The sequence below is a fragment of the Anabaena catenula FACHB-362 genome (genome assembly GCF_014698735.1).
In the GTDB taxonomy this organism is placed as follows: Bacteria; Cyanobacteriota; Cyanobacteriia; order Cyanobacteriales; family Nostocaceae; genus Anabaena; species Anabaena variabilis_A.
Map to the genome: position 1 here is coordinate 57,672 of NZ_JACJTQ010000001.1, position 57,428 is coordinate 115,099.

The 57,428-nt window shown below is 39.8% G+C and carries 60 protein-coding genes, 1 tRNA gene and 1 pseudogene (2 of these 62 cut by a window edge); 34 read left to right on the plus strand and 28 right to left on the minus strand.

Annotated elements, in window-relative coordinates; all coding sequences use genetic code 11:
* The 8 genes from H6G68_RS00260 to H6G68_RS00295 all read left to right on the plus strand — a co-directional run.
* Window positions 1-105, plus strand: partial view of a glycosyltransferase family 4 protein gene (locus H6G68_RS00260; protein WP_190904830.1) — the final stretch only. Its footprint begins 999 nt before the window's first position; only the last 105 of its 1,104 coding nucleotides appear in the window; the start codon falls outside the window, past its left edge; its stop codon occupies window positions 103-105.
* 54 nt (window positions 106-159) lie between these two features.
* Entirely contained in the window at window positions 160-1,335 is a 1,176-nt protein-coding gene (locus H6G68_RS00265; RefSeq protein ID WP_190904831.1) for a glycosyltransferase family 4 protein, read from the plus strand.
* Between the two features lie 67 nt (window positions 1,336-1,402).
* Window positions 1,403-2,848, plus strand: a complete 1,446-nt coding sequence (locus tag H6G68_RS00270) for a hypothetical protein (protein ID WP_190904832.1) — start codon at window positions 1,403-1,405, stop codon at window positions 2,846-2,848.
* Window positions 2,849-2,870: 22 nt separating this feature from the next.
* Window positions 2,871-4,037, plus strand: a complete 1,167-nt coding sequence (locus H6G68_RS00275; protein ID WP_190904833.1) for a glycosyltransferase — start codon at window positions 2,871-2,873, stop codon at window positions 4,035-4,037.
* Window positions 4,038-4,152: 115 nt separating this feature from the next.
* Complete coding sequence (locus tag H6G68_RS00280) at window positions 4,153-4,749, plus strand: YdcF family protein (RefSeq protein WP_190904834.1); 597 nt, start codon at window positions 4,153-4,155, stop codon at window positions 4,747-4,749.
* On the plus strand, window positions 4,736-5,320 hold the full coding sequence (locus tag H6G68_RS00285; RefSeq protein ID WP_190904835.1) for a WcaF family extracellular polysaccharide biosynthesis acetyltransferase: 585 nt from the start codon (window positions 4,736-4,738) through the stop codon (window positions 5,318-5,320). The genes H6G68_RS00280 and H6G68_RS00285 overlap by 14 nt, the downstream gene beginning before the upstream one ends.
* A 643-nt stretch (window positions 5,321-5,963) precedes the next feature.
* Window positions 5,964-8,192 (plus strand): GumC family protein, encoded by a 2,229-nt coding sequence (locus H6G68_RS00290; RefSeq protein WP_190904836.1) that lies wholly within the window; start codon window positions 5,964-5,966, stop codon window positions 8,190-8,192.
* Between the two features lie 624 nt (window positions 8,193-8,816).
* Window positions 8,817-9,611: an LmeA family phospholipid-binding protein gene (locus tag H6G68_RS00295; RefSeq protein ID WP_190904837.1), complete on the plus strand. Its 795-nt coding sequence runs from the start codon at window positions 8,817-8,819 to the stop codon at window positions 9,609-9,611.
* 113 nt (window positions 9,612-9,724) lie between these two features.
* Here the strand turns inward: H6G68_RS00295 and H6G68_RS00300 are convergent, their stop codons facing one another.
* From H6G68_RS00300 to H6G68_RS00340, 9 genes are all read right to left on the minus strand, one after another.
* Window positions 9,725-11,116 (minus strand): UDP-glucose dehydrogenase family protein, encoded by a 1,392-nt coding sequence (locus H6G68_RS00300; RefSeq protein WP_190904838.1) that lies wholly within the window; start codon window positions 11,114-11,116, stop codon window positions 9,725-9,727.
* A 96-nt stretch (window positions 11,117-11,212) separates the two neighbouring features.
* Window positions 11,213-12,148, minus strand: coding sequence for a UDP-glucuronic acid decarboxylase family protein (locus H6G68_RS00305; RefSeq protein WP_190904839.1), 936 nt, complete (start codon window positions 12,146-12,148; stop codon window positions 11,213-11,215).
* A gap of 274 nt (window positions 12,149-12,422) precedes the next feature.
* Window positions 12,423-14,567 carry a cation:proton antiporter domain-containing protein gene (locus H6G68_RS00310; RefSeq protein WP_190904840.1) on the minus strand — a complete coding sequence of 715 codons (2,145 nt, stop codon included), beginning with the start codon at window positions 14,565-14,567 and terminating at the stop codon, window positions 12,423-12,425.
* 145 nt (window positions 14,568-14,712) lie between these two features.
* Window positions 14,713-15,369, minus strand: coding sequence for an HAS-barrel domain-containing protein (locus tag H6G68_RS00315; protein ID WP_190905087.1), 657 nt, complete (start codon window positions 15,367-15,369; stop codon window positions 14,713-14,715).
* 97 nt (window positions 15,370-15,466) lie between these two features.
* On the minus strand, window positions 15,467-15,661 hold the full coding sequence (locus H6G68_RS00320; RefSeq protein WP_071191365.1) for an NAD(P)H dehydrogenase subunit NdhS: 195 nt from the start codon (window positions 15,659-15,661) through the stop codon (window positions 15,467-15,469).
* Window positions 15,662-15,922: 261 nt separating this feature from the next.
* Entirely contained in the window at window positions 15,923-17,236 is a 1,314-nt protein-coding gene (rodA, locus tag H6G68_RS00325; RefSeq protein WP_190904841.1) for a rod shape-determining protein RodA, read from the minus strand.
* 136 nt (window positions 17,237-17,372) lie between these two features.
* Window positions 17,373-18,443, minus strand: a complete 1,071-nt coding sequence (locus H6G68_RS00330; RefSeq protein ID WP_190904842.1) for an Mrp/NBP35 family ATP-binding protein — start codon at window positions 18,441-18,443, stop codon at window positions 17,373-17,375.
* 146 nt (window positions 18,444-18,589) lie between these two features.
* A complete protein-coding gene (locus H6G68_RS00335; RefSeq protein ID WP_190904843.1) occupies window positions 18,590-19,114 on the minus strand; it encodes an SRPBCC family protein in 525 nt (174 codons plus the stop codon).
* Window positions 19,115-19,201: 87 nt separating this feature from the next.
* The gene (locus H6G68_RS00340) at window positions 19,202-19,408 is read right to left on the minus strand and encodes a hypothetical protein (RefSeq protein ID WP_190904844.1); all 207 of its coding nucleotides are present in this window, start codon (window positions 19,406-19,408) and stop codon (window positions 19,202-19,204) included.
* A 91-nt stretch (window positions 19,409-19,499) separates the two neighbouring features.
* Between H6G68_RS00340 and hemF the strand changes: the two genes are divergently transcribed.
* Together hemF and H6G68_RS00350 are read left to right on the plus strand one after the other, a co-directional pair.
* A complete protein-coding gene (hemF, locus tag H6G68_RS00345; protein ID WP_190904845.1) occupies window positions 19,500-20,546 on the plus strand; it encodes an oxygen-dependent coproporphyrinogen oxidase in 1,047 nt (348 codons plus the stop codon).
* A gap of 252 nt (window positions 20,547-20,798) precedes the next feature.
* Window positions 20,799-21,161 (plus strand): annotated as a pseudogene (locus H6G68_RS00350) (STAS domain-containing protein); the annotation flags it as partial.
* Between the two features lie 166 nt (window positions 21,162-21,327).
* On the opposite strand, the gene H6G68_RS00355 reads toward H6G68_RS00350, so the two are convergent.
* The gene (locus H6G68_RS00355; RefSeq protein ID WP_190648311.1) at window positions 21,328-21,909 is read right to left on the minus strand and encodes a chromophore lyase CpcT/CpeT; all 582 of its coding nucleotides are present in this window, start codon (window positions 21,907-21,909) and stop codon (window positions 21,328-21,330) included.
* A 386-nt stretch (window positions 21,910-22,295) separates the two neighbouring features.
* Between H6G68_RS00355 and psb29 the strand changes: the two genes are divergently transcribed.
* Window positions 22,296-23,003, plus strand: coding sequence for a photosystem II biogenesis protein Psp29 (psb29, locus tag H6G68_RS00360; protein ID WP_190904847.1), 708 nt, complete (start codon window positions 22,296-22,298; stop codon window positions 23,001-23,003).
* 173 nt (window positions 23,004-23,176) lie between these two features.
* Here the strand turns inward: psb29 and H6G68_RS00365 are convergent, their stop codons facing one another.
* The 3 genes from H6G68_RS00365 to H6G68_RS00375 form a co-directional block, all read right to left on the minus strand.
* A complete protein-coding gene (locus H6G68_RS00365) occupies window positions 23,177-23,539 on the minus strand; it encodes a phage holin family protein (RefSeq protein ID WP_190904848.1) in 363 nt (120 codons plus the stop codon).
* Between the two features lie 248 nt (window positions 23,540-23,787).
* The gene (locus H6G68_RS00370; RefSeq protein WP_190904849.1) at window positions 23,788-24,444 is read right to left on the minus strand and encodes an ExbD/TolR family protein; all 657 of its coding nucleotides are present in this window, start codon (window positions 24,442-24,444) and stop codon (window positions 23,788-23,790) included.
* Window positions 24,434-25,222, minus strand: coding sequence for a MotA/TolQ/ExbB proton channel family protein (locus H6G68_RS00375; protein WP_190904850.1), 789 nt, complete (start codon window positions 25,220-25,222; stop codon window positions 24,434-24,436). The genes H6G68_RS00370 and H6G68_RS00375 overlap by 11 nt, the downstream gene beginning before the upstream one ends.
* 216 nt (window positions 25,223-25,438) lie before the next feature.
* Here H6G68_RS00375 and H6G68_RS00380 point away from each other — a divergent pair, with 216 nt between their 5' ends.
* Window positions 25,439-25,741, plus strand: a complete 303-nt coding sequence (locus tag H6G68_RS00380; protein WP_127052349.1) for a YkvA family protein — start codon at window positions 25,439-25,441, stop codon at window positions 25,739-25,741.
* Window positions 25,742-25,790: 49 nt separating this feature from the next.
* On the opposite strand, the gene H6G68_RS00385 is transcribed toward H6G68_RS00380, so the two are convergent.
* Both H6G68_RS00385 and H6G68_RS00390 read right to left on the minus strand, forming a co-directional pair.
* Window positions 25,791-26,168: a GxxExxY protein gene (locus H6G68_RS00385; protein WP_190904851.1), complete on the minus strand. Its 378-nt coding sequence runs from the start codon at window positions 26,166-26,168 to the stop codon at window positions 25,791-25,793.
* A 41-nt stretch (window positions 26,169-26,209) separates the two neighbouring features.
* Window positions 26,210-29,416 (minus strand): glycoside hydrolase family 15 protein, encoded by a 3,207-nt coding sequence (locus tag H6G68_RS00390; RefSeq protein WP_190904852.1) that lies wholly within the window; start codon window positions 29,414-29,416, stop codon window positions 26,210-26,212.
* Between the two features lie 343 nt (window positions 29,417-29,759).
* Between H6G68_RS00390 and H6G68_RS00395 the strand changes: the two genes are divergently transcribed.
* From H6G68_RS00395 to H6G68_RS00405, 3 genes are all read left to right on the plus strand, one after another.
* On the plus strand, window positions 29,760-30,872 hold the full coding sequence (locus H6G68_RS00395; protein WP_190904853.1) for an acyltransferase family protein: 1,113 nt from the start codon (window positions 29,760-29,762) through the stop codon (window positions 30,870-30,872).
* Window positions 30,873-31,120: 248 nt separating this feature from the next.
* Window positions 31,121-31,396 (plus strand): ribbon-helix-helix domain-containing protein, encoded by a 276-nt coding sequence (locus H6G68_RS00400; RefSeq protein WP_071191377.1) that lies wholly within the window; start codon window positions 31,121-31,123, stop codon window positions 31,394-31,396.
* Window positions 31,393-31,737 (plus strand): type II toxin-antitoxin system PemK/MazF family toxin, encoded by a 345-nt coding sequence (locus H6G68_RS00405; RefSeq protein ID WP_071191378.1) that lies wholly within the window; start codon window positions 31,393-31,395, stop codon window positions 31,735-31,737. Before H6G68_RS00400 ends, H6G68_RS00405 begins: the two co-directional genes overlap by 4 nt.
* Window positions 31,738-31,789: 52 nt before the next feature.
* On the opposite strand, the gene H6G68_RS00410 is transcribed toward H6G68_RS00405, so the two are convergent.
* Complete coding sequence (locus tag H6G68_RS00410; protein WP_190904854.1) at window positions 31,790-32,728, minus strand: serine hydrolase; 939 nt, start codon at window positions 32,726-32,728, stop codon at window positions 31,790-31,792.
* Window positions 32,729-32,841: 113 nt separating this feature from the next.
* Between H6G68_RS00410 and H6G68_RS27515 the strand changes: the two genes are divergently transcribed.
* The 4 genes from H6G68_RS27515 (at window position 32,842) to H6G68_RS00425 (ending at window position 36,169) form a co-directional block, all read left to right on the plus strand.
* The gene (locus H6G68_RS27515; RefSeq protein ID WP_277925338.1) at window positions 32,842-32,970 is read left to right on the plus strand and encodes a hypothetical protein; all 129 of its coding nucleotides are present in this window, start codon (window positions 32,842-32,844) and stop codon (window positions 32,968-32,970) included.
* Window positions 32,971-33,058: 88 nt separating this feature from the next.
* Window positions 33,059-33,754, plus strand: a complete 696-nt coding sequence (locus H6G68_RS00415; protein WP_190904855.1) for a C40 family peptidase — start codon at window positions 33,059-33,061, stop codon at window positions 33,752-33,754.
* 130 nt (window positions 33,755-33,884) lie between these two features.
* Window positions 33,885-34,895: a glycosyltransferase family 2 protein gene (locus H6G68_RS00420; RefSeq protein ID WP_190904856.1), complete on the plus strand. Its 1,011-nt coding sequence runs from the start codon at window positions 33,885-33,887 to the stop codon at window positions 34,893-34,895.
* Window positions 34,896-34,942: 47 nt separating this feature from the next.
* The gene (locus H6G68_RS00425; RefSeq protein ID WP_190904857.1) at window positions 34,943-36,169 is read left to right on the plus strand and encodes an MFS transporter; all 1,227 of its coding nucleotides are present in this window, start codon (window positions 34,943-34,945) and stop codon (window positions 36,167-36,169) included.
* A 68-nt stretch (window positions 36,170-36,237) separates the two neighbouring features.
* Here H6G68_RS00425 and H6G68_RS00430 read toward each other — a convergent pair.
* Window positions 36,238-36,311 (minus strand) — tRNA-Arg (locus H6G68_RS00430).
* Window positions 36,312-36,349: 38 nt separating this feature from the next.
* Here H6G68_RS00430 and moaC point away from each other — a divergent pair.
* Window positions 36,350-36,850, plus strand: coding sequence for a cyclic pyranopterin monophosphate synthase MoaC (gene moaC / locus H6G68_RS00435; protein WP_190904858.1), 501 nt, complete (start codon window positions 36,350-36,352; stop codon window positions 36,848-36,850).
* A gap of 57 nt (window positions 36,851-36,907) precedes the next feature.
* On the opposite strand, the gene H6G68_RS00440 is transcribed toward moaC, so the two are convergent.
* Window positions 36,908-37,105: a DUF2795 domain-containing protein gene (locus H6G68_RS00440; RefSeq protein ID WP_190904859.1), complete on the minus strand. Its 198-nt coding sequence runs from the start codon at window positions 37,103-37,105 to the stop codon at window positions 36,908-36,910.
* A gap of 452 nt (window positions 37,106-37,557) precedes the next feature.
* On the opposite strand from H6G68_RS00440, the gene H6G68_RS00445 reads away from it, so the two are divergent.
* The 5 genes from H6G68_RS00445 (at window position 37,558) to H6G68_RS00465 (ending at window position 40,301) form a co-directional block, all read left to right on the plus strand.
* Entirely contained in the window at window positions 37,558-38,757 is a 1,200-nt protein-coding gene (locus H6G68_RS00445; protein WP_190904860.1) for a GAF domain-containing protein, read from the plus strand.
* Window positions 38,754-39,143, plus strand: a complete 390-nt coding sequence (locus tag H6G68_RS00450) for a response regulator (RefSeq protein ID WP_190904861.1) — start codon at window positions 38,754-38,756, stop codon at window positions 39,141-39,143. Before H6G68_RS00445 ends, H6G68_RS00450 begins: the two co-directional genes overlap by 4 nt.
* 196 nt (window positions 39,144-39,339) lie before the next feature.
* Complete coding sequence (locus H6G68_RS00455) at window positions 39,340-39,597, plus strand: hypothetical protein (RefSeq protein ID WP_190904862.1); 258 nt, start codon at window positions 39,340-39,342, stop codon at window positions 39,595-39,597.
* A gap of 120 nt (window positions 39,598-39,717) precedes the next feature.
* Window positions 39,718-40,026 (plus strand): DUF3181 family protein, encoded by a 309-nt coding sequence (locus H6G68_RS00460; RefSeq protein ID WP_190904863.1) that lies wholly within the window; start codon window positions 39,718-39,720, stop codon window positions 40,024-40,026.
* A gap of 56 nt (window positions 40,027-40,082) precedes the next feature.
* Window positions 40,083-40,301 carry an acetyltransferase gene (locus tag H6G68_RS00465; protein ID WP_190904864.1) on the plus strand — a complete coding sequence of 73 codons (219 nt, stop codon included), beginning with the start codon at window positions 40,083-40,085 and terminating at the stop codon, window positions 40,299-40,301.
* Between the two features lie 120 nt (window positions 40,302-40,421).
* Here H6G68_RS00465 and H6G68_RS00470 read toward each other — a convergent pair whose 3' ends face one another.
* The 5 genes from H6G68_RS00470 to H6G68_RS00495 form a co-directional block, all read right to left on the minus strand.
* Window positions 40,422-40,886: an ABA4-like family protein gene (locus tag H6G68_RS00470; protein ID WP_190904865.1), complete on the minus strand. Its 465-nt coding sequence runs from the start codon at window positions 40,884-40,886 to the stop codon at window positions 40,422-40,424.
* A gap of 1 nt (window position 40,887) precedes the next feature.
* Window positions 40,888-41,949 (minus strand): cobalamin biosynthesis protein CobW, encoded by a 1,062-nt coding sequence (gene cobW, locus H6G68_RS00475; protein ID WP_190904866.1) that lies wholly within the window; start codon window positions 41,947-41,949, stop codon window positions 40,888-40,890.
* 113 nt (window positions 41,950-42,062) lie between these two features.
* Window positions 42,063-43,064 carry a pentapeptide repeat-containing protein gene (locus H6G68_RS26985; RefSeq protein ID WP_242045085.1) on the minus strand — a complete coding sequence of 334 codons (1,002 nt, stop codon included), beginning with the start codon at window positions 43,062-43,064 and terminating at the stop codon, window positions 42,063-42,065.
* 192 nt (window positions 43,065-43,256) lie between these two features.
* On the minus strand, window positions 43,257-43,658 hold the full coding sequence (locus H6G68_RS00490) for a type II toxin-antitoxin system HicB family antitoxin (RefSeq protein ID WP_190904867.1): 402 nt from the start codon (window positions 43,656-43,658) through the stop codon (window positions 43,257-43,259).
* 1 nt (window position 43,659) lies between these two features.
* Window positions 43,660-43,896 (minus strand): type II toxin-antitoxin system HicA family toxin, encoded by a 237-nt coding sequence (locus tag H6G68_RS00495; RefSeq protein ID WP_190904868.1) that lies wholly within the window; start codon window positions 43,894-43,896, stop codon window positions 43,660-43,662.
* Between the two features lie 187 nt (window positions 43,897-44,083).
* Here H6G68_RS00495 and H6G68_RS00500 point away from each other — a divergent pair, with 187 nt between their 5' ends.
* Both H6G68_RS00500 and H6G68_RS00505 read left to right on the plus strand, forming a co-directional pair.
* On the plus strand, window positions 44,084-44,335 hold the full coding sequence (locus H6G68_RS00500) for a UPF0175 family protein (RefSeq protein WP_190904869.1): 252 nt from the start codon (window positions 44,084-44,086) through the stop codon (window positions 44,333-44,335).
* A complete protein-coding gene (locus tag H6G68_RS00505; RefSeq protein ID WP_339327822.1) occupies window positions 44,328-44,834 on the plus strand; it encodes a PIN domain-containing protein in 507 nt (168 codons plus the stop codon). Before H6G68_RS00500 ends, H6G68_RS00505 begins: the two co-directional genes overlap by 8 nt.
* Before the next feature lie 31 nt (window positions 44,835-44,865).
* Here H6G68_RS00505 and H6G68_RS00510 read toward each other — a convergent pair whose 3' ends face one another.
* The 4 genes from H6G68_RS00510 to H6G68_RS00525 form a co-directional block, all read right to left on the minus strand.
* The gene (locus H6G68_RS00510) at window positions 44,866-45,045 is read right to left on the minus strand and encodes a hypothetical protein (protein WP_190904870.1); all 180 of its coding nucleotides are present in this window, start codon (window positions 45,043-45,045) and stop codon (window positions 44,866-44,868) included.
* A 107-nt stretch (window positions 45,046-45,152) separates the two neighbouring features.
* Window positions 45,153-45,554: a fasciclin domain-containing protein gene (locus tag H6G68_RS00515; protein ID WP_190904871.1), complete on the minus strand. Its 402-nt coding sequence runs from the start codon at window positions 45,552-45,554 to the stop codon at window positions 45,153-45,155.
* Window positions 45,555-45,909: 355 nt separating this feature from the next.
* On the minus strand, window positions 45,910-46,218 hold the full coding sequence (locus tag H6G68_RS00520) for a hypothetical protein (RefSeq protein WP_190904872.1): 309 nt from the start codon (window positions 46,216-46,218) through the stop codon (window positions 45,910-45,912).
* Between the two features lie 455 nt (window positions 46,219-46,673).
* Entirely contained in the window at window positions 46,674-47,390 is a 717-nt protein-coding gene (locus H6G68_RS00525) for a biliverdin-producing heme oxygenase (RefSeq protein WP_190904873.1), read from the minus strand.
* A gap of 391 nt (window positions 47,391-47,781) precedes the next feature.
* Between H6G68_RS00525 and glmM the strand changes: the two genes are divergently transcribed.
* The 7 genes from glmM to H6G68_RS00560 all read left to right on the plus strand — a co-directional run bounded on the left by glmM (window position 47,782) and on the right by H6G68_RS00560 (window position 57,048).
* Window positions 47,782-49,254 carry a phosphoglucosamine mutase gene (glmM, locus tag H6G68_RS00530; protein WP_190904874.1) on the plus strand — a complete coding sequence of 491 codons (1,473 nt, stop codon included), beginning with the start codon at window positions 47,782-47,784 and terminating at the stop codon, window positions 49,252-49,254.
* A 297-nt stretch (window positions 49,255-49,551) separates the two neighbouring features.
* Window positions 49,552-51,171 carry a hormogonium polysaccharide biosynthesis protein HpsL gene (hpsL, locus tag H6G68_RS00535; RefSeq protein WP_190904875.1) on the plus strand — a complete coding sequence of 540 codons (1,620 nt, stop codon included), beginning with the start codon at window positions 49,552-49,554 and terminating at the stop codon, window positions 51,169-51,171.
* Between the two features lie 358 nt (window positions 51,172-51,529).
* The gene (locus H6G68_RS00540; RefSeq protein WP_190904876.1) at window positions 51,530-52,690 is read left to right on the plus strand and encodes a glycosyltransferase family 4 protein; all 1,161 of its coding nucleotides are present in this window, start codon (window positions 51,530-51,532) and stop codon (window positions 52,688-52,690) included.
* Between the two features lie 43 nt (window positions 52,691-52,733).
* Window positions 52,734-53,714, plus strand: a complete 981-nt coding sequence (gene hpsN / locus H6G68_RS00545) for a hormogonium polysaccharide biosynthesis glycosyltransferase HpsN (RefSeq protein WP_190904877.1) — start codon at window positions 52,734-52,736, stop codon at window positions 53,712-53,714.
* A gap of 216 nt (window positions 53,715-53,930) precedes the next feature.
* Entirely contained in the window at window positions 53,931-55,106 is a 1,176-nt protein-coding gene (gene hpsO, locus H6G68_RS00550) for a hormogonium polysaccharide biosynthesis glycosyltransferase HpsO (protein WP_190904878.1), read from the plus strand.
* Between the two features lie 8 nt (window positions 55,107-55,114).
* A complete protein-coding gene (hpsP, locus tag H6G68_RS00555) occupies window positions 55,115-56,308 on the plus strand; it encodes a hormogonium polysaccharide biosynthesis glycosyltransferase HpsP (RefSeq protein ID WP_190904879.1) in 1,194 nt (397 codons plus the stop codon).
* A 101-nt stretch (window positions 56,309-56,409) separates the two neighbouring features.
* Window positions 56,410-57,048, plus strand: coding sequence for a peroxiredoxin (locus tag H6G68_RS00560; RefSeq protein ID WP_190904880.1), 639 nt, complete (start codon window positions 56,410-56,412; stop codon window positions 57,046-57,048).
* A gap of 219 nt (window positions 57,049-57,267) precedes the next feature.
* Here H6G68_RS00560 and H6G68_RS00565 read toward each other — a convergent pair whose 3' ends face one another.
* Window positions 57,268-57,428 carry the 3' end of a M48 family metallopeptidase gene (locus H6G68_RS00565; protein WP_242045103.1) on the minus strand. It continues 1,753 nt past the right edge of the window, so 161 of the gene's 1,914 nt are visible here — the last part of the coding sequence; its start codon lies beyond the right edge, outside the window; its stop codon occupies window positions 57,268-57,270.

Here is a 57,428-nt window from a genome sequence, read left to right on the forward strand (position 1 = left end):
ACAATTGCAGCGGCAAGCGAACAATCACTAAAAAAAGCAATTAATTTTTCGCTACAAGCAGGTGCAGAAAGTTGGATGGAAGTGTTTCAAAAAGTTGCTCGATAGTTTGTTTGGTTTATTAATGTTAGAGATTGTTCAAAAATTAATTATCACAATTTAATGCGAATCTTATTTGTTAGCAGCAGTTCTGGGTCACGCGGTGGAGGTGAACTCTATTTAATTTATCTGGGGCAAGAACTAGCAAATCGGGGCTATTCTGTGGGATTATGGTGTTCTCAACATCCAATCATGGATGAACTAGTAAGTTCATTTGGTAGGTTTGGAGAAGTATTGCGATCGCCCTACGTCAATACATACAATCGTAAATTGCGTTCCTTTTCAGATGTTTTCTCTCGCTCTAATCATGCTTGTATCTCAGATTGGCAAGCTTTTCAACCTGATATTATTCATCTCAACAAGCAAAACTTAGAAGATGGGTTGGATTTATTAACATGGTCTGATTCTCTACAAATACCGAGATTAGCAACTATCCATATTACCCAAACTCAGGCCAGTTTAGGAGCAGTTTTAGGCACATGGCGGGACAAAATAGCCAAAAGAGCATTAAATAGGTTTAGCGGTTCACTTCTAGCCATTTCCGAAAATCGTGGTCGAGAATTAAAAAAGTTTCTCCCTTCTTTGGCTGAGAAAATAACAGTTATTGACAATGGAGTTTGCATTCCTGAAGATACAGAACGTTTGACAAAGCGTCAAGATGCTCGTTCCCAACTAGGAATCCATGCCGATGAATTACTAATAGTAGCAGTGGGAAGAATGGAAGCACAAAAGCAACCGCTGCTATTTTTACAATGGGCTACTCACCTCAAGCGTAACCTTCCGGCTGCGCGTTTTTTATGGGTTGGCGATGGGCGTTTAACTCCCATGTGGGATCAATGGGTTGTCGAATATAATGCCCAAGAATACATTCAACGCTTGGGTTGGCAAAAAGACGTGACACCATTTTTAGCAGCAGCAGATGGATTTTTTCATCCTGCTCAGTTTGAGGGATTACCATTTGCTTTGTTGGAGGCAATGGCTTGGTCTTTGCCATGTATGATTAGTTCATCTCTAGCAGATGAGCTAAAGTTTCCCCCAGAAGTTTGTTTCATAGCTTCTGGAAAAGACAACTTGACTGGGTTAGACTCGTTTGTTAATCCAGGTTTACGAAACTCCGTGGCTAGTGCTGGTTATCAATTAATAAAAGAGCGATTTTCTCTAGCAAATATGGTAGATACTTATGAATCTCTTTATCAAAGCCTCAGTCGTACCATATCTGGCCAGTCACCCATAATGTAGAGATGTTGTATGCAACGTCTATTAGTTCGCAGATTCGCAGTTTTTTATTGGACATGATATCAATCTCATGAACATCTCCAGCAATCCCTACTATCCACCTATCGTCAAAAAACGCATCACAAAGGCAACATTTTTGGGAACAGTTGCCTTGATTTCTAGCTTATTCATAGCATATGTAAATATTAGTATAGAGCAAACTCCTAGCCTCATGGCTAATCAGGTAGCTATTACCGTAATAATAGGAATAGCTCTCAGTATCTGGAGTGACAGTAGTCGCGGGTTGGAAAATTTGTTTCGAGCCGATTTAGCTTGTATCGTAGCTCTGTATTTTTTAACACTGATTGAGTTTCTATATCCACAGATAAAGTTTGATCAACTTTTGACTTCTGAGCAAACTGCCCATGCTCTCGACGCTCTTTTGGTGGGATTGGGTGGACTGGGAATTGGTCGCCACATAACTTTGTTTAAGCCAGCACCTCCCAGTTGGTTAGACTTCGGTAATATTCCTGATAAAGCGCTGTTTCGGATATTTTGCATCTCAGCCTTTCTCGCATACCTATATGTTTTCATGTCAGTTGACTTCAATCCTATCAAGCTAATTGAAGCTCAACTTGGCCCCCGGTTTGCTGTGCCGTGGGGACGAGGGCGTTTAGGCGACTGGCGAGTATTTTTGTCGGAACTGAAGCTATTTTCTTACGCCATACCACCCCTTGCAGGTATTATCTGGAATCGTCGTCAATCTTTTCGCGGTTGGCAGATATTTTTGGTTGGTATCGTCTTTGTGTTCACTTTTTTTGATGGATTTGCCAGCGGAACACGCAATATATTTGGTGCCTATATTGCCACATTCTTGGGTGGCTATTTACTCACATTACAGCGTCCTAATCTGTTCAATGTCACTGCGCCTATTGCTGTAATGGGATATGCCATGGTGTTTGCCACCCGTCATATGCTGGGGTTTAGAGATATGGGCATCAGCCGATATTTAGCAACCGCAGCCTACGCTACTCAAAAAGTGCAAGGAACTCTAGCAGTGGACTACAACCTGCATAGCATCGGTTTATTAGTTGATGCCTTCCCGATTAAACATGATTTTCTGGGACTGGAATTGTTATATGTATTTGCTACTAAACCCATACCTAGAGTTTTGTGGCCTGATAAACCGGAAGGTCTAAGTGTATCCATTGAAGAAGTCGTGGGCGCTGATGGTTGGACAGTAGCTTCAACTTATGTTGGCGAAAGCTACATGATGGGTGGTATGTTGGCAGTGATATTAATATCTCTGTGCATAGGTATATTAGCAACTTGGTGGTCTCGAACAGCTGCATTTCATACTACTGGTTACGGTATAGTAGTCAACGCTTTAGGCTTTTTTACAGCAGCAATTTCTATGCGAAGTCTGATTATCTTTACAACTTCACTCCTACCAATTTTGGGGCTAATTTTCTTTGCCAAGACTTTTCCTCGTTTATTGGGTATTAAACGCTTACCTCAGCAGTATCCTCGAAGTTAATTACACTGAGATATATTATAAAATGAAAGTTTTACACGTAATTCCTTCTATCAGCCCTAAGCTAGGGGGTCCCACTCAGGTAGTTCTCAATTTGGTGCGGGCTTTACGCGCAGAAGGAATAAATGCAGAGATTGCAACTACTAATGATGATGAGGGAATGCTGCTGGATGTCCCATTATTTGAGCGTGTAGAATACCAAGGGCTACCAGTTTGGTTTTTTCCCCCTGCGGCTCGCATCAAAGCATTTTTACCTTCACCAGGATTTACGCAGTGGCTATGGAAAAATATCAAAAATTACGACATTTTAGATAATCACTATTTATTTTCATATCTTCCTAGCTGTGCTGCTATTTTTGCCCAGTGGCAACAAGTGCCATACACAGTGAGAATCATGGGACAATTAACACCTTGGGCATTGGCGCAAAGCCAGTTAAAAAAGCAAGTTTATAGCACTTTAATTGAGCGACGTAATTTAAATAATGCTGGGGCTATCCACTGTACATCTGTGGGTGAGATGGAAGATGCGTTGCGGTTTGAAGTTAAGCCACCTAAAATAGTTTTGCCTTTGGGAGTGAATCCACCTGTATTGATTCCTGATGCTAAATACAAATTGCGCGATCGCCATCATATCTCTACTGAAGTTCCCATTGTTCTGTTTCTTTCCCGTCTACACTACAAGAAACGTCCTGAATTGTTGATTCAAGCACTAGGTGAGTTAGTAAAACAGGAGCAGAAGTTTCACTTACTTATTGCCGGTTCTGGAGAAGATTTATATGTTAAATCTTTACAGCAAATAGTGGCATCCCTTAATCTCGCAGAGCAAACTTCTTTTGTCGGGTTTGTCAGTGGATATGATAAAGATTTGCTGTTGCAAGGTTCGGATTTGTTTGTACTACCTACTTATTCCGAAAATTTTGGTATCGCCCTAGCAGAGGCTATGGTGTCGGGTTTACCGATTATCACAACGCCGGGTGTGCAAATTGCGCCGGAAATCGCTGAAGCTAAAGCTGGAATCATTGTAGAAGGAGAAATAGAAGCTCTGCAAGAAGCGATCGCTAATTTTTTAAATTCTCCCCAATTGCGGGAACAAATTGGTCAAAATGGTCGTTCATTTGCTTTAGAACGTTATTCATGGCAGACAATTGCTAAACAATTAGCTACTGCCTATCAAAAAATCATTAATCAATAATAGCTGTTAAATTGTATGATGCCAATGTGATCAGGGTGGGCGAATTCATTTTTCTTGTGTACCCTTTGTGGAAGACAGTCCAAATAAACCTACTGAAAACACATTGATTTTACTCATGAAGTGGTTATGTCGCCAATTCAAAAAATATTGGGTTTTAAGTTTAGTCGGCTTTATCCTGGTGCTTATAAGTGTTATTCCTATGAGAATAGCGATCGCCTCTTACCAAGCGCCCCATCCCCAAGCTATCCTTACCCTTGGTGGTGGACCAGAGCGAGAAAAGTTTACAGCCGAATTTGCTCAAGAACATCCTCATCTAGATATCTGGGTTTCCAGCGGTATACTCCCAGCCCAAGCCTTTGCTATTTTTGAGAATGTAGGTATTCCTACGAACCGTATTCACCTCGACTACCGTGCTGTTGACACAGTTACTAATTTTACTACCCTGGTTGACGATTTCCAGCAACGCCATATTCAGCACGTCTACCTGATCACTTCAAATTTTCATCTCCCAAGGGCAACAACCATAGCCACCCTAGTTTTAGGTAGCCAAGGCATTACTTTTACCCCAATTTCTATTCCCTCCGAACGACCTAGAGAATCAGTTGCCCGTATTATCCGCGACAGTGGACGTTCTCTATTGTGGATTGTATCAGGTCGTACTGGAGCCAGTTTCAACCCTCGTTTTCGTCCCCCAGTTTATGCGTCTAGATAATTACACCATTGGCAATTATACCCCAGGTGCGCCCTACCTTCAGCAACTTTTGTGGTACTTTTTGGGTTCACCTTTAGTTGAAAGTTATTTGCTACCCATATCAACAGTAAAAATTGGTATTCTCCGTATCTTTGGTGCAAGTATCGGTAAAGGAGTCCGTATAAAACCGGGGGTACGAATCAAATTTCCCTGGCGTTTGAGTATCGGTAACTATGTCTGGATTGGGGAAAATACCTGGATTGACAACCTTGCACCTGTCGTGATAGAAAATCATGTCTGTCTGTCCCAAGGGGTTTATCTATGTACTGGTAATCATGATTGGAATCATCTAGATTTTCAATTGATTTCTGCTCCCATACATATTGAAGAGAGTAGTTGGATAGCAGCAAAATCGGTAATTGGTCCGGGAGTAACAATCGGACGGGGAGCAGTTTTAACCCTAGGTAGTGTCACTGGACAATCCTTAGAGTCAATGATGATTTATGCAGGTAATCCTGCTCAACCCATTAAGAAAAGGAAAATGGGACAAAAAGCTGAAGTATCTTTGCCTATTCCAGCAAAAGATGAATAGTTCTCCCCACATCAAAATCTACTTAATTCTTGAAAAATTACCCAAATTATATAGGATTTCTATTTGATTTTTGCGTATCCCTAGCGGCTAAAGCCACCCTGCGCTAGAGCAAAAGTGGCCTAGCGCTTAAAGAACTAAGTACCCTTCCTGTGAAGAGGGAAGAGTTATATTAAACAAGGATAATCACTTATTATTAAAATCTCTCCGTGTCAGAGCGTCAGCCCTAATGATAAGTTTATCTATAAAGAGATGCTGAAGCGAACAACCGGACTTGATATAAAGTTCCTAAATTAGTAATGATGGCTACACCACGCAAGTTAACAGTAATCAAAGCAGATTCCTATATCATCAACAAAACACACAACTGAGAAGCTAGGGTGTAGAATGTAAACAATTTTTTTTTATCTTCCCATGATGATACAATTCACACAAGACTATAATGGTAGGAAATTGACTCAGGGATCAAAAATGCTATTACGTAAAAATACTGTAAAAGAAAACCAAGAAGGCATCTACGGGGTAAGTAAATTTGATAAATTTGAAATTTTCAGTTTACTCATTGGGCATTTTAGAAATTAGTTCGGTACAACTGAGACCGAAGAATCATAAAATATTTACCTAGATAATTTAGCGATAAAAATCCATGATAAATCAGAATTCTAATATAGTCTCAAATGCTCATGAGAATGGAAAGGTAACTGTTGCACCAGCATTATTGCCATTTCAGCCTTTTTCACCTTTGGAAACAGAGGATGAAGATTGGAATCCAAGAGAATTATTGGGGATTCTGCGACGACGAGCCTTAGTGATCTCAGTGGTTGTTGTATCTGTTATGGGTGCTGTTGCTTATTCAACATTGAACCAAGAAAAGATATATCAAGGCAATTTTCAGCTTTTAGTTGAACCTGTAACAGGAGACAACACTTTACAAACACTCAATCTTCCAGACTCTACAGTTCCTAAATCCGGACTAGATTACGACAGTCAAATTCAGGTTCTGAAAAGTCAGGAAGTCATGCAAAATGTTATAAAGGAGTTGCCATCTTCCTCTTCATATATTACTTATAATTACCTGATCAGAAATTTAACTATCCGTCGCTTAGGTTCAACAAAACTTATAGAAGTCAGCTATAAAAGTAAGTTTCCTCAGGAAATTAAAATTGTCTTAGATACAATTTCTAAATATTATTTAAAGAACAGTTTGGAAAAGCGTCAAACGAAGTTACGTCAAGGGCTTGAATTTGTAGATAAACAACTGCCTTTACTCAAAGAACGTGTAACTCAGCAACAACAACTACTGCAAATTTTCCGACAAAGATACGAGTTTATTGATCCAGAAAGCAAATCTACTTCAGTTGCTCAACAAATGCAAACCTTGGATCAGCAACGACTAGATGTTAATCAACAGTTAGCCACAGCGCGTGCTGCTTATATCAGTTTATCAACACGAGAAGGAAAACTAGCAACATTAAATAATGCACCTATATATGGGCAGTTAGTAGTCCAATTGCGCCAATTGGAAACCCAAATATCTGCCGAACTAGTTCGTTTTCAACCTGACAACCCAGTCATAAAATCACTAGAGGAGAAAAGACGAAATCTTCTGCCTCTTCTGGAAGAGGAAGCAAATCGGTTTTTAGGTCTAAGAGTAGCAGAAGCGACTACTCAGATTCAGAAACTAGAGGTAGAAAGCCAAGAACTGGCTAAGGTTGAACAGCAATTAAAGCGCAGATTTCAGCAGTTACCAATTTTAGCCAGACAATACAGCGAAATTCAACGTAATTTGCAAGTTGCAAATGATAGCCTGAATCGGTTTTTAACTACCAAACAAGAACTTTCCATTGGAGTAGCACAGACAGAAATTCCTTGGGAATTAATACAAGCACCACGTCAGGGTGAATTGCCTATATCTCCAGATATTCCACGTAGTTTGTTGCTGGGATTAATGACCAGTTTGGCTGCGGGAATTGGTATTGGCTTGCTCTTAGAAAAAATGGACAATACCTATCATAGCGTCGAGAGTATGAAAGAGAAGTTAAAACTCCCATTTTTGGGATCTCTTCCTCTTGATAAACAAATTTCCACGAATCAATTATCTAATCCTAAGAACGGCGTTGCAGGAGAAGAAAATTGGTCAGGCAATCTTTCCCAAAATATAGGTTGGTTTTCTAATCTCTTCCGTAGTAATCGCAATGGAGGTGATGGCTATTACGGACAAGGAATATTTTGGGAATCTTTACAGGTTCTTTATTCCAACATTCAACTACTTAATTCTGATAAACCAATTCATGCCTTAGTTGTTTCCTCTGCTATGCCCGGAGATGGAAAAACTACAGTTTCATTCCATATCGCCCAAATAGCCGCCGCCTTGGGAAAACGAGTACTACTTGTAGATGCTGATCTCCGCCGCCCCCAGGTTCACAAAGTATCAAATTTACATAATCTATCGGGATTGAGTAATGTAATATCTTCCAATATGGCAGTTGAGCAGGTAATTCAGCAAATACCTTCTATGGATCTATTATCTGTGATTACCGCAGGACCCACACCGCCCGACCCTGCCCGGTTACTCTCATCAGATAAGATGAAACAACTGATGGAATATTTTAAGAAAAACTTTGATTTGGTGATTTATGATGCCCCTCCAATGCTGGGATTAGTTGATGCCCGACTCCTAGCACCGCACACTGATGGTATGGTGCTGGTGGCAAGGATCGACAAAACAGATAAATCCGCACTGATACAACTTCAGGAAACTCTCAGAACTTCTCCCATCAACGTCTTGGGTGTTGTTGCTAACGGGGATAATAAAAAATTAAGTGGTTACAATAATTACTACTATACTAATAGGAAAGAAGCGAGATTTGGTTAGATATCTGTAGATGGAAAACCTGTTTTCCTGGGTTCCGGATGCTTGGCGGTGTAGGTGTAGCCAGCCCCAGGCATCGCTCTACTAACTTAATTATTTTATTTGTCGAGTAGGGTGCGTATAGCCCTTCGGGCATGGCTTCGCTAGAGCAGTAGTGTAACGTACCAATTTTTTCATTTCAGCAATAACTAAACTTATAGCAGGTGACAGGTGACAGAGTTGAAAGTCTGTTTGTGTCTAGGTTTTATCAATTGTTCACACTGTTTGAGCGTCCAACAATAAGTACGTTGGTAGATGGGTATGATAAATTGATGTTTCCCTTCCAGGAATTTGAGAAAGTTGGTTTCAGTAGCTTTCATCGTTTTAGTGTGTCATTGCATAACTGAGTTTATCAAAACCTGTAGCACAATACGACACAGTCAAATCAATACTCTTAGCTAAAACCCAATTCATTATATTTGTGAATCTCAACCTCTCACAGCAAATATTGTAACATCCGACACATTTATCTACCAGCCATCAGTTATCCTGCACACAGCTATCAGAACATTAAATCTGGGGATCGCTTGCACTATTGTTGACAATTTGTTACAAAAGTACAAAGAACTTCTAGAGACCCAGAACCTAATGTTAGGCGGACTTACTGGTTTAACAGATCCCAAAGGCAGCGATTGGGGAGAGCGAATGCTCAACACAGTCGCCAGCCAAACGATTCGCCACCTGTTTAGCATGAGCGAGTCAGTAGAAGTCTTTGTGCGCTGCTATCCCTCCAGCAAACTGTTGCAAGGCAGCATTGATAGCTTTAAAATGAGCGGTCGTGGTTTAGTAATTCGTAAAGACTTCGCAGTTGAAGAAATGTCTTTTGAAACCGATGCAGTCTCCATTGACTTCGGCTCGGTTTTGAGTGGCAAACTCAGCCTCAAGCAACCTACCCAAGCAGTAGCCCAAGTAATATTATCAGAAGTAGGAATCAATCAAGCTTTCCAGGCAGAATTGGTTAAAAAGCGCCTGCTAAACCTTTCTGAACCGACTTTGATGGCGATATCTGGTGGGGAACCAGTTTCGTTTACAGAAGTCCAAATACAGCTATTACCGGAAAATCGGTTACATCTTGTAGCTAAAGCCGATTTAAACAACGGCGAACTCATACCCCTAAGTATGAATCTTGGTATAGGTATTGAAAGACGACGACGGGTTTCTTTCAAAGACCCGAAAATTGAACTTGAGCAAGTTCCAGAACCGCAACAAGAAATTTCCCAGACTTTAAGTATTGCACTGGTGGAAATTTTGGATAACATGGTCGATTTAGATCGCTTTGATCTTGATGGGGTAAAAATGCGACTTAACCGTTTAGAAACTGAAGGTCAAAGGTTAATTTTTAGCGGTTATGCCGAAATAGAACGTATCCCGCGTAGTTCTTGAAATGAAAAAAAATTAAACGCCGCCCAGAGTAAACTAGGCGGCGATGTCGTTAAAAATTAAAAAACTTATGCAACTTGTGTTTTTTAATTTTTAATTTTTAATTTTTAATTTTTTTATCGTCCCACACCTACATATTGGAACCCAGCCCTGACCATTGTTTCGGGGTCTAAGAAGTTACGACCGTCAATCATCACGGCGTGACTCATCAATTTTGCCATTTTCGCATAATCTAAAGTGTTGAACTGTTGCCATTCAGTGACGAGTACCAAAGCATCACAGCCATCAGCTAGTCTTTCAGCATCGGTTTCCACCAATACACCAGAAAGACCATGACGCAAACCAGTTTGGGAAACTATCGGGTCATAAGCTTTAACTTTAGCTCCCAGTCGGTTGAGTTGCTCAATTAAGTTGAGCGCAGGTGCATCACGTAAATCGTCCGTATCTGGCTTGAAGGTCAAACCAAGTAGTCCGACAGTTTTACCTTTGAGGATTTTCAAGACTTGCTGGAGTTTTTCCAAAGCAATCAAACGTTGACGTTCGTTCACACTCACAGCGGCTTTCATGAGTTGGGCTTCATAGCCATAATCATCGGCTGTGTGAATCAGCGCCGAGACATCTTTAGGGAAACATGAACCACCCCAACCAATACCAGCTTGTAAGAACTTGTTACCAATGCGGGAATCTAAACCAATACCTTTTGCGACTTGGGTAACATCTGCACCGACGCGATCGCAAATATTAGCAACTTCGTTAATAAAACTAATCTTGGTCGCCAAAAAAGCATTAGCAGCGTATTTGATCATTTCTGCGGAACTCAGGTCTGTAACCAGTACTGGTACAGGGGGTAAAGACTGGTCAGCAGCAAACTTGCGTTCCACAATTGGGGCATATAGTTCTTTCATCATCCCCACTGCTTGTTGACTATTGCCCCCTAAGACAATCCGATCCGGGTTAAAGGTGTCATAAACTGCTGAACCTTCCCGTAAAAACTCTGGATTGCTGACAACATCAAACTGAGCAGCAATATCTGGTAATTTCTCCTCCACTGCTGTCCCACCTGCTGGTATCAATGTTTTTTGGCGTTCAGCAATGCCATCTAAAACAATCATTCTTACCCAGTCACCAGAGCCGATAGGTACAGTAGATTTATTAACAATTACCTTATAACCACCGTTGAGATTTTCCCCTATACCGCGAGCTACAGCTTCTACATAGCGAGTATCACTTTCACCAGTGGGTAAAGGAGGAGTTCCCACGGCAATAAACAGAATTTCGCCATGAGCCACTCCAGCAGGCAGATCCGAAGAAAATTGAATATTTCCAGTATTAATGGCAGACTGCATAATTTCCGAGAGTCCCGGCTCGAAAATTGGCGACTGACCAGACTTCATTAATTTTACTTTTTCTTCGTTGTTATCTATGCAAATAACATCATGTCCAATATGAGCCAAACAAGCACCTGTTACCAAACCAACATAACCAGTCCCGATTACACAAACACGCATTTTTTAACTCCTTGCTTTTTTGTCATTAGTCATTAGTCATTGGTCATTAGTCATTAGTTATGAGTTCAGAAATGCCTAATGACAACTAACAACTAACTAATTGTTACTTTCAATACGTTGGCGGAAATCTTCTATTGCCAGTTTTAACCCATCTTGCAGAGGAATGGTAGGTTCCCAATTTAACCAAGTTTTTGCTCTGGTGATATCGGGACGACGACGACGAGGATCATCTGAAGGTAAGGGTTCAAACTTAATTTGTGCATCTGGGTTAATCAAGTTCTGCACAGCCTGTGCCAATTCCAAAATTGTGTATTCATCAGGATTACCCAGATTTACTGGCCCAATGTACTCACCATTCATCAACCTGATTAGTCCTTCCACTAAGTCAGAGACATAGCAGAAGCTACGAGTTTGTGTACCTTCACCGTACACAGTCAAAGGATTACCCCGTAAAGCTTGAACTATCAAGTTGCTGACTACCCGACCATCGTTTTCTAACATTCGTGGGCCATAGGTGTTAAAGATTCTGGCAACCCGAATATCGACTTTATTTTCTCGGTAATAGTCAAATGCTAAAGTTTCAGCGATTCTTTTGCCTTCGTCGTAGCAAGAACGGATACCAATAGGATTGACACTACCTCGATAGTCTTCGGTTTGGGGATGAACTTCTGGATCACCATAGACTTCACTGGTGGAAGCTAACAAAAACCTAGCTTTCACACGTTTAGCTAACCCCAACATATTCATTGTTCCCATCACGTTAGTTTTAACGGTTTTAATGGGGTTGTACTGGTAATGTACTGGAGACGCAGGGCAAGCTAAATGATAAATTTGATCCACTTCTAACCGAATTTCTTCGGTGATGTCGTGACGGATCATCTCAAAGTTAGGGTTGTTTAACCATTTGAGGATATTACGTTTATGTCCCGTATAAAAGTTATCCAAGCATATGACTTCATGACCTTCGGCCATTAGTCGGTCGATCAAATGGGAACCAATAAACCCAGCACCGCCCGTCACCAAAATTCTCATAAATTTCTCGGTAATTTTACAGTTATTTCCAGTTGGTATGATCTTGATTTTGGGATTACCCAGCTAGGCTACAAAAATAGATAACTAACGAAGATCATGGAAAAATGTATTTGTGGATTGGATAATTTTTCTACATATACAACGTTGTGATCCTCGTGTTTGTTACCTGCATGATTAAAGAAGCAAAATAACTAACATTTTCTAATAATTGGAGGATTTTTAGCTAGAGTTCATCAAATCTTCAAAAAGAATATAAATGTTTTTTAAAGTATTTTTACACAGAAGCTGTATTACTAGGAATAGTTTTTGACCAAAGTACATTTTGATTGTGTTGTGGTTCTCCCAGAATAATGATTGAGCAGGTAAGTTGGCTGACTAATTGGTTTGTGACATCACTAATGGCTAATCCTCCCGGACTAGTACGATTACGGATAAAAGGCAACACAATTAAATCATATAATCTGGCGGCTTGCAAAATCGCTTGGGCAACATTTTCATGAGCAATAATTTGAATCTCTGGCGGATGAGCCAAAGCTAATTTAGATACTAGTACAGAGAGATGCGATCGCCTAGCAGCAATTTTACTCGAACTAGTGCGGCGATCGCACACATTCAAGATAGTAATGTGGCTCTGATTGGCATCGGCTAACATCTGAGCAAATTTCACAGGTGTTAGTGTGGGAGTCATTAAGTTTTCTATTGGCACCAGGATGCGCTGAATTTTTTTTGGTGATTCCACCAGACGTGCCACCGCCACAGGGCAATGGGAGGCCCAAAGGACACTATCAATCACATTACCCAATAAACGCGCCCTCAAGCCGGTACGTTTACCCCAACCCATGATAATTAAATTTGCCTTTTGTTCACGAGCCGCCCTACTAATTCCTGGGGCAAAGGCATCATCAATTCGCAGTAATGGTTCAGCTTTGGCTCCCAATAATTGACTTTGTGCTGTGGCTTTTGCTAATAACCGCTCACTCCGTTGCCAAGCGACTTCTAACTGGGGTGTATCCATCTGAGCCGTAGCATGAGCGATCGCTAATGGTAAAATTTTGCCATTGGACTGACACGCCAATAATGCCGCCATTTCAATCAAATACCTTTGATTATAGGGGTTATACAGGGGTACAACTATAGTCAAATGATCATGTACTGATTGTCCTTGCTGTTCAGACAGAGGGCTTGGTGATGCCTCTTGAGCGGATGAACAAGTTAAACCAGTAGGACTCGCAGCCACCACACTCGTCAGCCAGGGACCCAAAGTCGCTGTTATCACCATTAAAACAATCACGCTGTTGAATACCAATGGGGGCAGTAATCCTGACCGATATCCCCCTAATGCCACAGCTAATGTCGTACTTACCAAAGGAATTGACAACGACCAAATTGTGAGAGTTTCCTGCCAGTTATAGCGGTAAACCAGTTTTGCCACCAAAGCGGCTATAAATTTGCTAGTAATCAAACCGCAGAAAATTAACAACAATAACGTGATTGTGCTATCGCCGTCAAAAAAGGCAGGTAAATCAATCCTTGAACCCAGATCCACAAAGAAAATGGGAATAAATAGCACACTGCCAATAAACACCAATTTTTCTTTAACTGGCCCTTCGCCTACAGCTTCATTCACCGCCAAACCCGCTAAAAACACACCGACTATTTTTTCTAACCCCATCATTTGAGCAACTACAGCGGCGAGAAACACAGACATTAAGACAAATAAGAACTTGTTGCCCTCGTCGTCTCCAGACCGTCGGAAAAATTCTTTACCTGCCCAATCAAACCCTACTAATACTGTCAAAGCGTAACTTGTTATTAATGCTATTAAGGGAATTAGTTGCTCAACGCTGAATACCCCAGCCTGAGAGCTTGCTATACAAACACTTAATATCAGCAATGTGCCGATATCCGTAAAAATTGTAGCTCCCATTGTCATGGTGATAGCCTCGTTATTTACCACTCCCAAATGACTGATGATCGGATATGCCAAAAGAGAGTGAGAGGCAAGTAAAGCACCAATTAAGATTGAAGTATCCCAGCCAAAGCCCAAAAATCGCCCTACTAATGTGCCGATCATCAGGGGTAGACTGAAAGTCAAACTACCAAATACCAAAGAACGAATTTTCTGTTCACGAAAAACTTTGATATTAAATTCCAATCCCGCTATAAACATTAAGTAAACTAACCCAATGTCTGATAGCAAGGTGATCATTGGCGATTCTGACTCCAATAAACGCCAGCCTGATGGACCAAGTACTACCCCAGAGCAAACCAAACCCACTAATCCTGGCAATCTTAGCCGATCAAAAAGGATAGGTATAACTAAGATAACCACCAATAAAATAGCAAAGGGAACAATGGGTTCCTTACCAAGAACTTGGGAGGTTGGTTCCGAAGCCAGCACTTGTAATAAGAGTTCCATAGGTAGGACTGAAATGGGCAACGGTGCAGCTGCGATAATCGCAAGAAGTATCGCCTGATTTATATAACTTTCAAAAGCTCACCTGAATAAATATTAAAAAAACTTTACTTAACACTACCCAGGCAATTGTTTGGGAACTAACAGCCTACGGGTGGATTTGACTTAAAATAAACCGCAAGCGATCATAATCGTCTTTTAGCAGCACACTCAGGTGTCGTCCAGCTTTAATCAACCATTCGCGATCAGCTTTGCGTAACTCGTAAACTTCACGAATGGCAGACGCGGCCAAAGATTCTACCGGCGCACCGTTAATCAAAAGTAATGTCCGCAAAAAATCTAGTTTTTCGGTGAACTTGACAATCGCTTCCGGCTGACACCGATAAACAGCTTGATGAATCTGAGGTGGACGGGGGGGGAGATACTGATATATTCCTTGGTTATAACTTAGATTTTGAGACTGCTGCTCAAATCCAACAATCGCTGCCCGAAATTCAGTTCTGAGCATAGCAAATATCTGGGGTTGTTCCTCGCGCAAAGTTTGCAAGGACAACCCCAACGCCCTGGCTCTGTGTACAGAATCTATAGGCATAGTTGTAGCATGATACACCACAGCATAAACTTGATTGCCAGATTCTTCATCCACAGCACAAACCCAACTACCAAAAGGTGGCATAGGCGGAAAACTCAAGTCTTCCGGTTCTAAACACTGTGCCAAAAATTCGGTAGTCGCGGTTTCGATCACCTCCCCAATGTGGTGAGGATGGCGATCGCCTGTAGCAAACTGTGGTAAAGGTAGACGCATAGTAGTCATTAGTCCTTAGTCATTAGTCCTTAGTCCTTAGTCATTAGTCCTTAGTCTTTTACTAATGACTCATGACCACTGACTAATGACTCAATTATTATTTTCCTTTTTTCTTGGCTGTAGTGTCTACAGGTTCTAATTCTGGCAAGCGAAAGGTAATTAATTTATCCCAATTACCACCTTCAAAAAGTACAGCTACCTTGCCATCACTGACCCGTTGCACAAGTCCTTCATAGCGATAATAGGTGTCTGCGGGATTTTTGACGCGAACAGTTGCTCCAGGCAGAATCATGTTTTTACCCTCGGTTTATTCTCTGTTAATACCTTAATATTAGTTGTTTGTCAGTTGTCAGAGGGAATAGGGAATAGGGAATTAGGCAGAAGAGGCAGGGGGGCGGCGGGGCAGACGCGGAGAGAAGGAGACGCGGAGAGAAGGAGACGCGGGGACGAGAAAAGTAAGAATTAGAGGTATTTTCCCCCTTACTCCCTGCTCCTTTTCCTCTTCCCTGTCACCTGTCACCTGTCACCTGTCACCTGCCACCTGCCACCTAATTTAATAATATTTTTGACGTTGGCGGAAATTGGCTACAGATTCTACTATTCCTAAAGAGATGAAGTTGGTCAGCATCGCAGAACGACCATAACTCATCCAAGGTAAGGGTATACCAGCTACAGGTGCTAAACCAACAGTCATGCCCACATTAACAATTAGTTGAAACACAATCATCGATAAAACACCAATAGCCAACAACGAACCAAAATTATCTTTGGCGGTTTGAGCTACGTGTAGTAGACGGAAGCAAATCAAGCAAAAGACAAATAATACTATTAAACAACCAACAAAACCGAATTCTTCACCAACGGCAGAGAAAATAAAATCTGTGTGCTGCTCAGGTACAAAATTGAGTTGAGTCATCGGACCTTTGAACAAACCCCATCCCCAAACTTCTCCCGCACCAATGGCAATACGAGATTGAATTAAGTGATAACCCGCACCAAGGGGATCATGTTCAGGATTGATAAATACACTCAGCCTATCTTTTTGATATTCTTTTAATACATGATTCCAAGCGAAAACTCCTAATTCACCCCCCAACATATTGAGAGTAAAAGCAGCGATAGCACCAAGATTAAATCTTCGCCAGGGTAAAGTCTGCCATCCCACAATCCCCATCGCACCTGCCCACGCTAAACCCAAAGGGCTAAAAGATAGTTCTTTAAGCAACACTATCGGACTTGACAAAGGCCAGGATATACTAAACAGAATTGCCGACACCACCGGGGAAATCATCAGGATTAACCAACCCGGATTGGCATTTGCCCAATAAAGCATTCCTAAAAGTATCGCCCCAAATACTAGAGATGTGGCCAAATCTGGCTGTAAAAATATTAATCCCCAAGGTATGGCAGTGATTGCCAAGACACGGAACACACTGTCAAGGGTAGAAGCTGTACGTCTGTGCAGTAAAGCTGCTAGGGTGATAATCATCCCTATTTTGGCAAATTCTGAGGGTTGGACATTGAAGCCACCAATGCTAATCCATCGCTGTGCGCCTTTGGCACTAGTACCAGCGATCATCACAATCATCAAACTGAAATTAGTCAGCGCGTAAGTTATCCAGTGCCACTGGAGCAGGTTTTCGTAGCGGCTACGAGCCAAAAACAAGGCTATGATTGAGCCAATACCAGCTACAAGCCAGTGCCACCACCAGTCAGTTACTGGCTGCTTCAGTTCTGTACTCAGAATCATCAGACCGCCAAACATACTCAGGGCAACAGGTAAACAAAATAATAGCCAATCTACTTGCTGCCAGGGCTTAACCCAATATTGCCAGCGGATTTTGGGGAGTGAAGGTTTTAATAACATTGTGCGAGGAGAAACTTGAGCGTTAAACGGGGATTGGGGACGCGGAGATAGGGAGACGCGGAGATAGGGAGACGCGGAGATAGGGAGACGCTCCAGACGCGGAGAAATAATTATCTACTGCCTTCTGCCTTCTGCCTTATGTTAGAGCAGCGACTGATACTTTACCGGCGATAGTCAAAGCGATCGCTTTCAGGGCAATAGCCGAAGCTGAATCTGGTTCAGCAACAACTATTGGCACACCATTATCACCGCCAATTCTGGTAGAAATTTCTAAAGGTACACATCCCAACAGTGGTACTCCTAATTCTGCGGCAGTTTTTGAGCCACCTCCGGAACCGAAAATATCATATTGCTTATCCGGTTGATCTGGGGGAATAAAATAGCTCATATTTTCCACAATTCCCAATACCGGGATATTCAACTGCTGAAACATCCGCAACCCCTTCCGCGAATCCAACAGGGCTACTGTTTGCGGTGTGGTGACAATCACTGCCCCAGCTATCGGTACTGCTTGGGTTAAAGTTAACTGAGCATCTCCCGTTCCTGGTGGCATATCCACAATTAAATAGTCCAGTTCTCCCCATTCCACCTGATAGAGAAATTGGCGAATTATGCCATTCAGCATTGGTCCACGCCAAATCACGGGCTGATCTCGGTCAATTAAAAAGCCCATTGAGACTAATTTGACACCATGATTAAAAGCAGGTTCCAGGATTTCACCTGTTTCTGTGGAGCGAACAGCAATTTTGGCATCAGCCAAACCCAGCATGGTGGGGTCATTAGGCCCGTAAATATCAGCATCTAACAAGCCGACTTTAGCTCCTGTTTGTGCTAGAGCCACGGCAACATTTACAGCCACTGTACTTTTACCAACACCTCCTTTACCGCTAGAAACAGCAATAATATTTTTTACGCCCGGAACACAATTACGGTCAGGTAAGCTTTTTTGCTGTGGTGTTTCTGCTGTCACTTCTACACTGATATCTGTCACACCTGGGAGCTTGTGTACTGCTTTTTTACAATCTTCAACAATAAATTCCCGTAAGGGACAGGCAGGAGTTGTCAATACCAAAGTAAAGCTAACCTTGCCAGCGTCAATTTTGACGTTGCGAATCATATTCAGTTCTACCAGGCTTTTGCGAAGCTCTGGATCTTCAACTGGTCGCAAGACTTCTAGAACTGAGTGAGAATCTAAAACATCATACATAGCGTGTATACCCTTGCGCCTTAATAAAATTTAAAAAATTGTCATTTTTACCTACTTGCATCTTAACTTTCTTGGGGCAGTTATCAGTTATCAGTTATTACAAGGCTTTTAACGCTTAACAGACAACTGACCCATTTCTCCAGTCCCTAAAAATCACAACACCCACCATTCAGGGATTTTTTCTTCCCTGAAACTGCTGATAATGCTGCCTTTTCTACAGCTTCAACCAAGGAACGTGCTACCCGATCTGCATAAGGACGAGAGAACGACCAAATTAGAGGTGATAACCAACCGCGTAATGTCACAGAATAAGATAAATAACTACCACAAACAGTTGACTCCACTTGATATGTCACCCGTTCCTCAATTCCGGGAATTGCCAAGATGCGGATACTCAGCATTTTTTTGGGATTGACGCATTCTACAAAAATCTGGATAGGAAGCGGCGAAAAGCGTGTGAAAGCCTGGAAAATCAATCCAGGTTTGGGTACTAGTCCTAATGGTACATTGGTACTTTTGAGTAGTGGATGCCAAGAAACATCTGTGAAGTCAACCACTTGTTGCCACAGTTCATCTACAGAAGCAGAACTGATCTCTCGATACGTCCGCACCAGAGCAGCGCAAAATCGAAGACGTTTGCGGTGGCTGAATTTTGACAACCAACTTTGCACTTTTCTCATCCTCCTCTAGGAGCAAACCTACACAGTATCTGGTAACTTTGGCATTTTAGGCAGTAGCTCTTTGCTTGAGCCTTTCCTCTATTTGCCACAGATGTCATCCAACAAACAAACTACTTTGTAGACTAATTGGTCAGAGTCTGGTATTCGTACCAGAATGTTCCAAGCAAAAAGTCGAAAAAAAACTTGGTTAATATACAAGCCTATACGCATTTGAGGGACAATAGCTCTAGTCATGCCCATCAATGGTGTAAATGCTTGACAACTAAGAAAAAGCAGTTTTGGCATTCTTGAGCTTTGGTGGCTCTGATTGCCGACAAATTTTGAAAATGAAAATTTGTAGCTTTCACAGAAATTGTAATTTTAGGTTCGGGAATATATGTTGACCAACTCGCAAACACCCACTCTAGCAGCAGAATCATCCCAGTTTCTTCCAGCATCTGACGCTCAGGCTAGAGTTAGTCAGTTTATGCAAAATTTACAAGCCGAAATTACTCAAGGTTTAGAGGAACTGGATGGTGTTGGTAAGTTTCAAGAAGACAGTTGGCAGCGTCCAGAAGGGGGTGGGGGGCGATCGCGTGTACTGCGTGATGGCGCAATCTTTGAACAAGCTGGTGTAAATTTTTCTGAAGTTTGGGGTTCCCATCTGCCACCGTCAATTTTAGCCCAACGCCCTGAAGCAGAAGGACACGGCTTTTATGCCACAGGCACTTCACTGGTGTTACATCCCCGTAATCCTTACGTACCCACAGTCCATTTAAATTACCGCTATTTTGAAGCAGGCCCAGTATGGTGGTTTGGTGGTGGCGCTGATTTGACACCTTATTACCCCTTTGCTGAAGACGCAGCCCATTTTCATCAAACTCTCAAACAGGCTTGCGATCAACATCACCCAGAATATTACCCGGTGTTTAAGCGTTGGTGTGATGAATATTTCTATCTCAAACATCGGGATGAAACACGCGGTGTGGGCGGTTTGTTTTTGGATTACCAAGATGGTCAAGGGACTATATATCGCGGACCCGACCCCAAGGGAGCAGCGGCTATTTATAGTGACGAGGTAGGAAAACTACCACCACGCACTTGGGAAGAATTATTTGCATTAGTGCAAGACTGTGGTGGAGCCTTTTTACCAGCCTATGTACCAATTGTTCAAAGACGACATGGGATGGAATATGGCGATCGCCAACGGAATTTTCAACTATACCGTCGCGGCAGATATGTAGAATTTAACTTGGTTTACGACCGGGGGACAATTTTTGGACTCCAAACCAACGGACGCACAGAATCCATTCTCATGTCCCTACCACCTTTAGTGCGTTGGGAATACGGCTACAAACCAGAACCGAATTCGCCCGAAGCTGAGTTGTATGAAACCTTTCTCAAGCCTCAAGATTGGATAAACTGGACACCAAGTCATACTTAAGGTATGTGCGTTAAACTACTAAATACGGGCATTTCACAAAAATGTCGTATTTTTAGCTGTAGCTTGCTCATCTCCAATTTCATCTGAGGATGATTCTGTGTCTGGTGAGCCAACTAACTTACTAAAAATCTAAGAACTATCCCAGTGAAGGTGAAATTTAAAGATGAAAAGAACAGCAAGTTTTTTGGCTCACTAATTTTAAGTCTATATACAAAAGTAGTTGATATTCAGCCCATATCACGGAGAGGTACAGTGAATATAGACCAAAAAGCCTATACAACCCAAGACGGCAGTACTGTAATTGTCTTGAAACCTACAGATCGCTTAGACATCACAACTGCTTGGCAATTTCGCCTGAAATTACAGGAATGTATTTCCAAAATCAGTCGTCATGTAGTTGTGAACCTGGGACAAGTAGATTTTATTGATAGTTCTGGTCTCACCGCTTTGGTCGCTGGGATGCGTGATGCTGATAAAGTTAAGGGCAGTTTCCGCATTTGCAATGTCCACCCAGATGCCAAACTTGTTTTTGAGGTGACAATGATGGACACAGTTTTTGAAATCTTTGAAACTGAAGAAGAAGCTTTAGAAACCCTATTCCCCAGCTTAGTCAGCAACGATGATCATCTTTTCGAGCCTGGACATCAAAATACTCACCAGACAAGCCCCACGTCTGGTTTAAATTCGTCATCTGCTCACTTTGTCCAATCATTAGCAGATGAATCAACTTGACCAAGAAGATGCGGGGACGTAGGGACGCAAGGACGCGGAGAGTGGATCTTCAATTAATCTTCGTGTAGCGATAAGGACCGACTGTTGCTCCCCATGTGGCTTTTCCTGTCTCGGAATCAATTCCTTTGTCGTAGCTGAGAAATTTGGTTTCAGTAGCCTCAAAACCCAAGGAAACTTGTATCCTGTTGCCAAGATAAGTAAAACTGCAAATACTTGCTGGAGGTGCAGAAGCCGTAAACCGATAAAGATTAGGGGCTAGAGTTTCTTGGGTCACTGACAAAATACAGCCTGGTAGTAAATCTAACTGCTCTGATGTCAACTGATTCAGTAAAGCGGGGTTACTACCTGCCCCTCGGAGGGCAGTTGGATCTTTAGGCATATAGTATTGCACTTGCAGAAACTCAGACTCCTGTCTTAACCGCATAATTCGTTGGCGGTAAGGTTTGTCTAGGTTGACAGTATTCGCTTGTTCAGCAAATAGGGTGATACTGTCTTCTGAGAAAAGATTAATTGGTCGTTGCCATAAACGCAGGTGAACATACCAAACAGGTTCTGCCATAGCCTGTTCCTGATTGTCAAATTCACCAGCAAGGTACTGACCCAAAGTGATTAATTGTGGGGACAAGCTCATAAAATATCCGTAGATCAAAAATGATTATAAATCTGAGTTAGTTTGATCAGCAAGAGCAAGACAAAAAATAATTCGTAATAGTGCCTACGGTCCCGCTAGGGATACGTAATTCGTAATAGTGCCTACGGTCCCGCTAGGGATACGTAATTCAGTTTTGCAATAGGGATTTAGACTTATAGTTGTGGGGGACTTAAACCCCCACCTCTGCCTTCATAATTCTGCCTGATCCCCAGAAATAAAAATGATGGCGACATAAAAGACTGCAAAGCTGATGGAGTAAGTCTTTGAGAATCCAAAATCTAAAATCTAAAATCCAAAATTGTATAACTTGGCAAAGAAGCCTTTAAGCTAGAAAATAAGAACACGTCGCCCTTAATATTTTCTCTGTGAATAACGTCCGTACTGTCTCTGATACAAAGCGAACTTTCTACAGTCTTCATACCCGTCCAATCAACACTATTTACCGCCGGGTAGTGGAAGAGTTGATGGTAGAAATGCATCTGCTGTCGGTCAATGTCGATTTTAGCTACAATTCAATTTATGCCTTGGGCGTCGTCACAACTTTTGACCGCTTCATGCAAGGCTATCAACCCGAACAGGATCAAGAAGCGATTTTTAATGCTTTATCTCGGTCTGTAGAGCAAGATCCACAACTTTATCGACAGGATGCAGCAAGATTGCAAGCTGTCGCTCAGAGTTTGCCAGCTAAGGACTTAATTGCTTGGTTGAGTCAAACCACTCACTTGGATGTAGATGCCGATTTGCAAGCACAACTGCAAGCGATAGCGCACAATCCTAATTTTAAATACAGTCGCTTGTTTGCTGTGGGTTTATTCTCATTGTTGGAACTAGCAGATCCCGAACTAGTCAAAGATGACAAGCAACGCAATGAGGCACTAAAAGCGATCGCTAATGGTTTGCATTTATCAGAAGATAAACTTAGCAAAGATTTAGAATTATACCGCTCTAACCTAGACAAGATGGCACAAGCACTGATAGTGATGGCAGATATACTCACTGCTGATCGCAAAAAACGCGATCAACGTCAACAAAAATCTACCATCCCAGTTGCCCCTCCTAGTAACAACGAATAGTTTATAATTCATAATTCGTAATTCGTAATAGTGCTTACAGCAGGCTACGCCAACGTAATTAAAGGTTGCAGATCATAAAATAGTCAATGCAAAGCAACCTTGTTTACAACTAAGAAAATTTACAATGTAGTAAATTCTAAATTACGAATTAGCAATTACGAATTACGAATTATTTACACACCAAGTAATTTGTAAAGTACGCTGTTAATAACAGTCAGCGCAAAAGCTCCTAAAACAGCACTCCAAACACCATAACGTAAGCGAAAACCCTCCACTAACCATGCAGCTATACTAAAACAAGCCACAGCAATCATAAATGTGAAGATACCAGATAATAAGTCAAATGTGGCAAAATTTGGGATAATGAATACAGCACCTAGAATTGGTCTAACTAATGCTGTAATAATACCAAGAATTGCAGCGGAAAAGACGGCTTTTCCTGGAGTATCAATTTCAACCCCCAAAGGCAATTTGCTAATAATCCACAAGCTGATAGAAGTGACTATCCAAACAATTAACAGTGTCACAATATTCATTGCCGCAACCCTTGAAACGTAAATGGTGATGGCGATAAATTACTTGGTTTATTGATAGAAAAATCTTTGTAGCTTAACCAATTATTTATAAATTAGCAGCAGTTCTTACTCCAACTGGATTTTATTTTAGATATCTTTAGGTTTATCCAATTTTTCTTGATATTGCTAAAAAAATAAAATTCCCCCTAGCCCATACTATTCAACAGGGTTTGGGGGATTTTTACATACAAACGTTTACAGTAATTGTGTCACCTTTTAGGTGTAGAATTGCTGTTTCCCGGTGCTACAGGCACTTGAGGGACGCTGTTGTTGGGAACTATAGGCGAAATACCAGGATTGATACCTTCCCCAGTTCCAGGCAATTGATTTGGGGCTAGGGGCAGAGAAGGGTTAAAATTGCCTTGAGCATCACTGCCCGGAATTGGTACCGTGTTAGGTATTGGCATCATCGGGGTAATTGGTGAGTTGGTGAGTGGTTGAGATGGCCCAGGAATAATTCCCAAAGACACACGATTACCTCCCACTTGCCGCAGCAAATCTAATGTTTGGATGACATCGTTATAAGTTGCTGTACGCGATGCATTCAGCACCAAGATACCATTAGGATTTGCTTGGACATACTGCTTTAAGCGTGCTTCTAATTCCTCTCGTCTGACAGGATCTTTTTCAATGTAAGTTTGACCAACAGCATCAATAGTCACAGGTAAGATATTACTACTTTTCTGTGAACTAGCAGCAGAAGTTGTACCTGTGCTGGCTGTGGGTAAATCAACATTAATTGCTTGTTGACGAGTAAATTGCAAGGCTGCCAACAAAAAGAATGTCAGAATACAAAAAACGACATCAATTAAAGGGATAATTTGAATCTGGACTTCTTCAACGGGAGTATGCAGGTTAACTTTCATTTTCTAGCTCTGGTGACGAGTTAGGGTGAGAACTTTGGGGTGTTTCCTCTGGAGGGGTTGAGGGGGTTTCTGTAAACTTGTTTTTACCTCGTTTGCGGGGTGGATTAAAGCGTTCCCGTGCAGATTCCCGTACAATTCCTGATGTACTTTGATGAGGATCAGGGGGAAACTGACGATAGAGTAACTCTAAATCATTCCCAGCTTTATTAAAAACTTTGACTTGGTTAACAACAAAACCCTGAAACAGGCGATAAAATACCAAAGTAGCGATCGCAACTATTAAGCCGGCAGCGGTACTAATTAGAGATTCCCCAATCCCAGTAGTTACGCCAGCTGCGGATTCAGTACCCAAATCACCAATGCGAATTGAGCGCAAAGACTGAATCAAACCTAAAACCGTACCCAACAATCCTAACAACGGGGAGAGAGCAATCACAGATTCTAAAAGTTTTTCTCCCCTCCGCATACCTGCTATTTCTTCTGCGGCAGTTGACTCTAGCGCTAATCGAAAGGTTTCCGCATCACCTTTTTGTAAACGTAGCGGTGCATAGAGAAAACGGCCAATCGGTTGATCTACTGCTTTTTGGGCAATTTCTGTAGCTATTTCCCAATTCTCAGCAGCAGCATCAAGAACGCGCTCAACTATTTCCTTTTCCTGTGTCAACATCCGCAACCAGAACCACAGACGCTCGAAAATGACACTTACAGATAGGACTGACAGCACCAGCAGAGGCCACATTGCTGGGCCGCCCTTCTTAAACAAATCTAAAATATCCACTGTGTAGGTTTCCTCCCTCCATTACTAGAGCAACAATGCTAGAGCATTTTAATTCTAGAGATTAATGCACCATTACCACACTCACCCACTTGATCGCTAGGCAATTAGTTAACAACTCCCTTACTACTACCATCTTCTATACACACTAGGGCGGTTATTCCCACCGGGAGTTTAGAGGATTATTTGCCAAAATAAAAATAACTGGAGGTTAGAAATATGAACTTCTCAATTCAATCGCTTTACAGCTGGTATCGGAACACACTTCGTAATCCCAAATACCGTTGGTGGGTAATTCTCGGTACGATAGCGTATCTTCTCAGCCCTATAGATATTGCTCCCGACTTTATACCTGTTATTGGACAAATTGATGATGTTTTGCTTTTGACTTTACTAGTTTCTGAAGTTTCTGGATTAGTAATTGATGGTTGGAAAGCGAAAAAAGGTAATGTAGAAACTAGCGTTAATGAGTCTACATCTACAGATAATACTGTTGATGTTGATGCTGTTTCTGTGAAATAAGTTTTTTTAACGCAGAGGAACGCTGAGGTTAACGCAGAGGAACGCGGAGTTAGAGGTTGTTAGCTACTCGTTTGATGCCATCTTTGAGGTGGAGGACGTTAAAGTTGATGAGGAGTCCGAGTTTACATTTGGCTAGTTTGAGATAGGTGAGAAGTTGAACGGAGTGAATTGGTTGTAAGGATTCTACTGCTTTAACTTCGACAATAATTTTGTTTTCGACTAGTAAATCTAACCGATAAGCACAATCTAATTTTACATTTTCGTAAATCAAGGGGACAGGAATTTGTCTACCAATATTGAGATTGGCTTTTTTGAGTTCATAGTCTAAACATTCCTCATAAGCTGACTCTAACAACCCAGGTCCCAAAGCAGTATGTACCCTCATCGCACAACCAATAATCAACCCACTCAACTCATTCTCTTGCATTCTCTGCGTTCCTCCGCGTTTACCTCTGTGTTCCTCTGCGTTTAAGCATCTTCTCCAAACTCTATCAAAAATCTAAACGCCTTCAAAATATAATTAGCGCAATCTTGAGGAGAAGTATTGTAAAAATGTGGCCATGCTAAACCTTTATCTTCATCATAATGATTACTGCGATGGGGATGATGTTCTAGCCATGCTAACCGCACTGCGTGACCGACTAACACATCTAAAACTATATATTCTTCAATTTGCAAGCTGGGGTTATTAGCGACTATTGCGGCTAATTCCATCAATGCTTCTACATTAACTTGGCGATATTCTGGGGCTTCAATTTTGTTCAGCAAATGTTCAACTAGCAAAGCAAAATTTCTTTCTCCTGCTGTCATTTCTGAAAGCATTATTTCACTATCTAAACGATTGCGTCGTTCTAATTTATCGCCAATTACTAGACCTTTACAATGTTGCATTAATAGCCAAACTTGTTTAAAAAAGTCTTTGGGAACTCGATTCAGTGCGCCTTCTGCTTGGCGAAATCTGCGCCAGTTTTCGGAATTAATGGCAATTTCTTCGCTAATTGCTGGTAAAACTACCCAAGCAATATCACTTTCTTTTTGTTTGACGTGAAGTGATTCTTGTTGACGTAATAAACCACTCACGCCACTATAACCAGTTAATACTTTATACAAGCGGATTTTTACTTCAAATGGCGAAAGTTGCATTAAGTAATCGTAGGCTTCATCTTGAGTAACGTGCAATTCTTGAGCTAGTTCGCTGGTAATTAAGAGAATCAAATAACCGACTCTTAGGGTTAGCAGTCCTTGAAATAATTCTGGTTCTGATTTGATTAATAGACCCAAATAAATCAAAATCTCTTGGGTCAAAACGCGATCGCGGATATCCTCACGACAGAAGTTATTAATTTTTTCCGCAATTTCATGGTGAGACATGGGTACAACCATCAGAGAAGCCTCACTGTAAGCCCTACCCACAGCAATTTGCTTACCTCGTACTACAATACTGGTGACTGCATCAGACAAGCCAATATCCACCATTCGCCGTAAACCCGCAGCGCGACGCACCACCGCCCAAATACCTAAATCTCCGGCTTTGGTGTAAACTTCATCCAGTAAATCTGCTACTGTTACAGGCCTTCCAGGGCCACCATATCCTGTATCAAATTCTAAACTTTGTAAACGTTTTAAAGTTTGTAATAACTCAATTTGCTCATAAATATTTTCTGATGAACGCAAATGCAGTAACAATGAATTCAGGTTAGTTTCACATTCCATTTGGAATTCTTGGGTATGTCCTAACCGCCAATTTTTCGCCGGATTATAAGCTAGATAATAGCAACGTATCCCCGCATTTTTTAATGGTAATTGGGAAAATTCCGCATTGGGAAGAAAATCAATTGTTTGCATTCCTGCTGTCAGCATCAACTGATTTATTCGCCCTAATTTTACCTGTACACCGTTACAAACACCATCTTTTAGTTCTTGCATTAATTCTAATAATGCTTCGGAACCGATTTCTAACATGGTGTGAGTTAACATTAAAGTCAGAGTCGGACGACCTAAATCACTCCAATATTTTTGAATATAAGCTAATTCACTTCTAAGTTGATCTACTAGGAAATGGTAATCAAGAGTTAAATAAAACTGCTGGGAATCTAGAAAAGATGGCAAAAATACGACTGTTTCACCGCAAATTCTAAAAATTCTTGATGTTGTCAAACTCCGCAAACGTCGTACTGGACGACCAGTTAAACCGAGTTTATCATTTCGCCCAATTTGTGTATAAATGTGGGAAAGATCCCCAGACTTTCTCACTTGAATTGGTTCAACTTGGGTAGGAGTTTGAGTTTCAATTCCGTGAACTGCTAGTTTTGCTTGTAATTCTTCGTCTTCGGCTAATAAAGCAATTTGTATTAACGCCTCACGTTTTTTGTTTATACACAAATGTCTACCTAACGGGTCAATTTCGCCAATTGCTATTAATCCTTCACTCAACATTTGACCAAGTAAGTATAAACTTTGCGCCCAAACTAAAGGGATATTTTCGTTAGGTAAACGGGGTTGAGTTTGTGGTGCTAATTTTTCGGCTTCGACATTTTCAGCAGGGACATAATAAAGTTCAGGTAGTAACCGTAGTCCTTCACTTTCTACAAGTAATGATTCTAATAGTTGTTGATATTTTTTAACTTGTTCTTGTTCACCACGAAATATTCCATCCAGAACTAAATATGTGAAAAATAACGGCCATTCACATTCAATATCTTCAAATTGCTTTAATTCCCCAGGTTCATAATGTAAGCGTTGAGTGTCTTCTAAAACGGTTTGATGTCCATCTCGCAAAAAGCGTTTACAACCGTATTTACCTGCGAGTTTGGTAATAATTTTATTAAAAGTCCGTTCTCGCAATTGCACATCTTCCACTGCAAAAGCGGGATAACTAATAATACTTAAAAGCGCTGCATCAACTTCTTTAGAACCTGATTCTCTTGGTAATAAAGATTCTAAGGTAATTCTGGCTCTAGCAATTTCATCGGGTAGTACATGAATTACTGAAGTTTGACTTCCATGTATACCAAAAAGATTGAGTCCGTTGATAGCTTCTAAAGCTGCTTTAGCCATTCCTACGGAACTAGCATTTAATTCAGCACTACCATGATTAATTTTATTTCCTCTTTCCCAAATGCCAAAGTCTGGAGTACGGTAAGCTCGGCCAATATAATAAACTAAATTTTGGACAAAGTTAACTTCATCAAGTGTATAAATAATTGATAATCCCCCAGCAGTCATTTGCGCCAACATCAGTAAAAATATTGATGTTGCATCAAGTTGCAAATGTCCCCATTCGTCATCACCAACTACAATGTCACCAGTGGCTGTATTGTATTTAGCGTGCAGTCCATCTAATAAAGATTGAGTATGTTTAAATGTTTCTACTTTATATGCTTGTCGCATCATTGCAAACAGCAAGCCACGCATTAGCTTGACAACACTGTGCTGGAGTTCGTAGGTGCGTCCCTCGTCGTTGTCTAGTTTACGATATGCAAGAGCTAAACCCCAAACTGCTAAAATGCTGTAAACGTTATCTCTTACCCAAGCATCGGTATAATCACCATGAGCGGTAATTGCTGTACTCGCAGGGAGCAAACCAGTAATGGGATTTTGACGAGCTATGATAATTGTCTTGATTTGCTGGTAGTAAGTATCCAGACGAGTTGACAATGCTATGGGTGTTTTCATAAGTTGCTGGGGAACTGCTTGGTAAATTCAACCTTGTAACGGCGAGGTAAATAATGTAACTCAATACAGAAAGACTTTTGTCAATGGTGACAAGATTACAACTAGCTAAGGGTTATGTGTTTACTGAGATATGAGCTAGAAGACAATTTTCCTACTTATCCGTACCAAAAAACTATTTCTACCCAATTTTAATCACAATTTGGAAGATACACACCATTTTCTGGTAAATTAAGTCATTTGCAATCAAGCTCTTAAGTTATAGGTGAGACAAAAGCTATTGAGAATTATGATTAAATTCTAATTTTTAAGAGCTTACTACTGTAATAGGAAATTATTCAATTTAATGAAACTCAAACATATTGATGCTTTAAGAGGAATTGCTGTCCTATTAGTTATTTTGGTTCATACTAGCCAAAGCATTCCCGGAATATCATTACCATTACGATATTTTTCAAAATATGGACAAATGGGTGTGCAGTTGTTTTTCATTATTTCTGCTTATACCTTGTGTCTTTCTATGGAAAGACATCAAGGAGAGTACTTTAAATTGCTAAATTATGCTATTCGTAGATTTTTTAGAATAGCACCTCTGTATTACACAGCAATATTTTTTTATATGCTGTGGAGTAGCACCAAGATGTATATTTATTTGGGAAATTTAACAATAGACAGTAAATATAATTTCATGAATCTTTTTACTAATTTCTTATTTTTACATGGATTTTATTCGCCAGCCAATAATAATATTGTTCCTGGTGGTTGGTCTATTGGTACAGAAATGTCATTTTATGTAATTTTCCCCTTTATATTTACGGTATTTAATAAAATCACTCGAAGAAAAACTGTTTTATATCTAATGTTGCCATTAATAATGCTATTGATAAATATTATTTTTCAATTTGTGTTTCAAATTACCACTGGATTTTCGGCTGATAATCATGCATTCATTTACAATAATCTTATTAATCAATTACCCGTTTTCTTTTTAGGTATCACTTTATTTTTTATAGATAAAAATCAATTAATAAAATATTTAAATTGGCAGCTTGATATTATTATTTTTATTTTCTTCACTGCTATTTCCATGATGTTAATGTTTCAGCCACATTTCCCATATCGAGGCGCTATTATGCCATTTATATCGGGATTGTCTTTTGTTTTTTTATATAATTTCTCTTCAAAAAAGAATTTTCTCAATCATCAAGCTTTGATGAATTTAGGCAGAGTATCTTTTTCTGTATACATATTCCATTTCTTATTTGCATGGGATCTATCTAGAATGATATACGATTATTTAAAGTCTTATTTGCCAAGAGATATATTATTAATTATGTGTTTTATAATTACAACTATTTTAACGTATAAGATTGCTGTAATTACAGAAAATCTCATTGAAAAAAGAGGGATAAATCTAGGAAAGTTATTGATAGAAAAAATCAAAAATAAATCAGTCTAATAATTTAAAAAACTTGGGTTGACAATGACTAGGAAAAGGTTGAATCTGATGGAGATGGCATGGGTAAAAAAATAGTATTGATACGGAGTAACCACGCCTCTCTTGATTGCTGAATTCCGCTTTAATTACTGAGGTCTAACTGATGTCTAAATGTGGAAATTATTTATGATCAACTTGCACTTACTAATTGATGCTCAAAACGATATCATATAAAGCATCACTTCAGACATCACAGTCTAGAACGCGCCATGAAAGCAGAAACAATTCGCACGACGTTAACAATCCCGAAAGAACTGCTAGAAGCTACAGATAAAGCAGTGCTAGAGGGAAAAGCCAAAAGTAGGAATGATTTTGTGGTGCAGGCTTTGAAGCGGGAATTAGCAGCCCAAAAGAGAGCCGAAATTGATGCTGCTTTGGCGGAAATGGCAAAAGACCCAGATTATCAGACCGAAGTATTAAAAATGGAAGCTGAATTTGCGCCGGCTCAGTGGGAGGCGTTGCAGCTAGGGGAATCTCCAAGATGAGAAGGGGTGAAGTGTATGATGCGCGTCTAGAAATGACTGAAGGTTCGGAACAGGGAGGAACTCGCCCCGTAATTATTGTCAGTCGTGACGTGATTAATCTATCTAGCCCTGTGGTTTTAGCAGTACCTTGTACCACCTATCAAGACGGGAAGCGAGTTTACCCTACTCAAGTTTTAATTTTAGCACCAGATGGCGGACTGAGGAAAGACTCAATCGCAATGGCAGATCAGGTGCGGGTGTTGTCTAAAACCCGCTTTTTGCGTTTAAGAGGGGTACTTTCTGAAGTGGTAATGGCGCATTTGGCACAGGCTTTGTTGATTGCTTTAGATTTGCCGGGGTGAGCGGTAAGTGCTGAGTGCGTTAAACTCTATTAACGCACTACCCAGATCATGTTTATAAATTGCTAACTGCTTCTGCAATTTTTCCCGAAACAAAAGGTAAAATTTCCCGGCTTTTGGCTTGTGCTTTCCCTTCCGTAAATACCACTAACAGATAAGGAGGCTGATCTGGTAATTCAATATAAGCCGCATCATGACGAACTGTGCTTGTCCAACCTGCTTTTGACCAGATTTGACTATTTTGGGGTAATCCACTGCCTAAGAAGCCTGTAACTTGGTCTTCTTCTACATCTTGGGGTAACTCATCAGGGTTGAGACTGCGTTTGAGTAAAGACATCATGGATTGCGATCGCACACTCGACACCGCTACCCCACCCACGATACTATGCAATAACCTAGCAGTAGCATCAGTAGTCAGCATATTGCGATTTTCAAACATCTCTCCATAAAACGCTCTTTCCCGTCCATAGGGACCATCTCCCCAAGTTTTTTGACAGACGTTAATCTTCCCCATTTCCTCCCAACCCAAGGACTGATAATAGCGGTTAATAATATGGCGTTGATATTTCCAAGTTTCAAAAGGTCCAGCGGGTAACTCTGCTCCAGATGTAGTACCACTGAGAATATCGACAATTAAACTGGTAGCATCATTACTAGAGTCAACAATCATATCACCCAAGGCTCTCTCCAACTCCTTGGAAGTGTTACTCATACCTTTTTCTAGCCATTCATGAACCGCTACCAAATAAAACAACTTGACGACACTAGCGGGATAAATGCGTTCTCCACCACGATAACTAAATCCTCGCACTGGATGATTCCAAAAAGCATCAGGAGTCAACGCACCACCTGTATTTACAGGTGCTGGAGGATCATACACAACCCAAGTTAAAGCTATTTGGTTACGGGCTAAACTTGTAAATTTAGACCAAGTTGCCTCTAAAATTTCATTACCGAGATGTTCTAGTTGTTCGTTTTTATTAAAAAAAACCATTTGTGAATAATTTCCTTATGCTATCAGGAGTCTCGTTTCTCGCTTAATCCTATCATTACCTGTATAATTACTGAGATGGTAACTATAATTAGGCTGATTTTAGGTAATTTATCATGACACTTGATTTAATGAGGTTTTATCAAGCTTGCAATCCTAATAAAACTCTTGATAAAAGCAAAGCTGAAGATGAACAATACTATATTGATTTTTCAGAAGTGCGGCGGTTGTGTGATCATGTCTGAATAAGGATTTAAAAATTAACAGAATAATAGATTATATAATCCTGTTCATCCTTAAATCCTGGATATCCTGATTCAGATAATATTAATCATGTCAATAAACCTACCAATTCCCTATTCCCCCACAAAAGAATATTTCTGTAATACTAACCTCAACTTATATGATTCTCCAGAATGTATCCGTTTAGCAACTCAAGCCGCAACAGGACGACATTTAAAAATCACATCCAATCATCAAGATACAGCTATAGAAATTCTTTTATGTGAAGATGACTATCCAGGATGGTTATCTGTGAATGATTTGCAGTTTCTCCAACCAACAGAAACAGTATATCAACCCCAATTCATCTCAGCAGCAGAAATTCAACAACGCATACCGGAAATTATCGCCTTTATGCAAACAGCAAAACAACAAGATAATTATTATTTGTGGGGTGGAACTGTAGCACCAAATTATGACTGTTCTGGTTTAATGCAAGCTGCTTTTAAATCTGTAGGTATTTGGCTACCGAGAGATGCCTATCAACAAGAAGCTTTTACACAACCAATTGATATTAATGAAATACAACCAGGGGATTTAATCTTTTTTGGTACTCCCCAAAAAGCAACTCACGTAGGTTTGTATTTAGGTGATAGTTCCTATATTCACAGTTCAGGAAAAGAACAAGGACGCAACGGAATTGGAATTGATCAACTTTCGGAACAAGGTGATCAAGTTAGTCAGTCATATTATAAACAATTGCGCGGTGCTGGTAGAGTTGTGAACAGCTATGTTGGTAATTCGTAATTTCTCGTTCCCATACTCTGTATGGGAATGAATTCTACAAGGCTCTGCCTTTAGTGACAGCATAGGCAGAGCCTCTATGATATGATTCCCAGTCAGAGACTGGGAACCAGCTAACTGTTTTAATATCCCTATGACCAATTACCAAGTACCAATCAGCAATCACCCACTACCAATTACCCAACAGCCATTACCCGATGTATCAGTAGTTGTACCTATTAAAGATGAAGTGGAAAGCTTACCTTTATTACTAGAAGCAATTTCTTCCACACTTACAGCTAGTAATTTAAATTATGAAATCATCTGTGTAGATGATGGTTCTAGCGATGGTTCGGCGGAATTTCTCAAGGAACAAGCCCAAATCCGCACTGATTTAAAAGCGGTAATTTTGCGACGTAACTACGGACAAACTGCGGCTATGGCGGCTGGTTTTAATTATGCCACAGCAAAAGCGATCATCACTTTAGATGCAGATTTGCAAAATGACCCGGCTGATATCCCTATGTTATTAGCAAAGCTGGATGAGGGATATGATTTGGTCAGTGGTTGGCGGCAAAATCGCCAAGATGGGGCGGTAAATCGGTTGCTTCCTTCTAAAATTGCCAATTGGTTAATTCGCCGCAGTACAAGCGTGTATATTCATGATTATGGTTGTTCTCTTAAAGCCTATCGTAGCGAATTAGTCGCAGATATGAACCTTTACGGGGAATTACACCGATTTTTACCGGCTTTGGCATATATTGAAGGAGCGAGAATTACAGAATTACCTGTGCGTCATCATGCGCGACGGTTTGGTCAAAGTAAATATGGGATTTCACGGACTTTCCGGGTGTTGATGGATTTGTTAACTATTTTGTTTATGAAAAAATTCCTCACCCGGCCAATGCACGTTTTTGGGCTATTGGGCTTAATTTCAATGGTTTCTGGGGTGGGAATCGGCATTTACCTGACTTTCGTGAAATTGGTTTTAGGTGAAATGATTGGAAATCGCCCTTTGCTGATTTTGGCGGTTTTATTACTAGTAACAGGCGTGCAGTTATTTTGCTTCGGTCTCTTGGCAGAGTTATTGATGCGGACTTATCATGAATCTCAAGGAAGGCCGATATATCGGGTGCGAGAGGTGGTGGCAAAAAATGTTAAGTAACGTAACAATAGAAAGACAAATTACTTAGCATTAAAATTGCATCTGCCGTGAAAGCTTTTGATACGTTTGACGCTGATCTGCGGAGAAACCTGCTGATATTGTTTGCGGCAGGTTTATTATTCTGGTCAAGTTTAGCTTCGTTGTTGCCGACTTTACCTTTATATATCGAGTCTATTGGCGCGACAAAGCAACAAATTGGCATTGTGATGGGTAGCTTTGCCATTGGGATGTTGCTATTCCGTCCCCAAGTTGGTGCATTAGCAGATAGTCGGGGGAGAAAGATTGTGTTGCTGATTGGGATGTCAGTAGCTGCGATCGCTCCCCTTGGTTATTTGGTAGTAAAATCAATTCTGCCATTGATGGCAATTCGCGCCTTTCACGGTATCAGTATAGCCGCCTTTGCCACAGGTTACATCGCCTTAGTGGGAGACTTAGCACCAGAACACCGACGTGGTGAAGTCATCGGTTATATGAGTTTGGTTAATCCTATAGGTGTGGCACTTGGCCCAGCTTTAGGTGGATACTTACAAGCCGCATATGGTTACACACCGTTATTTATTTCATCTTCTGTTTTAGGTAGTTTGGGTATATTATGCATCCTACCAATTACCAATCCGCCTATTGTGGAACAACCTAAAAACTCCACTGATGATCGATTTTGGCAATTACTAATTAGTCCCCGTGTGCGTGTACCCGCTATTGTACTTTTACTGTTTGGTTTAGCTTTAGGTACTGTACATACCTTTATTGCGTTGTACATCAAATCAACGGGAGTGGATTTAAATGCCGGATTATTTTTTACAGCTGCGGCTATATCCAGTTTTAGTGTCAGGTTGTTTACTGGTCGGGCTTCTGATCGATATGGGCGGGGTTTATTTATCACCTTCAGCTTGATGGTTTATACTTTGGCAATGATCTGTATTTGGCAGGCAAACAACCCCTTAACTTTCTTGCTGGGAGGATTTATAGAGGGTGCGGCTTCTGGAACAGTCATTCCTATGATTTCAGTAATGATGACAGATCGAGCATTACCCCATGAACGAGGGCGGATATTTGGCGTATCTTTAATGGGATTAGATTTTGGACTGATTATAGCTGGCCCCATTTTGGGTGCTGTTGCTGAACAAATCGGCTATCGCAGTATGTTTGGTTTTGCGACTGGTTTAAGTGTCCTTGCCATCTTGATTTTCGTCACCCAGTCCAGCCGCAATTTATCCAATTCCCTCCGTTTTGCCTTCGGTCGTGGTGAAGATGTTTATGCTTTGAAAAGATAAAAATATATATAATAAAATGCACAAACCCTAAACAAAGAGCTTGTGCAATTTATTATATCTTCATTTAACGGGCGAGGAGGGATTCGAACCCCCGACACCGTGGTCCGTAGCCACGTGCTCTAGTCCACTGAGCTACACACCCTCAACCGACTGCATCTAACAATAACACATCTTTCCCAAATGACGCAAGATATTTTTTCAAATTCTGTTAACTTAACCCATCTCGATGATCAGGGAGAGGCGCAAATGGTTGATGTGTCTGACAAAATCCCGACTGTGCGCCAAGCTGTAGCGAAAGCCAGGGTAAGGATGCTACCAGCCACCTTTGCCGTCATTCAAGCCGGAAATGCTCCTAAAGGGGATGTTTTGGGAACTGCTAGGTTAGCGGGGATTATGGCCGCTAAACAGACATCTAATTTAATTCCCCTCTGTCATCCTTTACCCTTACAAAAAATTACAGTTGAAGTAACACCAGATCCCCAACTACCTGGTTATCAAATTTATGCCACAGTGAAAACTAAAGCTGAAACTGGTGTAGAAATGGAAGCTTTAACTGCGGTTTCGGTGGCGGCGCTGACTTTGTACGATATGGCAAAAGCTTTAGAAAAGTCCATTCAAATTGAATATATTCGGTTAGTAAGCAAGACCGGCGGTAAATCAGGAGATTATAGCAATTTATGAGTTTAGATTGGGTAATTGGTGATGAGAAAATCTATCACCAATTACCCATTATCTAACCTACTGAATCTCCCCTATAGCTTTGTTAAGGTCGGCTGGATTTTCATATTCTTCATCTTCTGGCAATTGTTCTAGTAATGAGATCAGCTGCTTATCGGCTCCTTGCTCTCTAGCGTGTTCAATCAATTCTTCCTTATTAGCAGGATAGTCAACACCTTTCAAATGTTTTTGGAGTTCAACTGGATTTGCTTTAGCCATTTTTATCCACCGCTTAAGGTCATTACCATCTTCACAAGTGGATTGATTAACTCCCTCTATCAAAAAGATGAATAAATGTTAATTCAAAAACATAAAAATTCATCCACTTGGTTGATGTAAAAATCTATGGATAAAAACTGATATTTTTCTCTTTTGCTTTGTTTTTTAGTCCGTGCGTTATAAAATTTCTCACTCATCAACCAGGATTGCTATAGCTGTTGAGACATGAGCAAAAAATTGAGAATATTTGATCATATAAAACTAAAAATGATAAAATTTTTTATGCACCAAAATTATTTGTCTTGACAAAGTGTAGTGAAAAGAGTGGGGAAGGGCTTTGACATTTTCCCAATACTTTCTTTTTCTTCCCCTACACTCTGCCTAAAGCATTAATTTTTGCTTTCCATGCGTAAGTTCTCAGTGATGTTTCTCAACCAAGAGATGTTAAAACTATGTCCCCTCAGGGAAAGAATGCAGTAGAAGCAGGGCTTATATACACATCAACAGGCGGAATTCGTGCTGAGATGTTGCGCTCAGAAATCTATCGTGCTTGGGAAAGATCGCATTTACAAGGGGCTGATAACCGCGCTCTTCAAGCCGAGAAACTATCCAGCTTAGAGACTGAACGTTTAGTAAAGCAACATAGTGATCTGATTAATTTAGCGGCTCCCTACTTCCGAACCTTATCACAGGCTGCTGGTACAGATCGTCATGCAGTGATGTTAAGCGATCGCCAAGGCATTCTGCTAGATGTGGTGGGTGACAAGCAAACCGTACAAGCTTCCGAATCATTTCCTAGTGCGGGTTCCCTATTGTCGGAAGCTGTCGCTGGTGCCAATGGTATCGGTACTCCTCTAGCTGAAGAAGATTATGTAGAAATCGTGGCCGCAGAGCATTTTATTCAAGGATTTCATCCTTTCACTTGCCAGGGAATTCCGCTGCGGAACGAAAACCGGGAAATTGTTGGTGTATTCAGTATATCCGTCCGTCGTCCTGATGCAGGACAAAGGTTGAAAGAGATATTGCTGTGTGCATCTCACGGTATTGAAGCAGAATTATTGATAGGAAATTTAGAAAAAGATATTCGCCGTGTGTTAGCATCAAATCCTGATGATTATCAACCATTAGAAGAACTGCGTCAAGATATCATCCAAGGGCATCAAGCCGCACGGTTAAAACTGGAAATTAGTTCTCGGATGGTAGCTGTTAATCGCTTAGATTATGCAATGCAATTACTGCAACAGGCAGAAAAATCAATTCAAATATTTCGTCATCGTGCTGCAATTTGGCGCAGTTTAGCATCATTAGAAATCGGACAAATTCAACCTCTATCACTTACTGATAGTTTGCACGATTTGGTAGACCTTTTAGCAACTGAGGCTGCTATCCGCAAGGTGGAAATTCTCACTTACTGTACAGAGATAATTACAGTATCAGCAGATATCAGATCGCTGTTACGCAAGCTGCTGCGCTGTTTTCTCAATTCTTTTGAGAATGCAGGTAAAGGTGGCACAGTAAAAGTTATAGTTGAAAAAATGCCCAATGCTGAATTTGCACAAGTCCATTTTACATCTCTTCCTGGATTAAATACTTCTAAGTCAGAACCAGTGACTGAGATGTTTTCTCTACCCATAACCAAGAAAAATTTATGAAGGATCAAAATTTAAAAAAGCGCAAAGTCCTGATTGCAGAAGATGACGAAGATTGTCGAGTTATGCTCTCTTTGTTGCTGGATCAAGAAGGGTGGGATGTCAGAGAAGCAAAAGATGGTAAAGAAGCTTTAGAAAAAGTATTTAAGTGTCAACCAGATTTATTGATTTTAGATAATAGAATGCCTGAACTCACAGGAGTTGAAGTTTATCAACACCTTCAGACCCAAGGTATTAATTTAGCTATTATATTCGCTACGGCTTATGGCTATCCAGAGGAATTAGTTTCAACTTTGGGTATTTCCTATTGGGTAACTAAACCCTATGATATTCCCAAGTTATTGGAGACTATGGAGTTGGCTTACGAAAATTCAGTTACTCTAATGTAGGTAATTACCTCAGGAAAACTAATTAGACATTTTGCCAAAAAATAAAAATCTCTGTATTCTTTGACTATTCCTATTCCCTCCCCTAACTAGATAATTTATTTTGCACGACTACTTATGTAAGCAACTGACACCTAAAACCCTTAAAATGATGAGGGTGTATGAACCTCTGTAACAAATTCACAAATATTTATTATTTATGCCTCCTCGTTGGCCTCGCAAACCTGATCGCAAAGACCCAGATTTTCGCAAATTAGATGACCGGATGAATTTTGCTTTTCATGTAGCTGTTGCTGCTACTGTCAATTCGGGGTTGTGGTTTTTCCACATCTTGAAAGCCACATCCTGGGAGTGGTTAACACCTTTAACAATCGGTTGGGTAGGTGTAGTAGTGCTGCATCTAATTTATATTAGTGCGATCGCTAATTACGACCAAACACCACCCAAATCTACCTAAAGAATGACTGCTGAAGCTGGGGTAATTGTAACCTGTGGTAGTAGAGATATTTTAGCTAATTGCGCGATAATGTGAGATAAGCTAAAGGTTCAGGCTATTATTTCCCATAAGGTTATTTCAATGGCTAAAACTAATACCACAGAATTACTAGAAGCCCTAGCAGCTGAAATTGGCGAAACTGTCTATCTAGATGTTGCTAAGTGGCATCTTTATTTATCTAATGCCAAACTTCATACTGTTGTTGCTGAACAGTTATATCCTTTAATTACTTCCAAGACTGTCAATGAAGATCAAGTTATTCAAGTCTTGGAATCTATCCCAGTTAAAATTGGCGGTGGTAGAAAGGAACTAGCTTTAATTGATTTATTACCCTTGCAATGCCAAGTTGCCTTAGTAGATATTTTGGAAAAATACCAACGGGAAGTTTAACCTCCCTCTCCTTCTCATTTCTAATTCAGTAATTCAATTAATTGAGGGTTATCCATATGTTTTTACAACTCAAAGATAGCCAGGATTTAATTAAAATAGTCGATATTCAGGAACTACTTGATCCTAATAGTGAAATTGTCCACGCCCAAGACCAAGAAGGACAAGAAGAACAGGAAACAGATATCTATAAAAAGGAAGAGTTAGTTTTTCCATCTGGTGAGGAACTACCACTCTGTTGGTTAAATGCTCAATATAGGATAGCTACAGCTGCTTAATAAATTAAATCTTCTGGATTTTATAAATCACGTTGAGACGTTTAATTAAATATCTCTAAACATAAAATTTGTAGGGTTTAGCATTGCTAAACCCTGTTTTCTTAATTCTCAACTGTCAATTTAATTAGCAGCAGTTTTTTCTTCTAGCTTCACACTGTCAGAACCTTTAGAAAAAGCTTTAGTAATCCAATAGGTGAAAACATGAGAAAGTACACCTAAAGGGCCAGCAAATAAACACAAAGCCAAAGAGTGTATTGTCCAAATCCCGGTTTTTTGACCTTCCCAATAAATCCATCTACCTACAAATAAATCCATTACCAAAAAGTGAATCCAACCTGTAGCAGCGACTTTTTCATCAGCAAATAATTTTGCTATATCTGCTAATTGAGGATTTGACCATGCTTCGGAATTTTCTGGAGTAATGCTGACGACAAATAAATAGGAATATGCACCAGCTAAAACTACAAATGGTAAATAAGATTCCATTACCTTGCGGGTGACATTCCAGTTGGGTAAGAAAATCATCAAAGCCCAAAAAGGCAAAACAAAAAGATTGGCAACATTAAATAAATCTGTGATATTCATATTACAAAGCTACTAATTGAGATTCTATTTCTGAAGATTGTAAATTACGACCGATAAAAACTAAACTGGTTTGTTTTGCTTCTTCTAGTTTCCAAGGACGATCATAAAATTTATCAAATCTATTTCCTACACCTTGCATAACTAACCGCATGGGTTTATTAGCAACTGCGACAAAACCTTTAATGCGGTAAATTTCTTGTTCTTGTGCCAGTTTTTCTAATCTTGCTTGTAGCTTTTCTGGGTCAAATGTCCGGTCTAAAATCACGTGAGTTGAGTTAATTTCATCATCATGATCATGGTCTTCTTCTGTGTCATGATGACTAGGACGAGAATCTAAATTATCTTCTACTGCGGCTGCAAATCCTAATAATATAGATGGGTCTAATTTACCATAATCACTAGAGACAATTTTCACAACTCTAGGTAATTCATTCTTGACTATTTCTAGGACTTGTGCTTGAGTTTCATCATCAACTAAATCAGTTTTATTCAAAATCACTAAATCAGCACAAGCAAGTTGATCTTCAAACAATTCTTGTAATGGTGTTTCATGTTCTAGACTATCATCTTCTTGGCGTTGTGCAGCTATTGCATCTAAATCACTAGCAAATGTTCCGGCTGCAACTGCGGCACAATCTACTACTGTAATTACTGCATCTACTGTAGCAGCGTTGCGGATTTCTTGCCAACGAAAGGCTTTAATTAAGGGTTTTGGTAATGCTAAACCAGAGGTTTCAATGATAATATAATCTATACTATCTCGGCGTTTAATTAACTCCCGCATTGTCGGATAAAATTCCTCTTGGACGGTGCAGCATAAACAGCCGTTTGTCAGTTCAAATATATTGTTATTATTTTGGGTTTCTTGACTTGCTTCTGTTTCATCTTCGGGGCAAATTTGACAAGATTTCAATAATTCACCATCTATCCCCAGTTCGCCAAATTCGTTGACTAATACTGCTATGCGTCGTCCTTGGTTGTTTTGGAGTAAGTGACGGATAATGCTGGTTTTACCGCTTCCTAAGAAGCCGGTGATGACGGTAACGGGGATTTTTGTAGCCATGTTTTGTGTGTGGTTTTGTTATTTGATTTTACACTATTTCCGTTGTAATGGAAGAATATAGAGTAAATAAACCACGAAGGCACGAAGTACACGAAGGAAGAAGGAAGGAAGTATTAAGAATATCCAATTTCTATCATTTTGAAAAATTCCTGGACTACTTCATCAGGATGGTTATAACATCTTTCAGAATCAAATCTTTCTACTACTTTGATACCGTTTTTCTTGAAAATCCGTTCTCTTTCTTGTTCTTCAACTCTGCGTTCTGCGGTGTGAAAGGGTCCATCAACTTCTAAAACTCCCCATTTACCGTTATAACAAATGAGAAAATCAGCTTCTTTATTTTCTCTACCTTTGGATGTGTTGAGTCGTGCTAAGGAGTTAGGTACAAATAAAACTCCAGTTCTGTCTAATGCTTCAGCAATTTTGATTTCTGTTTTTGATCGGAAGCGTAGTCTTTCCCAAATGTGAATTGTTGAGTTTGAATAAAATTGAACTCCCTGGTTATTAGGAGTATTATCTACATCAATATTTTTTTCTGGCTTATTAACAGTATTATCATTTTCAAGAGTTTTCCTTATAATTAAATCTGTGTTTTCTATAATTTTTTTATATAAACTGGCAAATTCTCCAGGTGCAAAGTTACCGTTGATAGGTCGTCTTTCTGTGTTGTTAAAATCAAGATAATAATCTTGAATTATGAGATCAAGATATACATATTCACAAATTACTTTATCCAAGTTTGTTTTAATATTAATCTGCCAATCTTTTATACAAGAACCTGTTAAGGTTGCATTGTGAAAATTTGTACCAACTACTTGGGATGTGGTTAAATTAGCCCTACTTAGGTCAGCCCAACTCAGGTCAGCCCAACGCAGGTCAGCCCCATTCAAGTCAATCTCAATTAGGTTAGCCTCAAACAGACCAGCGCAAATCAGGTTAGCTTTACTCAGGTCAGCCCCATTCAGGTAAGTTCCAGTCAGGTTAGCTCCACTCAGGTCAGCATCACTTAGATTAGACCTACTCAGATCAGGTATTATATCTGAATTTTCATCTCTCCACTTATTCCAAGCCTCTACCCCTTGCTTCAGTATTGTTAAATGCTCTGGATTTGCCATAATCTAGTTTTTATACCCAAAATTGCCAATATTCGGATTTTAACCTAATTTCATTAAGTTCAGAATGCAATAAACAAAGTTTAATCAAAATAGCGATCGCTTTGTTTTCACAAAAATGCGATCGCTATTAGTATTCATCAAGTTTTTGAAAGTGAAAGTTTCACCAAAATTTTAACTTAGATCAAAAAATTTCTACTTAACATTTGCCATGCTTAAAGACTTAACAGCATTTCTTTCACTTAACAAAAACACAAGATATTGATTAAGACTAACTCCTTCTTTCTCTGCATTTTCTGTTAATCTCTCATGCAATGAGCGAGGTATCCGTAGTAAAACCTTACCACTGTATTGAACTTGAGTTGAGGGTAAGGGAATTTCATCCCCATATTCGTAAGCTGTTTCTATCCATAAACTACGTGCTTCTTCAATATTAAATAACGTTTCATCTGTTGTTTCTCCCTGAGTCATACATCCAGGAAGGTCTTTAATTTCTGCTACATATCCCCCATCAGGATCAGGGTAAAGAGTAACTGGATATTTCAAATTCAAGTAAAATTCCAGTGACTCACGTTCAGTTTTATTTTTCTTAGACATACTACTCCTCTAATCTGAGCAGTTTTACAATCTGCTTAATATAAATTACTTTTACTTTTTGCCCCTCTTTTTTGGGTACAATTTGTATCCTTCCATCCTCATGACGGAAAGTGTGATGACTTCCTTTAGAACGAACTTCTTCAAAACCGAATGCTATTAATATACGTCTTACGTCTTCAAATCTTACTTCAACAGGGTGAGAGAGAAATAATTGAATGAGTTTGTCTAACTGAGTCATAGATTAAATACCTTGTAATGTTAAATTTCATATTTTGCTGACCTTCGTGCTTATTTTGCTTATATTTATGATATCATATATAGTATCAATGTCAATATTGAATTTTAATTTCTGTCCGATAAATGTAGCTATTACAACATTAATGGCTTTGAATTAACTACAAATAATTACGGCATATAATTAACGTATGACTAAAGTAAACCTAGACTTACCCCCAGAAGTATTTTCAGCCCGTCGTCTTTCCCCAGATGATTTTGTGCGTGATATGCGCCTAGCAGCAGCTATATTTTGGTATCAAAAAAACGAAATTTCCCAAGAAAAAGCCGCACAAATAGCTGGATTAAACCGCCGTGATTTTATTGCAGCCCTTACCCGTGAAGAAATAGATGTGTTTTCTGTAGACTTTGATGATTTACAACAAGAGTTAAATCGTGGTTGAACACTTACTGAGTGAAGCTATCAAACCAGCAATTAATACCTCACCCTTGATTTTTTTGACAAAAGGCGGTTTCCTCGACTTGTTACAAATAATCAGCCCCGAAATTATTGTTCCTCAAGCAGTGTCCAGTGAAATTCAAGCCTATGGAGAAACAGACATCACCGCCAACGCACTAGCTAACACCTCCTGGCTGGTAGTCACGGAAATACCCTCTGTACCTGCAATTATTCAAAGTTGGGATTTAGGGGCTGGAGAATCTGCGGTTTTAACTTGGGGCTATCTAAATCGAGGCACTGAGGTAATTATTGATGATTTAGCAGGTCGTCGTTGTGCAGCAGCGTTAGATATTCCTGTGAGGGGAACTTTAGGTATAGTTCTTACTGCTAAACAACGTGGCGTAATTCCATCTGCACGACCAATTTTAGAACAATTATGGCTCTCTGGAATGTATCTATCTCAGAAAGTTATCAATCAAGCACTGGCATTGGTGGGAGAATAAATAACAATATTAATTATCTGTATCTCTGAGTTCAAGAAAGTTGGCGAACTTCTCGCACAATTTCACAAATTTCTTTTGTTGTTAAAGGATTAGGATCATTTACTTCTTCTCTTATTTTCCTTAATTCCTTCCAATCAAATTTAGGAGCTTTTTCTTGTTTGACAGTATCTGTAACGGTATGGGTGGAAATAGTAAGTTCTACTTTAGTCATAAAATTATAATTCTTTGTAATTTCTCATTCTCAAAAAGCTTAATACTATTATAGGGCAGCGACTATAGTTAATCGCTGCCCCACAAATGTGTTATCTAAAGGCTTGCTTACGCAGGAATCAAGACTGTATCAATGACATGAATAACGCCGTTATCAGCAGCAACATCTGGTGTTGCAACTTTAGCATCATTTATCTTGACACCATTGGAAGCGTCAATTTTTACGTCTGAACCCTGTACAGTAGTAGCTGACTTGAGCTTAACTACATCTGCTGCTAGAACCTTACCTGAAACAACATGATAAGTCAGGATTTTCTTGAGCTTGGGAATATCTTTCAGTAAAGCATCTACCGTACCTGCTGGAAGTTTAGCAAATGCCTCATCAGTAGGTGCAAAAACTGTAAATGGTCCTGGACCTTTGAGAGTATCAGCTAACCCAGCAGCCTTAACCGCAGCAACTAAGGTGTTAAAAGATCCAGCATTTGCAGCAGTATCAACAATATCAGCCATATTTTTTCACTAATTTCTTTACATTTCCTGACAAATCTAAACTTTTTTATAGTGGATTGTATCTATCCTTAGATATGTACCTAAAATCAACTTGTTGATGACAATATTAAGTTGAGAGAATGTAACTTTTGTATTCACCAAATAGTTGATTTAAAAACTCAAAAACTAGTCTGTATCTGCTTTAGGAAAACTTGCAATTCTAGCCGATACCAAATTAATAGTAAACATTTAGTAAACATTCATGATAGTATGTAATACTAAATACTTAGTAAAAATACTAAACATACGACTCCTACTAGTATCTTAGGTAAGAATTTGGGATTTCCTGAGAATAGATACAGCTTTTAACTATAGTTTATTCCCTAATAAAATCTATATGAGCAGCTACAAGCATCTGTGCTTGTCTTAAAACGTTGCTAAATAAATAAGTAGGAATCTGCCAAGCTGCGACTGTTCTTTCTTTAGTAATATCTTGTACGCTAATTGCTATTAATTCATACTCTGATGGCTCTCCTTCAATTGCACCAGACCAAGTAAAAGCTAATAAAAAATCGTCGTATCCAGGTAAGGATGCCACTAAGCACTCTTCTGGTGCTGCTTGACAATTAATCCCGTGTTCATTTGCAAGTGCTACTAATTTCTGGAAATTCTTTGAATTCATCATTTCTCTTGTGCGTTGCATCAACAGCAGCTATAGCAATCCAAATTCAGATTTGAGAAAATACGGAAATTAAAAGTACGTATTTATAAGTATTTCACGCGTCTTCTCTCTTAAGAAGGATTTCAAATTGCTATATTATCAAATTTTCTGGCGGGGTGTGCAAGAATTTCGTCTGCTGAATGACAAAATTTAGGGGTGACATCCCTCCGGTTGCTTTCCTGCACAGAAAACAATCACAAGGCTGTTACCCCTATATATTTTGAGCTTTGAGCTTTTTTCTCAACACTCATTACTAAGCACTTACAGCAGATTGCAGATAAATGAGGTACAGAATCTAAATTAAAAGCCAGACACTAAGCCAGTTTTACTCCTGACTCCTGAACGGCAGTTGCTTTATGCCGGGGAACCCGTCCACCGCACTGCCTCCTCCTGGCTCCTGACTCCTGAATTCTGCTGTATTACTCAGCAGTAACCAATTCAGTGCTACCCTTGGTGCGTTTCCGTGTCATGGCATTGTAAACCATGATGCCAATGGCTTTAATCAAATTACCTTCTAACTCTTGGAACATCTTCATGTTGATACCAAAAGCGGCATTTGCTTCTTCTGTAATGCGATCGCCTGTAGCATCATCTATAGGCATATCATCCAAATTTTGCCGATACTGGGCTTTAAATGCCTTCTCATCGGTAATATCTGCAAACTCATAAAAGGCAGTCCCTTCACCTTCACCCAGCTTCATGGCTGTTTGGGCAATACCTTTGAGAATTTGTCCACCCGATAAATCACCTAGGTAACGGGTATAAGAATGAGCAACTAATAACTCTGGTTCTGTAGCCGAGATTTCCCGAATCCGGTTTACATACGCCTCACCCGCAGGGGATAATTTGATTTGCTCCCGCCAGTTGTAACCGTAATAGTAAGTTAAGTCTTGCTCTAAAGTATGTTTGCGGTTGAGTTGAGGAAAATAAATTTTGCCGACAATGGGGTGATTGCGGTGCTTCTCCATCTCCTCTTCCATAGCCGAGTAGATGAAATAAAAGTTAGCAACTAATTTGCGGTAAGAATTTTTCTCTACCACTCCTTTTAAAAAGCACTTGACAAAACCCACATTTTCTGCCATTGTGTGGGCTTTTTTTGTACCTACACGTAATTTGCTTGCTAAATTGCTGCTCATACTAAATTTATCAACCTTAAAAAGTCAACTGGCGGAATTCTGAATCTACCAATGGCTAAAAAGCGCCATTAAAACGTAACATTAGAACTATTTGATGAGAATTTATATTAAAATTCTTTAAGATACAGAAAATATGTGTTAAATTATACAGACTTTGAATGAGTTTAGATATATTTTTTTGTCTTTATGATTTAAGCAGCTATGATTTACACAATATTCATCGTTAATGATCTATAACTATATGTAAATTTACGTAAGATAGGATCGTTAAACTTAATTGTCATTAAGAAAAGCAATTACAGGCGTACTGTTGAAAAGCGATTTCGTCAGAATTGTTGAACAAAGTCTAACGTGTTATTCTCCGGTGTGATTGTGTGGAGTGTTTAAAAGTATGGTTTCTTCTATAACTCGGACTCAAGGCTGGATTTCTGAGGGTTCTGTTGCTAAATCTGAAGAATTGAGAACAGGTATTGAAAGTAGTTTTGCCCTTAACCCCATTCCCCTACCTGCAAATCCCTTATTTGGTACAGATGGGATTCGTGGAAAAGTGGGAGAATTGCTGAGTGCGCCCTTAGCGTTGCAAGTGGGTTTTTGGGCGGGTATTGTATTACGCAATCATGGGGCTGAAGTTGGCCCAGTGATTGTAGGACAAGACTCTAGAAACTCCAGCGATATGTTAGCCATGGCCTTGAGTGCAGGTTTAACAGCAGCAGGGTTAGAAGTTTGGTATTTAGGGTTATGTCCTACTCCCTGTGTGGCCTATCTTGCCAGCATGAGTGATGCTATCGGTGGAATCATGATTTCTGCCAGCCACAACCCACCAGAAGATAACGGCATTAAACTTTTTGGTGCCAATGGTGCGAAGTTGTCCCCAGCCTTACAGGCAGAAATTGAAGCGGGATTGCGGGGTAAGATATCACCTGGGGCGGTTGTGGATCAATGCGGACGGCATTATTCACGGACAGAGTTAATAGGGCATTATAGTCAGGCGTTGCAACAACCTTTACACCCGGCGGTGAATCTTCAGGGGATGAAGATTGTTTTAGACTTAGCTTGGGGGGCAGCAGTTGGGTTAGCACCGTCAGTATTTCAACAAATGGGTGCAGAGGTGATCTGTCTGCATAATGAAGCAGATGGCGATCGCATTAATGTTAATTGTGGTTCCACTCATTTAGATATTCTCCAAGCAACAGTTAAGCAACATAACGCCGATATCGGTTTTGCCTTTGATGGTGATGCTGATCGGGTTTTAGCTGTTGATAATACGGGCAGAGAAATTAATGGTGATTATATTCTTTACCTCTGGGGTTGTCACTTACAACAAAAGCAGCAGTTACCAGATAACCTAATTATTTCTACTGTCATGGCTAACTTAGGCTTTGAGAAAGCTTGGCAGCAATTGGGTGGTAAATTAATTCGTACTGCTGTAGGTGATCAGTATGTGCAAGCCGAAATGTTACGGACTGGGGGAATGCTAGGTGGTGAACAATCAGGTCACATTCTCTGCCGTCATTATGGCATTACCGGTGATGGCTTGTTAACAGCTTTGCATATAGCTACTGTCGTCAAAGAAGCAGGTGTTTCATTGAGTGAAATGGTAGATCAAAGCTTTCAAACCTATCCGCAACTATTACGGAATGTGCGAGTCTTAGATCGTGAGCGGCGTTTAGAATGGCAAAATTGTCAACCTGTACAAAATGCGATCGCACAAGCTGAAGCCGCAATGGGTGATACAGGAAGAATCTTAGTCCGTGCCTCTGGTACAGAACCATTAATCAGAGTCATGGTTGAAGCTGCTAATGCTGAACTTGCTAACCATTGGACAAATGAATTAGTCTCACAAGTCCAGCAACATTTAGCATAATCGCTAAGTAATATCGTGCTTGGTTAAAGACTTATCATTAGGGAACCGCAGGACGAGTTTTTTTTGATAAGTAATTAAGCGAACATATAATCATTGCTTAATTATGCTCTCTGGTTGATTGTCCTCAGTGTAGTCAGTAATAAGTCAAAGTAATTCGTAATTGATAATAGTGCCTCCCCTACGCCAACGTAATTCGTAGTTGCAATCATTGGGGGCTTGTACCCTCTTAATTACGAATTACGTTGGCGTAGCCTGCTGTAAGCATTATTACGAATTACGAATTAGTAATTATTGATCATGGCAAAAACAAAGCGGAAATCTCAGGGAAAAAAAAAGCAGTCAAAAGCCGAGACTTCCACCCTCAGCCTGAAAGAAGAGTTAGCCCAAAAGCGCAAAGCCGCCCAAGCACGTAAAGAATTTACCAGCTTAATCAGTAAACTTTTAGGAAGCGGTTTATTTTTAGGAATACTGCTGTTTTTCGTCGGTGGCGTTAAAGTAGCAATTCCAGGCGTATTAGGCATAGTGGTGATATCCCTTTCCTACAAATATCCCCGCCATGCTCTATTTGCCTTCGTGATGTACGTACCTTTTGCAGGTACAATTATTTATATGTTGGGTAACAGTCCCATACTCCAATTAGCTAAAGATGCTTTTTATGTGCCAGCAGCGATCGCACTGTGGCAAACTTGCAAAAAACAAAATCAACCCTTCATCGTTCCTAAAGTCATTAAAACCCCACTTTTGATTCTCTTCGGTTGCTCTTTGCTAACCCTGGTGTTCATCAATGGTGGACAGCAGTTAAGCCCATCTGATGGCGACATACCTATAGGGGTGGGAATTCTCGGTTTAAAAGTGTTCTTAGGCTATGTACCCTTAATTAGTTGTGTCTACTATTTAATTCGCAATAAACAAGATTTTATACTGTTATCGCGCCTTCAGATTGTCCTGATACTAATCTGCGGTATCTTGGGAGTTATCCAATATATCCTGCTCACAATTGGAGTATGTAAAGGGACTGTGGGTGTGGTAGGAGATGCCTTATTTAAAGCATCACTAGAAGCTCGTTGCTATTTTGGTGGGGCATTATTATATACTCCTGAACAAGGGGTAATTCGCTTGCCAGGAACCTTTGTCGCCCCTTGGCAATGGGCCTGGTTCTTAATCTCCAGTACCTTTTTTACCTTTGCCACCACTTTTAGTGACAAATCCATTATTTGGCGGCTGATCAGTTTGGTGGCTTTAGCATTAGTTTTTGTTAACGCCGTTGTCTCTGGACAGAGAATTGCCTTAGCTTTAGTACCAGTGTGCTTCGTACTTTTGCTAATATTGACTGGTCAAATTGGCAACCTCAAACGGTTTATTCCACTAGGAGGAGGATTTGCACTGATTTTAGTAGTTGCAATGGCAGCTAACCCTGTTGTTGTGCAAGACAGAATGGATAGTTTCGTTAGTCGGTGGAATGCAGCACCACCTCAAGCATTTATTGTTAACCAATTTGAGGAAAACTGGAAAGATGTTGATACTCCTATAGGTAGTGGCTTAGGTCGAGCCACCAACTCCGCTCGTGTCATGGGTTCAACCAAGTTAGTGGAAACCTACTACCCCAAATTACTCTATGAAGTGGGAATAATCGGAGTTCTGGCTTTTTTAGGCTTGGTTACTAGTATAACAATTGCGGCTTTTAAGGCACATCGCTCAATCAAAAACCCAGAATTACGGACTTATGGTGCAAGTATGTGGGTGTTTATACTGTTTATTAGCTATAACACTTATTACTACCCTCTAGATGTCGATCCAGTCGCTGTCTATTATTGGTTATGTGCAGGAATAGCATTCAAATTGCCAGCAATCGATAAACAACAAAATACCGAAGAGGTAGAAGTCAAACCAACAGGCAGGAAAAAACGTCTGGCTTAAAAATACAACAGGGAATAGGGAATAAGAGAGGTAGATAAGTAGATTGGCGTTAAAAATTGTCGTTGGGATAAGGCAGGGGGCAGGGAGCAGGGAGCAGGGGGAACAAGGGTTTTAGCCTTATTTACTTTTCTTTACACAGTTTGGTTTTATTCTGCCCACCTACTTATGTACAGAATTTTATAAGCGCAAAGCGCAGGCTGCGCCAACAAAAATCAAATAGGAGTCCTATATATGATCCAAATACTCAAAATAAAATACAAAAAAAACAGATTTCATTAGATTGATATAAAAAAAATTAGCAATATTTGCAAGTAGAAATAAATTATTCTCATCAAGATTTTAATACCAGGAGAGGAAAATGGTAAAAGTAGTCATAACAGGTCAAAAACACATCACCGCTCACAACTTACCCCGTAATTCTCGACATACTCTAATTTATCCGAAAAATTTTCCCACAGGCAGATATCCCATCGGGAAACTTTGGGAACCTTTAAGTAGCTTTTTGCCTTGGCAACCTGTATGGAGTGGGTATGATGTAATTCACTCTTTTAATAGAATTATATATACAAATAAACCTTGGTTTGCCACATTTGAAGACCAACGTTCTCTCTATAGAAATCCCAGAAATCGGCAAGAATCTCTAGTTTATTCCTTCTTAAATAATCGTCTAATACTAGACAATTGCCAAAAAATTATCGCTATGTCAGATTTTGCTAAACACAGAATTATCAAGAGGATAGAAGGTTGGGATATATCAGAAAAAATTAAGCAAAAACTAACTGTAATTCATCCTAACGTCCCTGTTAGGGTTAATCATCCTAAAACTTACGACGACAAACAACAACTCCAATTTATTTTTGTAGGTAGTCATATTGCTAGAAAAGGTGGAATTGTTGCCTTAAGATTTGCTAAAAAAGCCGAAAAGTTAGGTTTACCCATTCAGGTAAATATTGTATCTGGACTGGCAATGGGTCAAGGCGTACCAACGGACTTTCCTAATCGAGATAAATATGCTGAAGACTTAAAACTACTGGATTTAAATAATGTTATTTATCATAAAAGTCTTCCCAATCAACAAGTAATGGATTTACTCTCACAAAGTCATTTTCAATTAATGGCAACCTTACAAGATACCTATGGATTTAGCCTGATTGAGGGATTTTCTGTGGCTACACCTGCAATTACAACTAATATATGTGCATTACCAGAATTAATTATTTCCGGGAAAAATGGATATTTTTTAGAATTACCACTCAATGAATCTAGACAATGGAAAAATTGGGTACATGGAGAAAAATTGAAAACTGAGGAATATTGGGAAGTTTTAAATGGTACTTATGATTATTTAGCAGAAGCAGCTTTAGAACAAATTATTAAATTTTTAGATAGAGCAGATAAACAAGAACATTATGAATCTTTAAGCGAGGGAGCATTAGCACAAGCGCAAAACGTAAATAATGCGGAAAAGCAAAATGAGTTATTTGATCATCTCTATGCAGCCGCAGCAGGGTTATACTGAAGTTGGACAATCTTAATTAATACAATTTAAACCATCAAAACCTATGGATAATTACCCTTTAATTTCAGTTGTTATTCCCACATATAGAAGGGAAAAACTTTTGCAAGATAGCATTGTCGATGTTTTAAAGCAAGATTATCCAAATTTTGAAGTTTTGGTAGTAGACCAAACCCAAACTCACGAACCAGAAACTCAAGCTTTTTTGGAGGAAATGTCGGCAGCAGGTAAAATTAAATTGATGCGTTTGGATTGGGCGAGTTTACCAGGAGCGCGAAATTATGCGGTGAGAAGATCACAGGGTGAAATCATCTTATTTATTGATGATGATGTGGAGTTAGAACCTGGATTTTTAAGCGCCCATGTCAAAAATTATTTGCAAAATCCAGAGATAGGGGCTGTTGCGGGGCGGGTTTTTGACAGAATGAAATTAGGTGACTCAGGGGGAAAACTGGAGATTGAATATCTACCCCCGGAAGCAATGGACCCTGGAATTGCTTGGTATCACATTGATTTAGTCCATACTACCAAACCCCAACAGGTACTGACAGCGCGGGGTTGTAATATGTCTTTTCGTAGGGAAATTTTTACTAAGTATGGGCTGAAATTTGATGAGCGGTTTCGCGGTAGTGCGGTGCGGGAAGAATCAGATTTCTGTTTGCGGGTAAGAAAGACTGGGTATAAAATTTGGTATGACCCTGAGGCGCATTTGGTGCATTTAGGGGAAGAGACGGGAGGCTGTCACGATATTAGTATGCGATCGCTAAATTATCAAATCACTTTCTATCACAACCATTTTTTACTGGGGCTGAAAAACCTCACTTTTACCCAGGCTTTACGTCTCTATGGACGTTTATTTGATTGTCACGTTCTCGGAAATCCACCTTGTTATAAAAGTGGTTCTCCGATTAAAGTTGCAACTCGTGGGGTTTTCTATGTTTTGGGTTTTCTGAAAGCTGTGGGTAGTATGATTCAATCACTCTGGAATGATGGACAAATTTACAGTCGGTTAGATCAACAGGTTTAGATTTTTTTATTCTGCAATTAGAATATCATTCTTGTTGGGTGGGCATCTTGCTCACCAATATGGATTAAATGAACCGCGAAGGCGCGTTCGCGTAGCGTCCCGATAGCTTGCGTAGCGACGTAGGAGCTATAGGGATAGAGCGCGAAGGAAGAAGGAAGAAGGAAGAAAGTAGGGTTCTGTTTCGTTCAACATTGTACATTATATTCAAAATTTATCATGAGAATCTTAGTTGCTAGTCATACCTATATTGTAGATTTGAATTGCGAAAAGTTACGCGCTCTATCACGACTACAACCGGGAATTGAAGTTACAGTTGTAGTCCCCAAACGTTGGAAACCAGGTGGAGTACAAAACAAAATTATTGAATCTGAATATCGTGATGAAGGTGCATTTAAAATAGTACCTATATCTAATTTTAGTCAAAATCATCAAGGACTTCTGACTTTTGGGGCTGATTTAATCACTTTGTTGCGAAAATTTCGCCCCCAAATTATTCATGTAGAACAAGGTTCTAGGGGTTTGGCTTATACACAAATGATTATTTTAAATCAGCTATTAGGACTTAAAGCCAAAAATGTATTTTTTACTTGGTGGAATTTACCTTATGAATTAAAATTACCAGTTGCTCTATTAGAAAAATATAATCTTAACAACAGTCACGGCATTATTTCTGGTAATCAAGATGGTGCAGAAGTTTTACGTCAACGAGGATATAATGGAGCAATTAAAGTTATGCCACAATTAGGTGTAGATGAAACTCTTTTTACTCCTCAACCTCAGCCAGAATTAGCCGCTACATTAGGTATCAATGAAGGAGATTTTGTTGTTGGTTTTGTGGGCAGATTTGTACCAGAAAAGGGTTTATTAAGTCTATTGCAAGCATTGATAACTTTAAAAGATCAACCTTGGAAATTACTTCTGTTAGGACGAGGAGAGTTAAAAGATGAATTAATTAACATCTCAGCAGAAAATAATATTCAAGATAGACTGATTATGGTAGAAAGTGTTCCCCATGATGAAGTCGCTAAATATATCAATTTAATGAGTACTTTAATTTTGCCTTCAGAAACTACTTACAAGTTTAAAACCCTAACTGCTGTAGGTTGGAAAGAACAATTTGGTCATGTTTTAATTGAAGCTATGGCTTGCAAAGTTCCTGTAATTGGTTCTGATTCTGGGGAAATTCCTTATGTAATCGGTGATGCTGGTTTAATCTTTCCTGAAGGTGATTCTCAAGCTTTAGCTAATTGTTTGTTGCAATTAATGGAAAAACCTGATTTAGCTGAAAATTTGGGTGAATTGGGTTATCAAAAAGCAATGGTTAAATATACAAATAAGGCTTTAGCACGACAACAGTTTGAATTTTATCAAGAATTGGTTAGTAGTCATTAGTTATTATTATGAAAATATTACATATTATTCCCTCGATTTCTTTAATTTATGGCGGCCCTAGTCAAATGGTAATAGGATTAGCCTCAGCTTTAGCAAAAGCTGGTGAAGAAGTTACCATTCTCACTACTGATAGTAATGGTGATTTTGGTCAAGCACCTCTGAATGTACCTTTAAATCAACCAATTAAACAAGATGGTTATGAATTTGAAATAATTTATTTTCACTGTGCGCCCTTTCGTAGATATAAGTTTTCTCTTGGTTTATTAAAATGGTTAAAAACTCACGCTAAAGAATTTGATATTGCCCATATTCATGCTTTATTTTCTCCTGTTACTAGTGCGGCGGCTACTGTGTGTCGTCAACAAAAATTACCTTATATTTTACGTCCTCTAGGAACTCTTGATCCATCTGATTTACAAAAGAAAAAACAATTAAAACAGCTTTATGTTGAATTGATAGAACGTCGTAATTTAGCGGGTGCAGCAGCTGTTCATTTCACTAGCGAACAAGAAGCCAAAATATCAGAGAGATTTGGGGTAGCTACACAAGATTTGGTAATTCCTTTGGGTGTTTTCCCACCGCAAATAAATCCTGAGGAGGTGTGGAGTAAGCTGGGTATTCCTAGTGATAAACCTATAGTTTTATTTATGTCCCGCATTGACCCTAAAAAGGGTTTAGATTTATTACTTCCCGCATTAGAAAAATTATTAAATGATGGTTTGCAATTTCACTTTGTTTTAGCGGGAACAAATCCCCAAGACCCAATTTATGAGGCTAAAATTCAATCAGAAATCGAAAATTCACCATTAAATTTACACACGACAATTACAGGCTTTGTCACTGGAAAAGTCAAAACTAAGTTATTAAAAGCTGCGGATTTATTTGTTTTACCTTCTTACTACGAAAATTTTGGGATTGCGGTAGCTGAAGCAATGGTAGCAGGAACACCGGTGGTAATTTCTGACCAAGTGCATATATATCAGCAGGTGCTAGATAGTGAGTCTGGTTGGGTGGGGACAACTGATGTAGAATCACTGGTGGAGTTGTTAAAAGCAGCTTTATCAAATCCCCAAGAATGCCAGCGACGGGGGTTAAATGCCCAAAAATACGCTTTACAAAATTTTAGCTGGGATGCGATCGCACAGCAAGTACTTCAAGCTTATCAAGAAATTGTGGTGTGTCAAAAAAATCCCCAAACTTGAAATTTTGTTACAAACCTCGACAGCCCGATGGGATAATCGGTGTTTTATGGCATTATTTCAAAGTAGAATATATATGTTTTTCTAACTACAGGGAATCTCGCATGACTCTCCGTCTTGGTGATACAGTACCCAACTTTACTCAAGCCTCAACACACGGTGACATAGATTTTTACGCATGGGCAGGTGATAGCTGGGTAGTGCTATTCTCCCACCCTGCTGACTTTACACCTGTTTGCACAACCGAATTAGGTACAGTAGCTAAACTGAAACCAGAATTTGATAAACGCAACGTGAAAGCGATCGCTCTCAGCGTCGATGATGTAGACTCCCATAATGGCTGGGTGGGAGATATTGAAGAAACCCAAGGAACCGCCCTCAACTACCCCATTCTCGCAGACGCAGACAAAAAGGTTTCTGACCTTTATGACATGATTCACCCCAACGCAGCTGCAAACATCACAGTGCGTTCCGTCTTCGTTATCGACCCCAACAAAAAACTGCGTCTTAGCTTCACCTACCCCCCCAGCACCGGACGCAACTTTGATGAACTATTGCGAGTCATTGACTCTCTGCAATTAACTGATAATTACAGCGTAGCTACCCCCGCTGACTGGAAAGATGGAGAAGACTGCGTAATTGTTCCATCATTAAAAGATCCCGAAGTTCTCAAAGAGAAATTCCCCAAAGGTTACAAAGAAATCAAACCTTATTTACGCATGACACCCCAACCTAACAAATAATTTCCAGTAACATAAACATTCTTCGTAGGGTGGGTTAGCGACAGCGTAACCCACCATTTTTTATATATATAGCAGGAGTCAGGAGTCAGGAGTCAGGAGTCAGGAGTAAAACCCGCTTGTAGTGGGAGTTTCATTATCAATTGATGTCCTAACCACCCTGTCCACGGCTATATTCACAAACTGATGCACTGTTTTAGCTTAATTTTTGTCTACGTCTTCCTAGTCAAAAATAATTTTTGAATTAGGGACACAAGATAAAACTCGCTTCAAATTACTGCTCCAAAAATTCAGAGGAATCAGCGGAATAATATTGAGTGATTCAGAAAAATTTAAATCCAAATAAAGCTCATTAATAAGTTCTTGATCAAGTTCATCACTAT

Bases quoted from the DNA above. Each gene is read 5' to 3' on its own strand.
- H6G68_RS00265 (WP_190904831.1), top strand. From the start codon at position 160: ATGCGAATCTTATTTGTTAGCAGCAGTTCTGGGTCACGCGGTGGAGGT.
- H6G68_RS00270 (WP_190904832.1), top strand. From the start codon at position 1,403: ATGAACATCTCCAGCAATCCCTACTATCCACCTATCGTCAAAAAACGC.
- H6G68_RS00275 (WP_190904833.1), top strand. From the start codon at position 2,871: ATGAAAGTTTTACACGTAATTCCTTCTATCAGCCCTAAGCTAGGGGGT.
- H6G68_RS00280 (WP_190904834.1), top strand. From the start codon at position 4,153: ATGAAGTGGTTATGTCGCCAATTCAAAAAATATTGGGTTTTAAGTTTA.
- H6G68_RS00285 (WP_190904835.1), top strand. From the start codon at position 4,736: ATGCGTCTAGATAATTACACCATTGGCAATTATACCCCAGGTGCGCCC.
- H6G68_RS00290 (WP_190904836.1), top strand. From the start codon at position 5,964: ATGATAAATCAGAATTCTAATATAGTCTCAAATGCTCATGAGAATGGA.
- H6G68_RS00295 (WP_190904837.1), top strand. From the start codon at position 8,817: ATGTTAGGCGGACTTACTGGTTTAACAGATCCCAAAGGCAGCGATTGG.
- H6G68_RS00300 (WP_190904838.1), bottom strand. From the start codon at position 11,116: ATGCGTGTTTGTGTAATCGGGACTGGTTATGTTGGTTTGGTAACAGGT.
- H6G68_RS00305 (WP_190904839.1), bottom strand. From the start codon at position 12,148: ATGAGAATTTTGGTGACGGGCGGTGCTGGGTTTATTGGTTCCCATTTG.
- H6G68_RS00310 (WP_190904840.1), bottom strand. From the start codon at position 14,567: ATGGAACTCTTATTACAAGTGCTGGCTTCGGAACCAACCTCCCAAGTT.
- H6G68_RS00315 (WP_190905087.1), bottom strand. From the start codon at position 15,369: ATGCGTCTACCTTTACCACAGTTTGCTACAGGCGATCGCCATCCTCAC.
- H6G68_RS00320 (WP_071191365.1), bottom strand. From the start codon at position 15,661: ATGATTCTGCCTGGAGCAACTGTTCGCGTCAAAAATCCCGCAGACACC.
- rodA (WP_190904841.1), bottom strand. From the start codon at position 17,236: ATGTTATTAAAACCTTCACTCCCCAAAATCCGCTGGCAATATTGGGTT.
- H6G68_RS00330 (WP_190904842.1), bottom strand. From the start codon at position 18,443: ATGTATGATGTTTTAGATTCTCACTCAGTTCTAGAAGTCTTGCGACCA.
- H6G68_RS00340 (WP_190904844.1), bottom strand. From the start codon at position 19,408: ATGCCAAAACTGCTTTTTCTTAGTTGTCAAGCATTTACACCATTGATG.
- hemF (WP_190904845.1), top strand. From the start codon at position 19,500: ATGTTGACCAACTCGCAAACACCCACTCTAGCAGCAGAATCATCCCAG.
- H6G68_RS00355 (WP_190648311.1), bottom strand. From the start codon at position 21,909: ATGAGCTTGTCCCCACAATTAATCACTTTGGGTCAGTACCTTGCTGGT.
- H6G68_RS00365 (WP_190904848.1), bottom strand. From the start codon at position 23,539: ATGAATATTGTGACACTGTTAATTGTTTGGATAGTCACTTCTATCAGC.
- H6G68_RS00370 (WP_190904849.1), bottom strand. From the start codon at position 24,444: ATGAAAGTTAACCTGCATACTCCCGTTGAAGAAGTCCAGATTCAAATT.
- H6G68_RS00380 (WP_127052349.1), top strand. From the start codon at position 25,439: ATGAACTTCTCAATTCAATCGCTTTACAGCTGGTATCGGAACACACTT.
- H6G68_RS00385 (WP_190904851.1), bottom strand. From the start codon at position 26,168: ATGCAAGAGAATGAGTTGAGTGGGTTGATTATTGGTTGTGCGATGAGG.
- H6G68_RS00390 (WP_190904852.1), bottom strand. From the start codon at position 29,416: ATGAAAACACCCATAGCATTGTCAACTCGTCTGGATACTTACTACCAG.
- H6G68_RS00395 (WP_190904853.1), top strand. From the start codon at position 29,760: ATGAAACTCAAACATATTGATGCTTTAAGAGGAATTGCTGTCCTATTA.
- H6G68_RS00400 (WP_071191377.1), top strand. From the start codon at position 31,121: ATGAAAGCAGAAACAATTCGCACGACGTTAACAATCCCGAAAGAACTG.
- H6G68_RS00405 (WP_071191378.1), top strand. From the start codon at position 31,393: ATGAGAAGGGGTGAAGTGTATGATGCGCGTCTAGAAATGACTGAAGGT.
- H6G68_RS00410 (WP_190904854.1), bottom strand. From the start codon at position 32,728: ATGGTTTTTTTTAATAAAAACGAACAACTAGAACATCTCGGTAATGAA.
- H6G68_RS27515 (WP_277925338.1), top strand. From the start codon at position 32,842: ATGACACTTGATTTAATGAGGTTTTATCAAGCTTGCAATCCTAATAAA.
- H6G68_RS00415 (WP_190904855.1), top strand. From the start codon at position 33,059: ATGTCAATAAACCTACCAATTCCCTATTCCCCCACAAAAGAATATTTC.
- H6G68_RS00420 (WP_190904856.1), top strand. From the start codon at position 33,885: ATGACCAATTACCAAGTACCAATCAGCAATCACCCACTACCAATTACC.
- moaC (WP_190904858.1), top strand. From the start codon at position 36,350: ATGACGCAAGATATTTTTTCAAATTCTGTTAACTTAACCCATCTCGAT.
- H6G68_RS00440 (WP_190904859.1), bottom strand. From the start codon at position 37,105: ATGGCTAAAGCAAATCCAGTTGAACTCCAAAAACATTTGAAAGGTGTT.
- H6G68_RS00445 (WP_190904860.1), top strand. From the start codon at position 37,558: ATGTCCCCTCAGGGAAAGAATGCAGTAGAAGCAGGGCTTATATACACA.
- H6G68_RS00450 (WP_190904861.1), top strand. From the start codon at position 38,754: ATGAAGGATCAAAATTTAAAAAAGCGCAAAGTCCTGATTGCAGAAGAT.
- H6G68_RS00455 (WP_190904862.1), top strand. From the start codon at position 39,340: ATGCCTCCTCGTTGGCCTCGCAAACCTGATCGCAAAGACCCAGATTTT.
- H6G68_RS00460 (WP_190904863.1), top strand. From the start codon at position 39,718: ATGGCTAAAACTAATACCACAGAATTACTAGAAGCCCTAGCAGCTGAA.
- H6G68_RS00465 (WP_190904864.1), top strand. From the start codon at position 40,083: ATGTTTTTACAACTCAAAGATAGCCAGGATTTAATTAAAATAGTCGAT.
- H6G68_RS00470 (WP_190904865.1), bottom strand. From the start codon at position 40,886: ATGAATATCACAGATTTATTTAATGTTGCCAATCTTTTTGTTTTGCCT.
- cobW (WP_190904866.1), bottom strand. From the start codon at position 41,949: ATGGCTACAAAAATCCCCGTTACCGTCATCACCGGCTTCTTAGGAAGC.
- H6G68_RS26985 (WP_242045085.1), bottom strand. From the start codon at position 43,064: ATGGCAAATCCAGAGCATTTAACAATACTGAAGCAAGGGGTAGAGGCT.
- H6G68_RS00490 (WP_190904867.1), bottom strand. From the start codon at position 43,658: ATGTCTAAGAAAAATAAAACTGAACGTGAGTCACTGGAATTTTACTTG.
- H6G68_RS00495 (WP_190904868.1), bottom strand. From the start codon at position 43,896: ATGACTCAGTTAGACAAACTCATTCAATTATTTCTCTCTCACCCTGTT.
- H6G68_RS00500 (WP_190904869.1), top strand. From the start codon at position 44,084: ATGACTAAAGTAAACCTAGACTTACCCCCAGAAGTATTTTCAGCCCGT.
- H6G68_RS00510 (WP_190904870.1), bottom strand. From the start codon at position 45,045: ATGACTAAAGTAGAACTTACTATTTCCACCCATACCGTTACAGATACT.
- H6G68_RS00515 (WP_190904871.1), bottom strand. From the start codon at position 45,554: ATGGCTGATATTGTTGATACTGCTGCAAATGCTGGATCTTTTAACACC.
- H6G68_RS00520 (WP_190904872.1), bottom strand. From the start codon at position 46,218: ATGATGAATTCAAAGAATTTCCAGAAATTAGTAGCACTTGCAAATGAA.
- H6G68_RS00525 (WP_190904873.1), bottom strand. From the start codon at position 47,390: ATGAGCAGCAATTTAGCAAGCAAATTACGTGTAGGTACAAAAAAAGCC.
- glmM (WP_190904874.1), top strand. From the start codon at position 47,782: ATGGTTTCTTCTATAACTCGGACTCAAGGCTGGATTTCTGAGGGTTCT.
- hpsL (WP_190904875.1), top strand. From the start codon at position 49,552: ATGGCAAAAACAAAGCGGAAATCTCAGGGAAAAAAAAAGCAGTCAAAA.
- H6G68_RS00540 (WP_190904876.1), top strand. From the start codon at position 51,530: ATGGTAAAAGTAGTCATAACAGGTCAAAAACACATCACCGCTCACAAC.
- hpsN (WP_190904877.1), top strand. From the start codon at position 52,734: ATGGATAATTACCCTTTAATTTCAGTTGTTATTCCCACATATAGAAGG.
- hpsO (WP_190904878.1), top strand. From the start codon at position 53,931: ATGAGAATCTTAGTTGCTAGTCATACCTATATTGTAGATTTGAATTGC.
- hpsP (WP_190904879.1), top strand. From the start codon at position 55,115: ATGAAAATATTACATATTATTCCCTCGATTTCTTTAATTTATGGCGGC.
- H6G68_RS00560 (WP_190904880.1), top strand. From the start codon at position 56,410: ATGACTCTCCGTCTTGGTGATACAGTACCCAACTTTACTCAAGCCTCA.